This is a genomic window from Klebsiella sp. RCJ4 (genome assembly GCF_009025755.1).
Lineage (GTDB): Bacteria > Pseudomonadota > Gammaproteobacteria > Enterobacterales > Enterobacteriaceae > Klebsiella > Klebsiella michiganensis.
Window position 1 is genome coordinate 132,655 of sequence record NZ_WCIN01000046.1, and the last position, 56,648, is coordinate 189,302.

General features: G+C 58.9%; 50 protein-coding genes, 2 tRNA genes and 1 pseudogene (1 of these 53 running past the window's edge). 23 read left to right on the top strand and 30 right to left on the bottom strand.

The features are described from left to right. Positions 1 to 415: 415 nt before the first annotated feature. From F8562_RS26490 to F8562_RS26510, 5 genes are read right to left on the bottom strand one after another with little or no spacing between them, the layout of a single operon-like run. Complete coding sequence (locus tag F8562_RS26490; protein WP_004849743.1) at positions 416 to 757, bottom strand: PTS fructose-like transporter subunit IIB; 342 nt, start codon at positions 755 to 757, stop codon at positions 416 to 418. 15 nt (positions 758 to 772) lie between these two features. Then, a complete protein-coding gene (locus F8562_RS26495; protein WP_014838050.1) occupies positions 773 to 1,648 on the bottom strand; it encodes a [formate-C-acetyltransferase]-activating enzyme in 876 nt (291 codons plus the stop codon). Beyond that, entirely contained in the window at positions 1,614 to 3,911 is a 2,298-nt protein-coding gene (locus tag F8562_RS26500) for a formate C-acetyltransferase (RefSeq protein ID WP_094909513.1), read from the bottom strand. The genes F8562_RS26495 and F8562_RS26500 overlap by 35 nt, the downstream gene beginning before the upstream one ends. Positions 3,912 to 3,962: 51 nt before the next feature. Then, the gene (locus tag F8562_RS26505) at positions 3,963 to 4,283 is read right to left on the bottom strand and encodes a PTS fructose-like transporter subunit IIB (RefSeq protein WP_004100938.1); all 321 of its coding nucleotides are present in this window, start codon (positions 4,281 to 4,283) and stop codon (positions 3,963 to 3,965) included. Between the two features lie 20 nt (positions 4,284 to 4,303). Continuing rightward, a complete protein-coding gene (locus tag F8562_RS26510) occupies positions 4,304 to 5,380 on the bottom strand; it encodes a PTS fructose transporter subunit EIIC (protein WP_004131253.1) in 1,077 nt (358 codons plus the stop codon). Positions 5,381 to 5,689: 309 nt separating this feature from the next. Between F8562_RS26510 and ptsP the strand changes: the two genes are divergently transcribed. Further along, positions 5,690 to 8,191, top strand: coding sequence for a phosphoenolpyruvate--protein phosphotransferase (gene ptsP, locus F8562_RS26515; RefSeq protein WP_014838052.1), 2,502 nt, complete (start codon positions 5,690 to 5,692; stop codon positions 8,189 to 8,191). A gap of 536 nt (positions 8,192 to 8,727) precedes the next feature. Here ptsP and F8562_RS29625 read toward each other — a convergent pair. After that, positions 8,728 to 8,865 (bottom strand): annotated as a pseudogene (locus F8562_RS29625) (tartrate dehydrogenase); the annotation flags it as partial. 543 nt (positions 8,866 to 9,408) lie between these two features. After that, the gene (locus F8562_RS26520) at positions 9,409 to 10,500 is read right to left on the bottom strand and encodes a tartrate dehydrogenase (protein WP_014838053.1); all 1,092 of its coding nucleotides are present in this window, start codon (positions 10,498 to 10,500) and stop codon (positions 9,409 to 9,411) included. 82 nt (positions 10,501 to 10,582) lie between these two features. Between F8562_RS26520 and F8562_RS26525 the strand changes: the two genes are divergently transcribed. After that, a complete protein-coding gene (locus F8562_RS26525; RefSeq protein ID WP_162763174.1) occupies positions 10,583 to 11,530 on the top strand; it encodes a LysR substrate-binding domain-containing protein in 948 nt (315 codons plus the stop codon). Between the two features lie 29 nt (positions 11,531 to 11,559). On the opposite strand, the gene F8562_RS26530 is transcribed toward F8562_RS26525, so the two are convergent. From F8562_RS26530 to puuD, 4 genes are all read right to left on the bottom strand, one after another. After that, on the bottom strand, positions 11,560 to 12,840 hold the full coding sequence (locus tag F8562_RS26530) for an NAD(P)/FAD-dependent oxidoreductase (protein WP_014228788.1): 1,281 nt from the start codon (positions 12,838 to 12,840) through the stop codon (positions 11,560 to 11,562). A gap of 2 nt (positions 12,841 to 12,842) precedes the next feature. Continuing rightward, positions 12,843 to 14,330: an aldehyde dehydrogenase PuuC gene (gene puuC, locus F8562_RS26535; protein WP_014228789.1), complete on the bottom strand. Its 1,488-nt coding sequence runs from the start codon at positions 14,328 to 14,330 to the stop codon at positions 12,843 to 12,845. 243 nt (positions 14,331 to 14,573) lie between these two features. Further along, positions 14,574 to 15,131 (bottom strand): HTH-type transcriptional regulator PuuR, encoded by a 558-nt coding sequence (gene puuR / locus F8562_RS26540; protein WP_004849766.1) that lies wholly within the window; start codon positions 15,129 to 15,131, stop codon positions 14,574 to 14,576. Between the two features lie 25 nt (positions 15,132 to 15,156). Next, a complete protein-coding gene (gene puuD / locus F8562_RS26545; protein ID WP_014838055.1) occupies positions 15,157 to 15,909 on the bottom strand; it encodes a gamma-glutamyl-gamma-aminobutyrate hydrolase in 753 nt (250 codons plus the stop codon). A 224-nt stretch (positions 15,910 to 16,133) separates the two neighbouring features. On the opposite strand from puuD, the gene puuA reads away from it, so the two are divergent. Beyond that, positions 16,134 to 17,552 carry a glutamate-putrescine ligase gene (gene puuA, locus F8562_RS26550; RefSeq protein ID WP_004849770.1) on the top strand — a complete coding sequence of 473 codons (1,419 nt, stop codon included), beginning with the start codon at positions 16,134 to 16,136 and terminating at the stop codon, positions 17,550 to 17,552. A gap of 352 nt (positions 17,553 to 17,904) precedes the next feature. Further along, positions 17,905 to 19,296 (top strand): APC family permease, encoded by a 1,392-nt coding sequence (locus F8562_RS26560; protein WP_014838056.1) that lies wholly within the window; start codon positions 17,905 to 17,907, stop codon positions 19,294 to 19,296. 122 nt (positions 19,297 to 19,418) lie between these two features. Here the strand turns inward: F8562_RS26560 and F8562_RS26565 are convergent, their stop codons facing one another. Then, positions 19,419 to 19,541 carry a small membrane protein gene (locus F8562_RS26565; protein ID WP_004849777.1) on the bottom strand — a complete coding sequence of 41 codons (123 nt, stop codon included), beginning with the start codon at positions 19,539 to 19,541 and terminating at the stop codon, positions 19,419 to 19,421. A gap of 271 nt (positions 19,542 to 19,812) precedes the next feature. Here F8562_RS26565 and F8562_RS26570 point away from each other — a divergent pair, with 271 nt between their 5' ends. Together F8562_RS26570 and agp are read left to right on the top strand one after the other, a co-directional pair. Continuing rightward, positions 19,813 to 20,037 carry a hypothetical protein gene (locus F8562_RS26570; RefSeq protein ID WP_014838057.1) on the top strand — a complete coding sequence of 75 codons (225 nt, stop codon included), beginning with the start codon at positions 19,813 to 19,815 and terminating at the stop codon, positions 20,035 to 20,037. Between the two features lie 139 nt (positions 20,038 to 20,176). After that, positions 20,177 to 21,424 carry a bifunctional glucose-1-phosphatase/inositol phosphatase gene (gene agp / locus F8562_RS26575; RefSeq protein WP_014838058.1) on the top strand — a complete coding sequence of 416 codons (1,248 nt, stop codon included), beginning with the start codon at positions 20,177 to 20,179 and terminating at the stop codon, positions 21,422 to 21,424. Between the two features lie 139 nt (positions 21,425 to 21,563). Here agp and F8562_RS26580 read toward each other — a convergent pair whose 3' ends face one another. Both F8562_RS26580 and wrbA read right to left on the bottom strand, forming a co-directional pair. Beyond that, entirely contained in the window at positions 21,564 to 21,791 is a 228-nt protein-coding gene (locus F8562_RS26580) for a YccJ family protein (RefSeq protein WP_014228794.1), read from the bottom strand. Between the two features lie 20 nt (positions 21,792 to 21,811). After that, positions 21,812 to 22,408 (bottom strand): NAD(P)H:quinone oxidoreductase, encoded by a 597-nt coding sequence (wrbA, locus tag F8562_RS26585; protein WP_004100968.1) that lies wholly within the window; start codon positions 22,406 to 22,408, stop codon positions 21,812 to 21,814. A 374-nt stretch (positions 22,409 to 22,782) separates the two neighbouring features. Here wrbA and F8562_RS26590 point away from each other — a divergent pair, with 374 nt between their 5' ends. Beyond that, a complete protein-coding gene (locus F8562_RS26590; protein WP_004131287.1) occupies positions 22,783 to 22,956 on the top strand; it encodes a general stress protein in 174 nt (57 codons plus the stop codon). A gap of 235 nt (positions 22,957 to 23,191) precedes the next feature. Here F8562_RS26590 and rutG read toward each other — a convergent pair whose 3' ends face one another. Genes rutG through rutA form a run of 7 tightly spaced genes read right to left on the bottom strand, consistent with a single transcriptional unit; the run spans position 23,192 to position 28,613 of the window. After that, entirely contained in the window at positions 23,192 to 24,514 is a 1,323-nt protein-coding gene (gene rutG / locus F8562_RS26600; RefSeq protein ID WP_009653397.1) for a pyrimidine utilization transport protein G, read from the bottom strand. A gap of 21 nt (positions 24,515 to 24,535) precedes the next feature. Beyond that, on the bottom strand, positions 24,536 to 25,030 hold the full coding sequence (gene rutF / locus F8562_RS26605) for an NADH-dependent FMN reductase RutF (RefSeq protein WP_014838059.1): 495 nt from the start codon (positions 25,028 to 25,030) through the stop codon (positions 24,536 to 24,538). A 9-nt stretch (positions 25,031 to 25,039) separates the two neighbouring features. After that, a complete protein-coding gene (locus F8562_RS26610; protein ID WP_014838060.1) occupies positions 25,040 to 25,630 on the bottom strand; it encodes a malonic semialdehyde reductase in 591 nt (196 codons plus the stop codon). Further along, the gene (gene rutD / locus F8562_RS26615) at positions 25,627 to 26,430 is read right to left on the bottom strand and encodes a pyrimidine utilization protein D (RefSeq protein WP_014838061.1); all 804 of its coding nucleotides are present in this window, start codon (positions 26,428 to 26,430) and stop codon (positions 25,627 to 25,629) included. The genes F8562_RS26610 and rutD overlap by 4 nt, the downstream gene beginning before the upstream one ends. Further along, the gene (gene rutC / locus F8562_RS26620; RefSeq protein ID WP_004131297.1) at positions 26,427 to 26,819 is read right to left on the bottom strand and encodes a pyrimidine utilization protein C; all 393 of its coding nucleotides are present in this window, start codon (positions 26,817 to 26,819) and stop codon (positions 26,427 to 26,429) included. Before rutC ends, rutD begins: the two co-directional genes overlap by 4 nt. Beyond that, entirely contained in the window at positions 26,812 to 27,522 is a 711-nt protein-coding gene (gene rutB, locus F8562_RS26625) for a pyrimidine utilization protein B (RefSeq protein WP_004849808.1), read from the bottom strand. The genes rutC and rutB overlap by 8 nt, the downstream gene beginning before the upstream one ends. Continuing rightward, a complete protein-coding gene (rutA, locus tag F8562_RS26630) occupies positions 27,522 to 28,613 on the bottom strand; it encodes a pyrimidine utilization protein A (protein WP_014228799.1) in 1,092 nt (363 codons plus the stop codon). Before rutA ends, rutB begins: the two co-directional genes overlap by 1 nt. A 284-nt stretch (positions 28,614 to 28,897) precedes the next feature. On the opposite strand from rutA, the gene rutR reads away from it, so the two are divergent. Continuing rightward, the gene (rutR, locus tag F8562_RS26635; RefSeq protein WP_004849813.1) at positions 28,898 to 29,536 is read left to right on the top strand and encodes an HTH-type transcriptional regulator RutR; all 639 of its coding nucleotides are present in this window, start codon (positions 28,898 to 28,900) and stop codon (positions 29,534 to 29,536) included. Here the strand turns inward: rutR and F8562_RS26640 are convergent. After that, on the bottom strand, positions 29,533 to 29,928 hold the full coding sequence (locus tag F8562_RS26640) for a lysozyme inhibitor LprI family protein (protein WP_014228800.1): 396 nt from the start codon (positions 29,926 to 29,928) through the stop codon (positions 29,533 to 29,535). The genes rutR and F8562_RS26640 overlap by 4 nt on opposite strands. 192 nt (positions 29,929 to 30,120) lie before the next feature. Then, positions 30,121 to 34,083 carry a trifunctional transcriptional regulator/proline dehydrogenase/L-glutamate gamma-semialdehyde dehydrogenase gene (gene putA, locus F8562_RS26645; RefSeq protein ID WP_014838062.1) on the bottom strand — a complete coding sequence of 1,321 codons (3,963 nt, stop codon included), beginning with the start codon at positions 34,081 to 34,083 and terminating at the stop codon, positions 30,121 to 30,123. 427 nt (positions 34,084 to 34,510) lie between these two features. Between putA and putP the strand changes: the two genes are divergently transcribed. Both putP and F8562_RS26655 read left to right on the top strand, forming a co-directional pair. Next, a complete protein-coding gene (putP, locus tag F8562_RS26650) occupies positions 34,511 to 36,019 on the top strand; it encodes a sodium/proline symporter PutP (RefSeq protein WP_025106252.1) in 1,509 nt (502 codons plus the stop codon). A 112-nt stretch (positions 36,020 to 36,131) separates the two neighbouring features. Then, positions 36,132 to 36,566, top strand: coding sequence for a DUF3574 domain-containing protein (locus F8562_RS26655; RefSeq protein WP_014838064.1), 435 nt, complete (start codon positions 36,132 to 36,134; stop codon positions 36,564 to 36,566). Positions 36,567 to 36,667: 101 nt separating this feature from the next. Here F8562_RS26655 and F8562_RS26660 read toward each other — a convergent pair whose 3' ends face one another. Further along, entirely contained in the window at positions 36,668 to 37,852 is a 1,185-nt protein-coding gene (locus F8562_RS26660; RefSeq protein WP_014228804.1) for a NupC/NupG family nucleoside CNT transporter, read from the bottom strand. Between the two features lie 272 nt (positions 37,853 to 38,124). On the opposite strand from F8562_RS26660, the gene efeU reads away from it, so the two are divergent. The 4 genes from efeU to phoH all read left to right on the top strand — a co-directional run bounded on the left by efeU (position 38,125) and on the right by phoH (position 42,718). Beyond that, positions 38,125 to 38,955: an iron uptake transporter permease EfeU gene (gene efeU / locus F8562_RS26665; protein WP_014838065.1), complete on the top strand. Its 831-nt coding sequence runs from the start codon at positions 38,125 to 38,127 to the stop codon at positions 38,953 to 38,955. Between the two features lie 52 nt (positions 38,956 to 39,007). Next, positions 39,008 to 40,135, top strand: coding sequence for an iron uptake system protein EfeO (gene efeO, locus F8562_RS26670; protein WP_014838066.1), 1,128 nt, complete (start codon positions 39,008 to 39,010; stop codon positions 40,133 to 40,135). 4 nt (positions 40,136 to 40,139) lie between these two features. Beyond that, a complete protein-coding gene (gene efeB / locus F8562_RS26675) occupies positions 40,140 to 41,420 on the top strand; it encodes an iron uptake transporter deferrochelatase/peroxidase subunit (protein WP_014838067.1) in 1,281 nt (426 codons plus the stop codon). A 509-nt stretch (positions 41,421 to 41,929) separates the two neighbouring features. Continuing rightward, a complete protein-coding gene (gene phoH / locus F8562_RS26680) occupies positions 41,930 to 42,718 on the top strand; it encodes a phosphate starvation-inducible protein PhoH (protein WP_014228807.1) in 789 nt (262 codons plus the stop codon). Positions 42,719 to 42,768: 50 nt separating this feature from the next. Here the strand turns inward: phoH and F8562_RS26685 are convergent, their stop codons facing one another. Next, positions 42,769 to 43,062: a YciI family protein gene (locus F8562_RS26685; RefSeq protein WP_014838068.1), complete on the bottom strand. Its 294-nt coding sequence runs from the start codon at positions 43,060 to 43,062 to the stop codon at positions 42,769 to 42,771. Between the two features lie 115 nt (positions 43,063 to 43,177). Then, positions 43,178 to 43,966 (bottom strand): MipA/OmpV family protein, encoded by a 789-nt coding sequence (locus F8562_RS26690; RefSeq protein ID WP_014838069.1) that lies wholly within the window; start codon positions 43,964 to 43,966, stop codon positions 43,178 to 43,180. A gap of 122 nt (positions 43,967 to 44,088) precedes the next feature. Between F8562_RS26690 and F8562_RS26695 the strand changes: the two genes are divergently transcribed. From F8562_RS26695 to F8562_RS26710, 4 genes are all read left to right on the top strand, one after another. Further along, positions 44,089 to 44,784: a response regulator gene (locus tag F8562_RS26695; protein WP_014228810.1), complete on the top strand. Its 696-nt coding sequence runs from the start codon at positions 44,089 to 44,091 to the stop codon at positions 44,782 to 44,784. After that, positions 44,781 to 45,977 carry a sensor histidine kinase gene (locus tag F8562_RS26700; RefSeq protein WP_014838070.1) on the top strand — a complete coding sequence of 399 codons (1,197 nt, stop codon included), beginning with the start codon at positions 44,781 to 44,783 and terminating at the stop codon, positions 45,975 to 45,977. The genes F8562_RS26695 and F8562_RS26700 overlap by 4 nt, the downstream gene beginning before the upstream one ends. A 79-nt stretch (positions 45,978 to 46,056) precedes the next feature. Further along, positions 46,057 to 47,205 carry an efflux RND transporter periplasmic adaptor subunit gene (locus F8562_RS26705; protein WP_014228812.1) on the top strand — a complete coding sequence of 383 codons (1,149 nt, stop codon included), beginning with the start codon at positions 46,057 to 46,059 and terminating at the stop codon, positions 47,203 to 47,205. After that, a complete protein-coding gene (locus tag F8562_RS26710) occupies positions 47,202 to 50,276 on the top strand; it encodes an efflux RND transporter permease subunit (protein ID WP_014838071.1) in 3,075 nt (1,024 codons plus the stop codon). Before F8562_RS26705 ends, F8562_RS26710 begins: the two co-directional genes overlap by 4 nt. 88 nt (positions 50,277 to 50,364) lie before the next feature. Here the strand turns inward: F8562_RS26710 and F8562_RS26715 are convergent. The 3 genes from F8562_RS26715 to F8562_RS26725 form a co-directional block, all read right to left on the bottom strand. Next, a tRNA-Ser gene (locus F8562_RS26715) sits at positions 50,365 to 50,452 on the bottom strand. A 145-nt stretch (positions 50,453 to 50,597) separates the two neighbouring features. Next, the gene (locus F8562_RS26720; RefSeq protein WP_094909533.1) at positions 50,598 to 51,275 is read right to left on the bottom strand and encodes an isochorismatase family protein; all 678 of its coding nucleotides are present in this window, start codon (positions 51,273 to 51,275) and stop codon (positions 50,598 to 50,600) included. Between the two features lie 20 nt (positions 51,276 to 51,295). Continuing rightward, positions 51,296 to 52,156 carry a pirin family protein gene (locus tag F8562_RS26725; protein ID WP_014228815.1) on the bottom strand — a complete coding sequence of 287 codons (861 nt, stop codon included), beginning with the start codon at positions 52,154 to 52,156 and terminating at the stop codon, positions 51,296 to 51,298. A 114-nt stretch (positions 52,157 to 52,270) separates the two neighbouring features. Between F8562_RS26725 and F8562_RS26730 the strand changes: the two genes are divergently transcribed. Continuing rightward, positions 52,271 to 53,176, top strand: coding sequence for a LysR family transcriptional regulator (locus tag F8562_RS26730; RefSeq protein WP_014838072.1), 906 nt, complete (start codon positions 52,271 to 52,273; stop codon positions 53,174 to 53,176). Positions 53,177 to 53,782: 606 nt separating this feature from the next. Here the strand turns inward: F8562_RS26730 and F8562_RS26735 are convergent. Continuing rightward, positions 53,783 to 53,870, bottom strand: a tRNA-Ser gene (locus F8562_RS26735). Between the two features lie 268 nt (positions 53,871 to 54,138). Here F8562_RS26735 and ghrA point away from each other — a divergent pair. From ghrA to F8562_RS26755, 4 genes are all read left to right on the top strand, one after another. Next, a complete protein-coding gene (ghrA, locus tag F8562_RS26740; protein ID WP_014838073.1) occupies positions 54,139 to 55,077 on the top strand; it encodes a glyoxylate/hydroxypyruvate reductase GhrA in 939 nt (312 codons plus the stop codon). An 85-nt stretch (positions 55,078 to 55,162) separates the two neighbouring features. Then, positions 55,163 to 55,900 carry a phosphatase gene (locus tag F8562_RS26745; RefSeq protein WP_014838074.1) on the top strand — a complete coding sequence of 246 codons (738 nt, stop codon included), beginning with the start codon at positions 55,163 to 55,165 and terminating at the stop codon, positions 55,898 to 55,900. A 22-nt stretch (positions 55,901 to 55,922) separates the two neighbouring features. Beyond that, positions 55,923 to 56,477, top strand: a complete 555-nt coding sequence (locus tag F8562_RS26750; RefSeq protein WP_014228819.1) for a molecular chaperone — start codon at positions 55,923 to 55,925, stop codon at positions 56,475 to 56,477. 103 nt (positions 56,478 to 56,580) lie between these two features. Beyond that, on the top strand, positions 56,581 to 56,648 hold the 5' end (the start) of the coding sequence (locus F8562_RS26755; RefSeq protein ID WP_014228820.1) for a DUF1097 domain-containing protein. The gene runs 424 nt beyond the window's last position; the window shows 68 of its 492 coding nt (coding positions 1-68); it begins with the start codon at positions 56,581 to 56,583; the stop codon falls past the right edge of the window.

Sequence of the window (56,648 nt, forward strand, 5' to 3'; positions counted from 1 at the left end):
CGCGGTGCTATTTCCCCGGGCCGCGGCGCAAGCGCCTTGCCCGGGCTACAAAACGGCAAACGGCGGTGAACCTGTAGCCCCGGTAAGCGCAGCGCGACCGGGGGAAGTCTGAGCGGGCGCGGTGCTATTTCCCCGGGCCGCGGCGCAAGCGCCTTGCCCGGGCTACAAAACGGCATACGGCGGTGAACCTGTAGCCCCGGTAAGCGCAGCGCGACCGGGGGAAGTCTGAGCGGGCGCGGTGCTATTTCCCCGGGCCGCGGCGCAAGCGCCTTGCCCGGGCTACAAAACGGCAAACGGTGGTGAACCTGTAGCCCCGGTAAGCGCAGCGCGACCGGGGGAAGTCTGAGCAGGGGAAGTGTTATTTCCCCGGGCCGCGGGCAAGCGCCTTGCCCGGGCGGCAAAATCACCGGTGTACTCACGGGATCTCAAGATAAACCACCGGCTTTTTCATAATGCATTTCACCGCGTCGACAATCTGCTGCGGCTGCAGCAGAAAGGTTTTGATGCTGGTCTTAATGGTGCGGATGCCGCTAAAGCGTCCGGCATCGTCAATTTCAATATCCGTCACCAGCAGAACGACATCGGCATGGGCGATATCGTCGGCCATTATTTTGTTCTCCACCCCCAGCGCGCCCTGGGTTTCAATTTTGATATTCCATTTCTCCTGGTGGCCGACTTTTTCCAGCCGCTCGGCAGCCATATAGGTGTGAGCGACGCCGCTGACGCAGGCCGTGACGGCAACGATAGTGAAATCCATAGCATCCTCCTGGCGTTATCCGCCGACGGTCACGCTAAAACCGGCCCGTTCGGCCAGCGTCCTGAATGGTTGAATCTCAGATTCCTCGGGAGCTTTAATCATCGACATCGACCATGTTTTTCCCAGTAAGTGATATTTGGGTTCGCCGTACTGATGGAACGGCAGAAGATGAATTTCCGGCAGCTTAAAGGGGGCCAAAAATGCCAGAATCCGGCGGAAATTCGCTTCATCAAGCGTGAATCCCGGAATCAGCGGCACCCGGGGGATCACGTGAATATGCGCTTCCACCAGACGGGTAAAGTTATCCAGCACCCGCGGCATATTCATCCGCAGCTGCTCGCGGGCCAGCGTTTCATCCATGATTTTTAGATCGAATAGCACTTCATCGCAGGCCTGCGCCAGCGGAAAAAAGCGGCGGTAGGCGGTATCGCCCGCCGTTTCAATCGCCGTTCTGATCCCCCATTCGCGCAGGCGGCGCAGCAGGCGCGCGGCGAATTCGGCCTGCATCAGGACTTCGCCGCCCGACAGGGTCACGCCGCCGCCGGAGGCGCGGAAGAAGACCTCATCCTTCAGCACCTCTTTAAGCAGATTATCGAGGGTGACGTCGCGGCCAATCTGCTGCCACGCGCCGGAAGGGCACTCGACCACGTCCTGCTGGCAGCGGGAGCATCGCAGGCACTTGCTCTCGCGGCGTACGGTCTGAATTTGCGGCGAGATCGACTCCGGATTGGCGCACCAGGGACAGGTATGCGGGCAGCCTTTAAAAAACACGACGGTGCGGATCCCCTGACCATCATTCAAAGAGTAGCGCTGGATATTAAAAATGCGCGCCTTATCGGCGCGCGTTTCCAGGACCTCACAGCTGATGCGCGGTGCGGCGGATAATGTCATCCTGAATCTCCTGCGACAGCTCGACGAAAAAGGCGCTGTAGCCCGCAACGCGCACCACCAGGCCGGCAAAATCCTGCGGCCGCTGCTGGGCTTCGCGCAGCGTATCGGTGTTGACCACGTTGAACTGAATATGCTGCAGCTTCAGCCTGGTGAATGCCTGCAGGAAGTCGGCCAGCTTATTGAGGCCGCCGTCGCCGGCAAGGGTCGCCGGGGTGAATTTGACGTTCAGCAGCGTACCGTTGGAGAGCAGAAAGTTATCCAGCTTGCTGACCGACTTGAGCACCGCGGTCGGCCCCTGCACGTCCTGGCCGAGCATCGGCGAGAACCCGCCGTCCGCCAGCTGCTCTCCGGCCAGGCGTCCGTCCGGAGTGGCGCCGACGACCGAGCCGAGCGGCACGTGGGCAGAGACGGTATAGGAGCCCGGCGTAAAGCGACCGCCGCGCGGGTTGCGGTACTGCTCTACCTCTTTGCAGTAGAAGCGCAGCAGATCGGCGCTGATGTTGTCCACTTCGTCAATATCGTTGCCGTATTTCTCGAAGCGGTTGATCAGGCGCGCGCGGATTTTTTCCCCTTCCGGCGTCTGGAAGTTGGCTTTCAGCACCGCGATCAGTTCAGCGAAGCTGAGCCGTTTTTGCTCAAACACCATCCCTTTAAGCGCGTGCAGCGAGTCGCTGAGGTTAGCGATGCCGATGCCCTGGACCCCGGAGAAGTTATAGCGCGCGCCGCCTTCGGTGATATCCTGGCCGTGCTGCACGCAATCCTCAATAAAGGAAGAGAGCAGGGGAACCGGCGCCCAGTCGCGGTGGCCGATATCGCAAATATTGCTGCCTTCGACCATCAGCTTAATGTAATAGCGAATCTTGTCGCGGATCTGGTCGATCAGCCCATCCCAGGTGATGTCAGGGTTGCTTTCGTTTTCCAGCATCACGATTTCCATCACCTTCAGCAGATTGAACATGGCGATATCGTGCAGGCCGTAGGTGCGCCCCGGGATCGACAGCTCAACGCAGCCAACCACCGAGTAATCCCGCGCGTCATCCAGCGAGACGCCGCGGTTAAGAAACGCCGGGATCACCACTTCATCATTGAAGATTTGCGGAATGCCGGTGCCGAGGCGAATGGTCTCGGCGGTTTTGCGCAGAAAAGGGCGATCGACCAGCTCGTTGACCCGCACGCCGAGGTTCGGCTGCGGCAGGCGAACGTTCTGGTAGGCGTCGAGGGATAAAAACGACAGGATATTGACCGCGCTGCGTCCGGTCTCGGTCAGGCCGCCGAGCAGGGCGGTATAGCCGGTCGGGAAGCCCGCGAAGTAGCGCGCGCTGCTGGTGGATCGCAGCAGGACAATATCGTTGCACTTCACCCACAGCGACTCCAGCAGCTCCTGAAGAAACTGCGGATCCTGGCCGCGATTCAGCGAAGCCTGATAGTACGGCAGCATGTACTGGTCAAAGCGGCCCAGCGAAATGGAGCTGGCGTTGGATTCATACTGCAAAATGATGTTCATATACCAGAAGAGCTGGCAGGCCTGCCAGAAATCTTCCGGGCGGTGCACCGCGTTATGGCGGGAGATGTCCGCGATGGTCTCCAGCTCTTTGCGCCGCTGCCCGTCGCCGCAGCCGGCGGCCATGTCATCGGCAAGCGCCGCATAGCGCAGAATATGGCGCTGGGAGGCTTCCAGCAGGATCAGCACCGCCTGATAAAAATTGTTCTGCGGGTGCCGCTGACTCACCGCTTTCATCTCCGCCACCAGCGCGGCGAGGCCGTTTTCCAGCAGGCGAGGGTAGTCGATGATGATATGTCCCTGGCCTTTATCGGTCTGGTTGACGCTAAAAATCTGCGTGCTGACGGCGGCCTTCACTTCATCGGTCATCTGGGCGTTGATGAAGTCCTTCATCGAGCGATTTTCCCAGTAGGGGAACAGCACTTCGCGGTAGATGCGCTTATCTTCTTCGCTGATGTTGAAGCGGTCCTGCGGGCGGGTCGGGAACTGGTCCAGCTCCTTGAGCAGCCAGTAGGGATCCATCTCCGGCGACATGATCCCGGCGCGCGGCTTGATCGTACGGTTGCCGGCAATCAGTTCATCATCACGAATCGAAATCTGCACATGATCGAGGACCCATGCGGTCGCTTTCGCCCGGCGGATCATTACCGGCTCCCCCTCGGTCTGTTTATGGCTGGCGGTGTAGAGCAGCGCTCGCTCGAGGGAGATTTCGCGCGGGTTGGCGAACAGACGATCTTTTAAGCGTTGAGTGCGATTGGTCATGACAAACTCCATGTTATTTTGCGGGGCGCAGGCCGCGCCCCGTGCATTCAGTCAGGCATTCTGCGAAAGGTGGCTGTCGATTTTGTTCATAATGGCTTCGGCGCGCTTCACGGCGTCGCTGATGTTGACGCGCACGATGGTTTTACCGGCAAAACGCTCTTCAAACTTGATGCCGATATCTTTGGTCAGAATCACCATATCGGCGCTGGCGACGTCTTCTGCGGTCAGCTCGTTCTCAATGCCGATGGAGCCCTGGGTCTCGACTTTGACCTGCCAGCCTTTGGCCTTAGCGGCGCTCTCCAGCGATTCGGCGGCCATATAGGTGTGGGCGACGCCAGACGGGCAAGCGGTAACGGCGATAATTTTGGTCATACAATATTCCTTCCCGTGTCTCAGTTAATTTCGAAATCAAGATCCATCTCGTCATCGGCTTTGGCGTCAGACGTTTTCTTTTTCGCCAGGGCCTTAAGCAGGATGACGCAGGCGGCGCTGACGATGGCGCCAACCGCGAGGCCGGCAATAAATCCGCCTTTACCCTCAACGACCGGCAGAACGATAAGCCCGCCCCAGCCGGCATAGCACTGGGCGCCGAGCAGCGCGGCGGTAACGCAGCCGGCGGCGGCGCCGATCATATTGGCCGGGATAACGCGCAGCGGGTCGGCGGCGGCGAAGGGGATCGCGCCTTCGGTCACGCCAACGCAGCCCATCACCAGCGCGGCCTTACCGGTTTCGCGCTCTTCCGCGGAGAAGTATTTACGTCCAATCAGCGTTGCCAGGCCCATGCCCAGCGGCGGCACGGCGATGCCGACGGCGGCGATGGCCACCACGCTGTAAACGCCCTGGGAAACGCAAATCAGCATGAAGGCGTAGGCGACCTTATTCACCGGACCGCCCATGTCGAAGGCCAGCATCAGGCCCATGATGATGGCGAGAATCACGATGCTGCCTTCGCGCATGCCCTGCAGCCATCCGGTCAGGCTGGCGGTGAGCGCGCCAATCGGCTCGCCGAGGCCCCACATCATGATCCCGGCGGTAATAAAGGTGCCGATAATCGGGATAACGAAGATGGGCATCACCGAGCGCAGCACCTTATGCACCGGGATTTTCTTCAGGTAGTAGACCACCAGCCCGCCAATGATCCCGGCAATCAGCGCGCCGAAGAAACCGGCGCCGAAGCTGTTGCCGACCCAGGCGCCGATGGCGCAGGGAGCCAGCGCCGCGCGGTCGGAGATGGAGTAGCCGATATAGGCCGCCAGAAACGGCACCATTAGCGTCAGGCCGGCCACGCCGATATCAAACAGTTTTTTCAGGTTAGGGTCGGTGGCGGCATCGGGCACCGCGCCCTTGCCGTACAACATGACGGAGACTGCCAGCAAGATCCCTCCGGACACGACAAACGGGATCATATGTGAAACCCCGGTCATGAGGTGCTGGCGGGTATTTTTTAATATTTGCACCAGTTCATTCATTGTTATTCTCCTGAGCGCTGCGTGGCCCGTGACTGAGTTGATGCTTCAACCTTAGAAAAAGGGCGGCGCATAAAATAGTAGAGAAAAAGTGCATTTACTGGATATTTGTAAGGCCAGAGGAAAATTGCGATCCACCTCAAATCTTAGCGCTGGTGGGTTTTTGGCGCCGTTAGTCAGGCGATTTGTGACCGCGAGCATAAAAAAGAGTCGGGCATACAATTATCCAGTAATTGCCACTTTTATCGTGTAGTGGCGGGCCGGTTCTTTCTTTACCTTTTGGCTAAATACGCATTATTCAGGAGGAAGGCGATGGCTCTGGTAATTGAATTCATATGTGATTTGCCCAACGGCGTGCATGCGCGTCCGGCAAGCCTGGTAGAAACCCTGTGCAATACTTTTTCGTCTTCGGTCGAATGGTTAAATACCCGCACGGAAGGACGCGGAAACGCGAAAAGCGCGCTGGCGATTATCGGCACCAATACCTTGAAGGGGGACCGCTGCCAGCTGGTCGTCAGCGGTGAAGATGAACAGCAGGCGTTTGATGCGCTGTCGGCATTTATCAGCGAGGAGTTCCCGCACTGCGATGCGCCGCTGCCGACGGCGGAATCCATGGACGTTCAGCCGGTTCCTGAATCCCTCTCGCGCCTCAATCCCACGCTGTTTCACGCGCTGCCGGTCTGCGCCGGCAGCGCGGGCGGCAGGCTCACCCATCTTAAATCCCTCGACCTGCGCGATTCAGGCGCTTTGCCCGCAGCGGGCGCAATTGAACAGGAACAGGCGGCGCTGGACAGGGGGCTGACCCTGCTGGTGAAAAATATTGAGTTCCGCCTGCTGGATAACGACGGTACCGCCAGCGCGATCCTTGAGGCGCATCGCTCTCTGGCCACCGACGCCTCGCTGCGCCAGCATCTGCTGGGCGGGCTGCTGAGCGGCCTGAGCTGCGCTGAGGCGGTGGTCGCGACCGGCGAACACTTTTGCGCCCAGTTCAGCGCTTCCGGCAATAGTTATTTGCAGGAGCGGGTGCTGGACGTGCGCGATGTCTGCTTCCAGCTTCTGCAGCATATCTACGGTGAGGATCGTTTTCCGGCACCGGGTAAGCTGACGGAAGAGGCCATCTGCCTCGCCGATGAACTCACCCCCAGCCAGTTCCTTGAGCTGGATAAAACCCTGCTTAAAGGTTTGCTGCTGCGCAGCGGCGGCACCACGTCACATACGGTGATCCTCGCGCGTTCGTTCAATATTCCCACCCTGGTGGGCGTCGATATGGAGGCGCTGCTGCCGTGGGTCGATCGGCGAGTGCAGATTGACGGTAACGCCGGGCTGGTGGTGGTGAATCCCGATGAAGCGGTGGCGCGCTACTACCAGCAGGAGGCCTGGGTGCAGGCGCAGATCCGCCGCCAGCAGCAGGCCTGGCTGGATAAAGCGGGGCGTACGGAAGACGGTATTCGCCTGGAGGTGGCGGCCAACATCGCCCATTCGGTAGAGGCGACGGCGGCCTTCAACAACGGCGCGCAGTCGGTAGGCTTGTTCCGCACCGAAATGCTCTATATGGACAGGCCCAGCGCGCCGTCGGAAAACGAGCTGTATAACCTATTTTGCCAGGCGCTGGAGCCGGCCAACGGGCGCAGCATTATCATCCGCACCATGGATATCGGCGGCGACAAGCCGGTGGCCTACCTCAACATTCCGGCGGAGAACAACCCGTTCCTCGGCTACCGGGCGGTGCGTATTTATGAGGAGTATCAGGCGCTGTTCCGCACTCAGCTGCGGGCGATTCTGCGCGCTTCCGCGCACGGCGCGCTGAAAATCATGATCCCGATGATCTCCTCGATGGAGGAGATTCTGTGGGTGAAAGAGCAGCTGGCGGATGCCAAACAGTCGCTGCGCGGCGAACAGATTCCGTTTGATGAAAAGATCCCGCTGGGCATTATGCTCGAGGTGCCGTCGGTGATGTTTATCATCGACCAGTGCTGCGAAGAGATTGATTTCTTTAGTATCGGCAGCAACGACCTGACCCAGTATCTGCTGGCGGTGGATCGCGATAACGCCAGGGTGACGCGCCACTACAACAGCCTCAATCCGGCCTTTTTACGCGCGCTGGATTACGCGGTTCAGGCGGTGCATCGCCAGGGTAAATGGATCGGCCTGTGCGGCGAGCTGGGGGCCAAAGGTTCCGTGCTGCCGCTGCTGGTGGGGCTGGGGCTGGATGAGCTGAGCATGAGCGCGCCGTCGATCCCGGCGACCAAGGCGCGTCTGGCGCAGCTTGACAGCCGCGCCTGCCGTCAGCTGCTGAATCAGGCGATGCAGTGCCGTACTTCGCTGGAGGTCGAGCACCTGCTGGCCCAGTTCCGTATGACCCAGCAGGACGCGCCGCTGATTACCCCTCAGTGCATTACGCTGAACAGCGACTGGCGCAGTAAAGAGGAGGTGATTAAGGGCATGACCGACAATCTGCTGCTGGCCGGGCGCTGCCGCTATCCGCGTAAGCTGGAAGCGGATCTGTGGGCCCGCGAAGCGGTGTTCTCCACCGGGTTAGGGTTTAGCTTCGCCATTCCGCACAGTAAATCGGAGCATATTGAGCAGTCGACCATCAGCGTCGCCCGTCTGGCGCAGCCGGTGGCGTGGGGCGACGACGAGGCGCAGTTTGTGATTATGCTGACGCTCAATAAGCATTCGGCGGGGGATCAGCATATGCGTATTTTCTCGCGGCTGGCGCGGCGCATTATGCATGCGGAGTTCCGGCAATCGCTGGTGACGGCGCAGAGCAGCGAGGCGATTGCGGCGCTGCTGCAGCGCGAGCTGGAGCTGTAATTCGGTCCGGAGAATCTCCCCGGTGGCGCTGCGCTTACCGGGGCTACGGGTTTCCAGCCGTCTGCGGGGCAGTAGCCCGGATAAGGCGTTTACGCCGCGACCCGGGATTTCCGGGCCCGGAGCCTGAGGGAGGCAGATTGGGTAGCCCGGACAGGCGCGTAAGCGCCGCCTCCGGGAAAGCGTGCAGGGGTTCCGTTCACCGCTATCCCGCAGAAAATGTCTCACCGTGGTAGGTGAACGGGTAAAGGGGGAGAAAACCGTCTCCCCCTTTACAATCCCCGCGGTCCCGCAAAGAAATCGGTGCTGCGCACTGCGCTCACCTCCCGGTCCTCAGCCCGCGGTCGGCTCAACTCGACATCGCTGTCTCGATTCGCCTCTGGCCGCCATCCCTGGCGGCCAGCCCTTGTCTTCCGACCTCCGGTTCGCCGATTTCAGCGGGCACCAGGGCATAGCTGCATATCACGTTGTTTCAGAGGCATATCGTAGCTGCACGAACATCGTCCCGGAGGCGGCGCTGCCGCGCCCGTCTGGGCGATCTACTGCCCGGCAATCGCCCGACAAATCGCTTCGCCCACCTGCTGGGTGGAGGCGCTGCCTTGCATATCCGGCGTCTTCGGTCCGCTGGCGATGGTCTGCTCAATCGCCGCCAGAATGCCGTCGTGGGCGGCCTGGTAGGGGCAGTAGCCCGGGTAAGGCGTTTACGCCGCGACCCGGGATTTCCGGGCCCGGTGCCTGAGGGAGACAGATTGGGTAGCCCGGACAGGCGCGTAAGCGCCGCCTCCGGGAAAGCGTGCAGGGGTTTCGTTCACCGCTATCCCGCAGAAAATGTCTCACCGTGGTAGGTGAACGGGTAAAGGGGGAGAAAACCGTCTCCCCCTTTACAATCCCCGCGGTCCCGCAAAGAAATCGGTGCTGCGCACTGCGCTCACCTCCCGGACCTCAGCCTGCGGTCGGCTCAACTCGATATTACTCGTCCCATCCCTGGGACTCGCCCCTACGGGGCCAGCGCAAGCGCTGTTCTAAATTGCTCCAGGCAATTTTGTCGTGTCTCGATTCGCCTCTGTCCGCCATCCCTGGCGGCCAGCCCTTGTCTTCCGACCTCCGGTTCGCCGATTTCAGCGGGGGTCAGGGCATCGCTGCATCTCACTTTGTTTCAGAGATATCCCCGCTGCTGTATGAAACTCTCCCGGAGGCGGCGCTTGACGCGCCTGTCCGGGCTACTTTTGTTCAACAATCGCCCGACAAATCGCCTCGCCCACCTGCTGGGTGGAGGCGCTGCCTTGCATATCCGGCGTCTTCGGTCCGCTGGCGATGGTCTGCTCAATCGCCGCCAGAATACCGTCGTGGGCGGCCTGGTAGCGCGCGTCCCCGTTGCCGAGGAAGTCGAGCATCATCGCGCCGGCCCAGATGGTGGCAATCGGGTTGGCGATATTTTTGCCGTAAATATCCGGCGCCGAACCGTGTACCGCTTCAAACAGCGACGGAAAGGTGCGATCCGGATTGAGGTTTGCCGACGGGGCAATGCCGATGGTGCCGGTACAGGCCGGGCCGAGATCGGAGAGGATATCGCCGAACAAATTGGAGCCGACCACCACGTCAAAACGTTCCGGCTGCAGCACGAAGCGGGCGCACAGAATATCAATGTGCTGCTTATCCCATTTCACCTCCGGGTAGTGCTGCGCCATCGCTTCGACGCGCTGGTCCCAGAAAGGCATGCTGATGGCCAGACCGTTGGATTTGGTCGCCGAGGTCAGGGTTTTGCGCGGTCGGCTCTGCGCCAGCTCGAAGGCGTAGCGCAGGATCCGGTCAACGCCGCGACGGGTAAATACCGACTCCTGAATCACCACTTCATGTTCAGTCCCCGGATTCACATGGCCGCCGAGGGCGGAATATTCCCCTTCGGTGTTTTCACGCACCACGTAGAAATCGATATCGCCGGGCTGTTTACCCGCCAGCGGGCAGGGGACGCCGGGGAACAGGCGCACCGGACGCAGGTTGACGTACTGGTCGAACTCGCGGCGGAACTTCAGCAGCGAGCCCCACAGTGAAATGTGGTCCGGCACGATATCCGGCCAGCCGACCGCGCCGAAGTAGATCGCATCAAACGTTTGCAGCTGCGCGCGCCAGTCGTCGGGCATCATGGCGCCGTGCTGCGCGTAATAGTCGCAGCTGGCCCACTCAAAGTGCTCGAAGCTTAACGCCAGCCCCCAGCGTTCGGCGGCGGCCTGCAGCACGCGGACGCCTTCCGGCAGCACTTCTTTACCGATGCCATCGCCGGGGATGGCGGCAATACGTAAGGTTTTATTCATCGTTATTCTCAGTTTGAGGTAAGGAAAATTGACTTCACCGCTATCCTATAATTGACTGATTCATAATTAATCCCGTTAACTGGTGAAACATAAAACACGAATCATGAATAATTTGCCGCTGCTGAACGATTTACGCGTCTTTATGCTGGTTGCCCGCCGCGCCGGTTTTGCCGCCGCCGCGGAAGAGCTCGGCGTCTCGCCGGCTTTCGTCAGCAAGCGCGTGTCGCTGCTGGAGCAAACGCTCAACGTCCAGCTGCTGCACCGTACCACCCGGCGCGTGGCTATCACCGAAGAGGGCGAGCGCATCTACGAATGGGGACTACGCATTTTGCAGGATGTCGACCAGATGATGGATGAGCTCTCCGATGTGCGGCAGGTGCCGCAGGGGACGCTGCGGATTATCAGCAGCTTTGGCTTTGGCCGGCGGGTAGTCGCGCCGGCGCTCTCCGAGCTGGCCCGTCGCTACCCGCAGCTGGAGATCCGTTTTGACGTCGCCGACCGGCTGGTGGATTTGGCCAATGAAGGGGTCGATCTGGATATTCGCGTCGGCGACGATATCGCGCCCAATCTGATAGCCCGCCAGCTTGCCAGCAATCACCGCATCCTCTGCGCCTCGCCGGCGTTTGTCGCCCGCTATCCCCGGCCGAAACAGCTCAGCGATCTCGCCGCGCTGCCCTGTCTGGTGATCAAAGAGCGCGACCGGCCCTTTGGCGTCTGGCAGCTGCGCGATGATAAAGAGGGGGAGCACGCCATCAAGGTGACCGGACCGCTGTCGTCTAACCACGGTGAAATCGTCCATCAGTGGTGCCTGGAGGGGCAGGGGATTGCGCTGCGCTCGTGGTGGGACGTCAGGGAAAATATCGCCAGCGGCAATCTGGTGCAGCTGCTGCCGGAGTACTATCAGCCCGCCAATATCTGGGCGGTATACGTGTCGCGGCTGGCGACCTCGGCCAAAATTCGTACCACCGTGGAGTTTTTGCGCCACTACTTCCAGCAGCGATTTCCGCCGCGCAACGGCGAGGAAAAATAGCCGACGGCCGGCGCCGTCGGCCGAGGGGATTACACGCCGAGCCGATCGCGCAGGCTGTAGTAAGCCGCGCCCATGGCGGTAAACGGAATACGCAGGCTGCGCCCGCCGGGGAACGGATAGTGCGGCAGCCTGGCGAAGGCGTCGAAACGTTCGGCGTCCCCGCGCAGCAGCTCCGAAATCAGCCGTCCGGCGAGGTGGGTACAGGTGACCCCGTGGCCGCTGTAGCCCTGCATATAATAGATATTGTTATCGAGGCGGCCAAACTGCGGCATTCGCGAGAGGGTCAGCAGGAAGTTGCCGGTCCAGCGGTAGTCGATTTTCACCCCCTGCAGCTGCGGGAAGGTTTTCAGCAGCTTCGGCATAATCAGCCGCTCAACGTCGTCCGGATCCCGCGCGCCGTACACCACGCCGCCGCCGTACAGCAGACGGTTGTCGGCGGTCAGGCGGTAGTAATCCAGCAGATAGTTACAATCTTCTACGCAGTAGTTTTTCGGGATCAGCGAGCGCGCCAGATCCTCAGACAGCGGCGCGGTGGTGACCACCTGGGTGCCGCACGGCATGCTGCGTTTCGCCAGCTCCGGCTCGAGCTTATCGCCGAGATAGGCGTTACCGGCGACGATCACGTAGCGGGCGGTGACCTGTCCGCGTGCGGTGGTCACTACCGCCGGGCTGCTGTGCTGAATGCCGGTGACCGGTGATTGTTCGTAAACCCGGCCGCCGTTGAGCCGAATGGCGTCCGCTTCGCCAATCGCCAGATTGAGCGGATGGATATGACCGCCGCTGTGGTCCAGCAGCGCGCCGGCGTAGCGGTCGCTGTCCACTTCGCGACGAATGGCGCTGGCATCCAGCAGCTCCAGCTGGGTATTGCCGTAGCGCTCCCAGTTCGCTTTCTGCTCTTCCAGGGTCTCCAGCTGTTTATGATTCAGCGCGACAAACAGCCCGCCGGGGCGATAGTCGCAGGCAATCTGATAGCGCTGGATACGTTCGCGAATAATGTCGCCGCCTTCAAACATCATGCTGCCGAGCATTTTCGCGGCATCCGGGCCGTAGGTTTTTTCGATAACGTCGATATCGCGGCTATAGGAGTTGACTAGCTGGCCGCCGTTGCGTCCGCTGGCGCCGAAGCCGATGCGCGCGCCTTCCAGCAGCACCACATCGTAGCCCATTTCGGCCAGATGCAGCGCCGAAGAGAGGCCGGTATAGCCGCCGCCGACGACGCAGACGTCGCAGCCGATCGATTCGTCCAGCGTCGGGAACGGCTCATAGCGGTTGGCGCTGGCGGCGTAATAGCTGGTGGTATGTTCGCTCATGATTAAGACTCCAGGGCAATCCAGATAGTTTTCAGTTCAGTGAATTTTTCCAGCGCGTGCAGGGACTTATCGCGTCCGTTGCCGCTCTGCTTATAGCCGCCGAAGGGCACGGTCATATCGCCATCGTTGTAGTTGTTCACAAAGACGGAGCCGGCTTTCAGACGGCGGCTGACGCGGTGAGCGCGGGAGAGATCGCGGGTCCAGACCGCCGCGCCGAGGCCGTAGCGGCTGTCGTTGGCCAGCGCCAGCGCCTGCTCTTCGGTTTTAAAGCGGGTCACCACCAGCACCGGGCCGAAGATCTCCTCCTGGCTGAGGGCGGAGGCGGGGTCGACGTCGACGAAGATGGTCGGGCCGACCGCCGCGGGCCACGGATTTTTACGTCCATCCAGCAGCAGCGTGCTGTGCGCTTCGCCGGCGCGAATAAAGCTGTGGACGCTATCGGCGTGGCTGTTGTCGATCAGCATGCCCATGGTGGTATTCGGGTCGAGCGGATTGCCAGGCTGCCAGCCCTTTGCCTGCTCTTTTAGCAGGTCGAGAAAGCGGTCGGCGATGCTCTCCTCAAGCAGCAGACGGGTACCGGCGATACAGACCTGGCCCTGATTGTAGAAAATACCGCCGGCGGTGGCGTTAACCGCTTTTTGCAGGTCCGGGCAGTCGGCAAAGACGATATTGGCGCTTTTACCGCCCGCCTCCAGCCAGACGCGCTTCATATTGCTGTCGCCCGCGTCTTTCAGCAGCTGTTTACCGGTGCGGGTGGAGCCGGTAAAGGTGATGACTTCAACGTCATGATGCTGCGCCAGCGCCTGACCGGCCTCATGGCCGAAACCGCTCACCACGTTGAATACGCCGTCCGGCAGCCCGGCCTGTTTCGCCAGGCCCGCCAGGCGCAGAGCGGTAAGCGGGGATTTTTCCGACGGCTTAAGCACCACGCTGTTGCCGGACGCCAGCGCCGGGCCAAGCTTCCAGCAGGCCAGCAGCAGCGGAAAATTCCACGGCACAACCGCCGCAATCACGCCAATCGGTTCGCGGACGATCATGGCCAGCTCGTTGCCGCCGGTGGGGGCGACTTCGCCGTACACTTTATCGATGGCTTCGGCGTACCAGCGGATCGCGCGGGCGGCGCCGGGGACATCGTCGCGCAGGCTGTGGCGAATCGGTTTACCGGTGTCGAGGGTTTCCAGCAGCGCCAGCTCTTCGCGATGGGCTTCCATCAGGTCGGCGAATTTATGCAGCACCGCTTTGCGCTGGGCAGGGGAGGCCTGCGACCAGTCGCCGCGATCGAAGACGCCGCGGGCGGCCTGGACCGCGCGATCGACGTCGGCCTTTTTGCCGCGCGCGACCTCGGCGAGCGTCTGTTGGGCGGTAGGGTCGACGGTGGCGAACACGCTATTATCGGCGGCGGCGCTGTATTCGCCGTTAATAAATAGCCGCGTTTCAATCGCGATATTGTTTGCTTTTTCTTGCCAGTAAGCCAGGTTGTGAAAATCCATCATGACTCCTTAATGACATAATCGGAAAAATAAAAAAGTGGTGATTTCAGATCCTCAGGGCGCAGGGCGTCCCCGGGGTTGAGTACCGTTTAAATTGCCCATTAACAGGCGTGAATTATCCGGGGCCAGCGGAATAAGTCTTTCCGCATTGCGCAAGGTGAACTGCGTTATCTTCGCGCCGCCGGAGTTCGCCTCCGGCGGCGCAGGCCTGAAGAAAGCCTGAGAAAACCTCAGGCGAAAAAATCAGAATGTGGTGGGGGTATGGGCGCTGATAATTCGGCAGATACCCGCCGAGGTGTTGCTGAAGCTATGCGGTATGCCGGTGTTAATGGCATAGCTTTGCCCAGCCACCAGATGATACGCCTGACCGTTGATGGTCAGCACGACTTCACCTTCCAGTATGGTGCCTATCTCCTCACCCTGATGCTTGATCCTCTCCCCGGTTGTGGTTCCAGGCTGGTACGTTTCAAAAATCATCGCCAGCGTGCGGTTCGGATTGCCATTATGAACCAGCTTCATCGACACCCCCTGACTGCCGATTTCAATCAGATCGTCCTGATTGATAACCACCTGCGGTTCAGCCGGTTTTTCTGGTTCAGAAAAGAATTCCGAGAGCGACAGCCCGTAGACTTTCAGCAGCTTTTGCAGCGTACTGATCGCAGGACTGACTTTGTCCTGCTCTATGGTGCTGATGGCACTATGTGTTAACCCAGACAGTTCGGCGGCACGACGCTGTGAGAGACCCAGCTGTTGGCGGATCTCTGACAGACGTTTCCCTGGCGCCAGTCCGTCATCGCTCATATTTGCATTTCCTTAACGGTAGTGGTCAGAGTCGCTGTTTTTCAGCAATATAGCTCTGACAGGCGGTGATAAAACCTTCAAACAACATTCGCGACAGGGCGTATTCGCTACTGTTCCATTCAGGATGCCACTGCACGCCGAGGGCGAAAGGGTGGTCGTTAACGCTGACCGCTTCCACCAGCCCGTCCGGAGAACGCGCCTCCACGCGCAGCCGTGGACCCGTCGTTTTTGCTCCCTGCCCGTGTAACGAGTTTACCCAAAACGTGTTGCAGCCCGGTATTAACTGAGAAAGTAATCCTCCTTGCTGAACCTGAACTTCATGCGAGGGCGCGTATTGCTGCTCGACGGGAAGTTCGGGGTCTTCGCGGTGCTCAAGAAGCTCAGGCTGCTCGAACAGACGACGATACAGAGTCCCGCCGGTGGCGACAACCAGTTCCTGTAGTCCACGGCAGATGGCGAAAATGGGGATGCGCCTTTCGAGCGCGGCGTCGATCAGCGCCATGCTCAGAAGATCACGCCCGGGATCGGCGTCAGGCTCATCGCCGTTTTCACCATAAAGGTGCGGCTGTACGTTGCTCGGGCTGCCGGGCAGATAAATGCCGTCCAGTTTCGGCAGTAGCGCAGAAAGCAGTTCCGGCTCGGCCAGCGCGTGCGGCAGGGCAATCGGCACGCCGCCGGCGTTCACAATCGCGTTCAGGTACTTCTCTTGCAGAGTCTGGGTCTGGTGACCCTTAAGCCTGTTTCGACACATCACTACGCCAATAACTGGCTTGTACATTATATTTTCCATGATCGCCCTCACAAAGTGGACTAAATTATGACCGGATTAGCGGGTAAAACGGCCATTTCGTTCAATATTTTCTCAATCTAGCAGCGGATATAGCCCTTTGCAAACTTAATTTAACATTTGACAAACAATTTGTTTGCATACACATTCGAAGGGTGGACATTATATTTAACAGTGCCATTCAGGGTCCGAAACTAAAACAACGGCGGTGAATCATGGAAACCAATATCGTAGAAGTTGAGAATTTTGTTCAGCAGTCGGAAGAGAGACGGGTCAGCGCATTCACCTGGGAAGTGAAGCGCTACCTCGAGCGTTACCCCAATACGCAATACGTTGATGTGCTGCTAACCGACCTGAACGGCTGCTTCCGCGGTAAGCGGATCCCGGTGTCCAGCCTGAGCAAGCTGGAGAAGGGGTGCTATTTCCCGGCTTCGGTGTTTGCGATGGATATTCTCGGCAACGTGGTGGAAGAGGCGGGGCTCGGCCAGGAGATGGGCGAACCGGACCGCACCTGCGTGCCGGTGCTGGGAACTTTAACCCCGTCGGCGGCGGACCCGGAATACATTGGTCAGGTTCTGCTGACCATGGTTGATGAAGATGGCGCTCCCTTTGACGTTGAGCCGCGGAACGTGCTGAACCGGCTCTGGCAGCAGCTGCGCCAGCGCGGGCTGTTCCCCGTGGTAGCGGTAGAGCTGGAGTTCTATTTACTTGACCGCAAGCGCGACGCGGAAGGTTACCTGCAGCCGCCGTGCGCGCCGGGAACCGGCGATCGCAATACCCAAAGCCAGGTTTACTCCGTCGACAACCTCAACCACTTTGCCGACGTGCTTAACGAAATCGATGAGATCGCCCAGCTCCAGCTGATCCCCGCCGACGGCGCGGTGGCGGAAGCCTCTCCCGGCCAGTTTGAAATCAACCTCCACCATACCGATAACGTGCTCGACGCCTGCGATGATGCGCTGGCGTTAAAACGTCTCGTGCGTTTGATGGCGGAGAAGCATAAGATGCACGCCACTTTTATGGCGAAACCCTATGAAGAGCACGCCGGTAGCGGGATGCATATCCATATCAGCATGCAGAACAACAAAGGCGAGAACGTGCTGGCGGACGCGGACGGCGAAGATTCCGCGATGTTAAAACGCGCGCTCGCCGGGATGATTGACCTGATGCCGGCGTCGATGGCGCTGCTGGCGCCGAACGTGAACTCGTATCGTCGTTTCCAGCCGGGAATGTACGTGCCGACTCAGGCGTCGTGGGGGCACAACAACCGGACGGTGGCGCTGCGCATTCCGTGCGGCGATCGGCACAATCACCGCGTCGAGTATCGCGTGGCCGGGGCGGACGCCAACCCGTATCTGGTGATGGCGGCGATTTTTGCCGGCATCCTCCACGGTCTGGATAATCCGCTGCCGTTACAGGAAGAGGTGGAGGGCAACGGCCTCGAGCAGGAGGGGCTGCCGTTCCCGATTCGCCAGAGCGATGCGCTGTGGGAGTTTATGCAAAACGATCATCTGCGCGAGCGGCTTGGCGAACGCTTCTGCCACGTTTATCACGCCTGTAAAAATGACGAATTACTGCAGTTTGAGCGTCTGATCACAGAAACTGAAATCGAGTGGATGTTGAAAAACGCCTGATTTTCGCCCCGCGAGGGGCGCTTTAGCATTATCACGAGTAGCATCATGCGGCCTGAGCGGAGCCTGGTCGGACGTTTTTGCTGGGAGCCCAGCCATTCCCGGATGTCGCGTTAAGGAGCGCAGGCGGCAACGGGGCTTCAGTTAACGACACAGTGTGTAACGAGGTAGGAAATGATGCAGATGTTTAAATATCCGCAGGGAGAAGGGGGCCGTCATGGCCGCATGGAATGCGTCGCCACCGCCGCTCGTCGGTTCTTTTTACCTTTTGATTTGCCATTAACCCCGTTGCGAAGCAGGTTGGTTTCCCGGTCTCTACGACCGCAAACCCAGGTGTGCAGCGGGGGAAATGGCTATGGCTATTAATCCCTCTCTCGATAACGCCTCCGGGGCGGAAAAACCGCGCCTGCGCAAGTCTCTCAAGCTGTGGCAGGTGGTGATGATGGGCCTCGCCTATCTGACGCCGATGACGGTTTTCGATACTTTCGGCATCGTCTCCGGCATCAGCAACGGCCACGTCCCGGCGTCCTATCTGCTGGCGCTGGCCGGGGTGCTGTTTACCGCCATCAGCTACGGCAAGCTGGTGCGCCAGTTTCCGCAGGCGGGCTCGGCCTATACCTATGCGCAGAAGTCGATCAGCCCGCACGTCGGTTTTATGGTGGGCTGGTCATCGCTGCTGGATTATCTATTCCTGCCGATGATCAACGTGCTGCTGGCGAAGATTTATCTTTCCGCGCTGTTTCCGGACGTGCCGCCCTGGGTGTGGGTGGTGACGTTTGTGGCTATTCTCACCGCGGCGAACCTGAAAAGCGTCAACCTGGTGGCGAACTTCAACACCCTGTTCGTGCTGGTGCAGATCTCGATTATGGTGGTCTTTATCGTGCTGGTGGTGCAGGGGTTGCATAAAGGGGAAGGGGTGGGCACCGTCTGGTCGCTCCAGCCGTTTATTAGCCAGAATGCGCACCTGATTCCGATCATTACCGGGGCGACGATAGTCTGCTTTTCGTTCCTCGGTTTCGATGCGGTGACCACGCTTTCCGAAGAGACGCCGGACGCCGCGCGGGTGATCCCGAAGGCCATTTTCCTTACTGCGGTCTACGGTGGGGTGATTTTTATCGCCGCCTCGTTCTTTATGCAGCTCTTTTTCCCCGATATTAGCCGTTTTAAAGACCCGGACGCGGCGCTGCCGGAGATCGCCCTCTACGTTGGCGGCAAGCTGTTCCAGTCGATTTTCCTGTGCACGACGTTTGTGAATACCCTGGCCTCAGGCCTGGCTTCGCACGCCAGCGTGTCACGGCTGCTGTACGTCATGGGCCGCGATAACGTTTTCCCGGAGCGCATTTTCGGCTACGTCCATCCGAAATGGCGTACCCCGGCGCTGAATGTGATCATGGTGGGGATTGTCGCGCTGTCGGCGCTGTTCTTTGACCTGGTCACCGCCACGGCGCTGATTAACTTTGGCGCGCTGGTGGCGTTTACCTTCGTTAACCTGTCGGTATTTAACCACTTCTGGCGGCGTAAAGGTTTTAACAAAACCTGGAAAGATCGCTTTCACTATCTGCTTTTGCCGATGGTGGGCGCGCTAACGGTGGGCGTACTGTGGATTAACCTGGAGGCGACCTCGCTGACGCTGGGTCTGATATGGGCGGGCCTCGGGCTGCTGTATCTGACGTATCTGACCCGCCGCTTCCGCAAGCCGCCGCCGCAGTTTGACGGCGCCAAGGCGGAACAGGCCTGGGAATCGTAACGATTTTTTACGCCGATACAAAGGCAGGCGATTGAGCCTGCCTTCTTTTTTGTCATTCTCGTTTGAAATCAGGCGCTCGGGAGGAGATAGCAGGGGCAGAAGGTAAGAATAGTGAGGACGTATTATTTCTTTTTCTTATGAGTTGGCAGCTGTGCAGAGCGCCGATCCTTCACATAGGAGACCAGGCTGAAGATGGCTACTCCCAGCAAAACCACCGCGACGATAAAGAGCAGGATACCTGACATAGATTAACCTAATGTTATGTTTAACATGAAGAAAAAATACCGTGATATCGAGATAATAGCATCGGGATATTTCTTAAAGATGACCCGATGAATCAGACGAGAATAGACTGCCAGCAATACACTGAAATTATTATTTACATGAATAAATGTGAAGAGTAAAGCAAAGGCGTGGTGAAAAAATGAACGGGTTACACTCGTTTAAGCGAATTTACAGACGAGAGTCCCACAGGCTGCTACCCTTGGCCCGCTTAAATAGGGTTGAGAGTAATAAATGTTTAACAAGCATATCATCGGTCTTATTGGGCCGTTGTTGATTCTGACTTCATTCCATAGCCTGGCTGACGCCGGGCATCCGTCAATTCGTGAACGTATTGTCGAGCAGGTGTTAAAACCCTGCGAAGGAAAAAAAGCCGGCGATAAAGTGCAGATCGTCGACCATCGCGGCGGCAAGCATGCGGCTATCTGCACGCTGGCGGCGGTACCGCTACCGGAGTAACGCCCTCCCTCTGATTTCAGCCTCCTTTCGTTCTGGCGGAAAGCGTATTTCTTTCCGCACTTTGCGAGCCATTGCCCGGAAAAATGTCATAAATTTGTCACAATTAAGGCGATGATAATCACTGACTGAGGATTAAGGGATGAGAAAAAGTCTACTCGCTGCCGCCGTCACCGGCGTTATTTTACTCTCCGCCGGCGTCCAGGCGCAGGAACAGGCGGCACCGGAGGGGTACCAGCTTCAGCAGGTGCTGATCATGAGCCGCCATAACCTGCGCGCGCCGCTGGCGAACAACGGCAGCGTGCTGGAGCAATCAACGCCGAAGTCCTGGCCTGAGTGGGATGTCCCCGGCGGCCAGCTGACCACCAAGGGCGGGGTGCTGGAAGTGTATATGGGGCACTATATGCGCGAATGGCTGGCGCAGCAGGGGCTGGTGACCAGCGGCGAATGCCCGCCGGAGAACGCGGTCTACGCCTATGCCAATAGCCTGCAGCGCACCGTCGCCACCGCGCAGTTCTTTATCACCGGCGCGTTTCCCGGCTGCGGCGTGACCGTGCACCATCAGGAAAAAATGGGCACCATGGACCCGACGTTTAATCCGGTGATCGTCGACGATTCCGCCGCGTTTAGCGAAAAGGCGGTGCAGGCGATGGAGAAAGAGCGGCAGGGGATGCAGCTGAGCGAAAGCTATAAGCTGCTGGAGGAGATGACCGACTACCGTAACTCCCCGTCCTGCAAAGAGAAGCAGCAGTGCTCGCTGAGCGATGCGAAAGATACCTTTAGCGCCAAATATCAGCAGGAGCCGGGCGTTTCCGGGCCGCTTAAAGTCGGCAACTCGCTGGTTGACGCCTTTACGCTGCAATATTACGAAGGTTTCCCGAAAGACCAGGTGGCGTGGGGCGAAATCGCCAGCGATAAGCAGTGGCAGGTGCTGTCGAAGCTGAAAAACGGCTATCAGGACAGTCTCTTCACCTCGCCGGAAGTGGCGCGCAACGTGGCTAAACCGCTGGTGAAATATATCGATAACGCGCTGGTGGGCGACGCGGCGAAAGCGGCGAAAGTCACGCTGCTGGTGGGGCACGATTCCAATATCGCCTCGCTGCTGACGGCGCTGGATTTTAAACCTTATCAGCTGCACAACCAGTACGAACGTACGCCCATCGGCGGCAAGCTGGTGTTCCAGCGCTGGCATGATAAGAGCGGCAATCGCGACTTGATGAAGATTGAGTACGTGTATCAAAGTACCGAACAGCTGCGCAATGCCGATGCGCTGACCCTGCAATCGCCGCCGCAGCGGGTGACGCTGGCGCTAAACGGTTGTCCGGTCGATGACAACGGCTTCTGTCCGATGGACACCTTTAAAAAAGCGATGGCCGAGGCCACGAAGTAGCAGAGTATAAAAAACCCGGAGCAATCCGGGTCTTGCTGCCGATGTTTAGCCTTGTCTTGTAGCCCGAACAGGCGCAACGCCCCGCCTCCGGGAAGCTCATGCAAGAACTCCCGGAGGCGGTACTGCGTACCTGTCCCGGCTACACGTTCTTGCGTTCGATAGTTTGTTCGCCCCAGAACAGGGAGTCTTTGTCGGTTTTGGCGAAGGCGAGGGGCAGGACTTCATCGCTGCCTTCTTCCCAGATTTTCTCCGCCAGCTTTTCATCGTAATTGGCTAATTCAAAAATCGCCTCGGCAATTTCGGGAGACGTATTGCGCAGACTGGCCCATTCACCCACGCGGTGGGCCTTTGTTTCTTGATTCGGCATGCTTGTCCTCCTGCTGAAGATTAACCGTGTAATTTCACTGCCAGACCCGCAACGTGTTGCCCCTGATAGCGGGCAATGGCTAATTCTTCTTCACTTGGCTGGCGTGAGCCGTCGCCGCCGGCAATGGTGGTGGCGCCGTAAGGCGTGCCGCCGCGAACCTGCGAGACATCAAACAGCTCCTGGGCGCCGTAGCCAATCGGTACAATAATCATCCCGTGGTGGGCAAGCGTGGTCCAGGTTGAGGTGATGGTTTGCTCCTGACCGCCGCCGGTACCGGTTGAGCTGAATACGCTGGCCAGTTTGCCGTACAGCGCTCCGGACGCCCACAGGCCGCCGGTCTGATCGAGAAAGGTGCGCATCTGTCCGGACATATTGCCGAAACGGGTTGGGGTACCAAAGATGATGGCGTCGTACTCAGCCAGCTCCTGCGGCGTGGCGACGGGCGCGTTTTGCGTTTTCCCGCCTGCTTTGGCAAAAACCTCTGCCTGCATGGTTTCCGGCACGCGCTTCACGACCACTTCAACGCCATCTACCTTATTTGCTCCTTCGGCGACGGCATGCGCCATGGTCTCAATGTGTCCGTACATGGAATAATAAAGCACCAGAATCTTAGCCATTTGCATCACTCCTCGGTTGCGTTATGAGCCAGCCAGTCGACTGGCTACCTTTAAAGATAAGACCTCTGGCGAAGAGTGCAAATGCAACAATCATTTATTTGATTTATAACAACATTGCTAACATTCAGGGCTGTTGCAAAAAGATACATCTTCAGCGGCGCTATTTTAGGCTGTCATAAGAGTCGCTTAGCGCGCGTCCGGCGCAATAGCGGCAGTTCTTATACAAAATCTATTTCAGAATGTGACGATATCCACCCGGCACGGCTTTCCTTCGCTAACCTTAAAAGCACGTGATACGCAACCCGTATCGCGGAGGCCAGAGCCTCGTGTTTCACCTAATGCAGCATGATGTCTAACCTAAATGGAGGTCAGTAATGGCAAACCATCGTGGCGGTGCCGGCAACTTTGCCGAAGACCGTGAAAGAGCATCAGAAGCAGGTCGTAAAGGTGGCCAGCATAGCGGGGGGAACTTTAAAAACGATCCTCAACGCGCTTCCGAAGCGGGCAAGAAAGGGGGCAAAAACAGTCATGGTAGCCGCGAAAGCTAGCGCGCCGGATTGTTGCTGATGGGGGTTAATCTCCCGGGCCCGACCCCATCACCCTCGCCGCCGACGTCACGTCGGCGGTTTTTTTTCCGCTTTGCAGGTTCCGCTAAGCGGGAGGAACGCCCGGCTCGCGGCGTAAACGCCTTAGCCGGGCTACGGGGTGACGCTGTTTTGTAGCCCCGGTAAGCGCAGCGCGACCGGGGATTTCCCGGTACGGGTCTGCTGGCGTTGCACGCTTTCATACCGGGGTGACGTTGGTTTGCCCGGCCTCACGCGGACGGCGGTTAAGCAGAGCGTGGAGCAGGATCGCGCCGAAGGTGGCCGTCCCGATGCCGCCGAGGGTAAAGCCGCCGAGCGAAAGCGCGAAGTCGCCCGCCCCCAGCACCAGCGTCACCGCCACCATAATCAGATTTGCGTTCTGGCTCAAATCCACGCGGTTCTGCACCCAAATTCGCGCGCCCGCGACGGCAATCAGGCCGAACACCACAATTGATGCGCCGCCGATCACCGGTCCCGGAATGGTATGGATCAGCGCGCCGAATTTCGGTGAAAACCCAAGCAGCATCGCAATCAGCGCCGCCGCGACGAACACCAGCGTCGAGTACACTTTGGTGACCGCCATCACGCCGATATTCTCCGCGTAGGTGGTCACGCCGCTGCCGCCAACCGAGCCGGAGAGCATTGTTGCCAGTCCGTCGCCGACGAACGCGCGGCCCATATACGGGTCCATATTGCGCCCGGTCATCCCGGCAACCGCCTTCAGGTGGCCGAGGTTTTCCGCCACCAGAATCACCGCCACGGGAGCGATCAGCATCATTGCCTGGCCGTTAAAGGTCGGGGCGGTCATCTGCGGCAAACCGAACCACGCCGCCTGCTCAAGCAGGCTAAAATCCAGCGGCTTGCCCAGCCCGAGGCCGTTGGCCAGCAAGGCGTACAGCGCGCAGGCGATAATCAGCCCGACGAGGATCAGCAGCCGCTGCAGCATCCCGCGGGTAAACACCGCGACCAGGCCGATGCACAGCACCGTCAGCACCGCCATCCAACCGTCGAACGGCGTTGCTGATACGCTGCGTACCGCGATTGGCGCGAGGTTAAGGCCTATCGCCATGACCACCGCGCCGGTGACTACCGGCGGCATCAGCCGCTCAATCCAGCGGGTGCCGATTTTCATCACCACAAGGCCAATCAGGGTATAAACCAGCCCGCAGAGGATAATGCCGCCCAGCGCGACGCTAAGGTGCGGGTTAAGCCCCTGGCCGTTGAAGCCGGTAACGGCGATGACCACGCCGACAAAGGCGGCGCTGGAGCCAAGGTAGCTCGGCACGCGCCCGCCGGTAACCAAAAAGAACAGCAGGGTGCCGATGCCGGACATCAGGATCGACAGATTGGGATCCAGCCCCATCAGGATTGGCATCAGGACGGTCGCGCCAAACATCGCCACCGCGTGCTGAACGCCCATCACCACGGTTTGCCCGACCGACAGCCGTTCATCGGGGGCCACGACGCCGGACGCGGCGGAGGGGGAGGTTAACTGCCAGCGAGGAAAATCGAAGAGAGCCATGATGAGATCCTGGGTTTAGGGTTAACAGGCTGGACGCATCAGCGTGTGGTAGCCGCGGTCGAACCACATCAGTCCGCGCGGTTCCGGATGGCGTACAATCGCCGCCACTTCGCAAAACAGGATGTCGTGAGTTCCGACGCTGACGATCTGGCTGATACGGCAGTCGAAGCTGACCAGCGCCGCTTCCAGACGCGGACAGCCGGTCGCGCCGGTTTGCCAGTCGGCGGCGGCGAAGCGCTCCGCCATCGGCGTTTTACCGCCGAAAAGGTTCGAGAGTCCTTCCTGACCGGCCGCCAGGGTATTAACGCACAGGGCCTGGTGCTGGCTGAAGATCGGCCATACCGAGGCGGAACGATTCAGGCACACCAGCAGCGTGGGCGGCGCGTCGGTAACGCTGCAGACGGCGCTGGCGGTAAAGCCGGCGCGGCCTGCGGGACCATCGGTGGTGATGATGTTGACCGCCGCCCCGACTTGGGCCATGGCGTCGCGAAAGCTTTGTTTATCGGCAGTAGACATGCGGGCTCCTTATGCCAGCTGGCAGGCATCATCAAAAGGCAGACGCGGCAGGCGAGCGTACAGCTTGCCGGGATCGCCGTAGCCGATATTAACCAGCAGGTTGCTTTTCCAGGCGCCGTCGGCAAAAAACGCCGCATCGACTTTTTCGCGGTCAAAGCCCGACATGGGGCCGGTGTCCAGACCCAGCGCGCGGCAGGCGAAAATCAGGTACGCCGCCTGCAATGAACCGTTGCGAAAGGCGGTCTCTTCCACCATCTGCGGGCTGGAGGTAAACCAGCTGCGGGCGTCGCCGTGAGGGAACAGCTCCGGCAGCCGGTCATAGAACGCGCTGTCCCAGGCGACGATAGCGGTGACCGGCGCCTGCAGGGTCTTCGCAACGTTGCCGCTCGACAGAGCCGGGCGCAGCTTCTCTTTGCCTTCCGGCGTGCGGATGAAAACGAAGCGCGCCGGGGAGCAGTTAGCGGAGGTCGGTCCCATTTTCAGCAAGGCGTAGATTTCACGCAGCTGCTCGTCGCTGACCGGCCTGTCCAGCCAGCCGTTGTGGGTTCGGGCCTCGGTAAACAGCGCGGCGCAGGCGGCCGGGCTAATGGCTTCGCTCATAGGTTCTCCTGGGGGACGGGCAGCATCGCGGCCAGCCCGTCGCATAAAATAGGGTTAAAGGTGGCGGTATCGGTAACGTTGCAGGCGTGGCCGCCCCAGGCCATTTCCGCCAGCTGGCTGCCGGGGATTGCCGCCTGCAGCACGCGGGAGCAGGAGGCCGGGACCAGCAGATCGTCAGCGGCGCTGATAATCAGCGTCGGGCAGGTTATCGCTGCCGCCCGCCGCGAAAAGTCGGCCTGCTTGAGGGCGTTCAGCCTTTTCAGTAAATTCTCTTTGCCCTGGAAATGGCTGATGGCGAGCGCGTCTTCGGCCTCCAGCCGCGGCAGGCGAGAAGCCATCCACTCCGCCGGATAGAGGAACAGCGGCTGCGCTTCTACCCACGCCTGCGCGCCGCCCGCGTGCAGCAGGCGTTCGCGCACCAGAAAGCAGCGGCGGGTATGCGGGGAGAGCGTCAGCCAGCCGTTCACCAGCACCAGGGCGCTTATCGCTTCGGGATGGTCCAGCGCCAGCTGCAGACCGATCAGCGCGCCCAGGGCGTGGCCGACCAGCGCAAAACGCACAATCCCCGCCGCCTGCAGCGCCGCGTTAAGCTCCTGCGCCATGGCCGCCATGCTGTAGCCGACGGGCAGGGGGCCGCCGTTTTCACCGGTGCCGTTATGGTCATAGCTCACCAGCTGATAGTACGGTTCGAGCGCCGCCCGCTGCGGTAGCCAGTAGCCGCCCGCGCCGCCGAGCCCGGCGCTCAGAACCACCACCGGCGCGCCCGGATAAGGCGCCGGGGAGACATTTAGCTTCATCATGCCGGCTTCCCGATATGCGCGACGGTGGCTATTTCCACCAGCGCATCGGGCTTCACCAGCCCGCACTGAATACAGAAACGCGCCGGTTTGTCGCCGGGGAAGAACTCCGCGTAGACCTCATTAATCGCGGCGTAGTTTTTCCAGTCGGTGATAAAGATGCTGTTGAAGGTCACATCCGCCATACTGCCCCCCGCCGTCTCGATAACGCTCTTGATGGTTTCCAGCACGTGGCGGGTTTGCGCCTTTGGGTCGCCGATATAAACCACGTTGTTTTGCTTATCAAACGGCAGGGTGCCGGAGACGTAAACCACGCCGTCGGCCAGCGTGCCCGGGACAAACGGGGCGATAGGCGTGGTGGTGCCTGGCGGAATAATCACCTGTTTAGGCATAACGTTTCTCCTCGGAAAAGGCGCGCGGCGCGGCGGGCTCAAGGGCGGTACAGAAGCTGGCGACATCGCTGACCCAGCCAAAGAAGGTTTCGATATTGAACAGCGCCGCCTGCTGGGCGAACGCCGGACCGGCCTGATGGGTGGCGTCTTCCAGCACGATACCGAAATACTCGAGGAAGAAGCCGTCGCGCAGGGTCGATTCCACGCAGACGTTGGTGGCAATACCGGTAAAGATCAGATGGCGGATGCCGCGGCTGCGCAGAATGCTGTCGAGCGCGGTGTTAAAGAAGCCGCTGTAGCGCGGTTTCGGTAGCACGATATCGCCGGGCTGCGGCTTAAGCTGATCGACCAGCTGATAGTCCCAGCCGCCTTTCGCCAGCAGCTTGCCCTGCAGCTCCGGGTTCTTTCGCATGGTTTTCAGCGCGTTGGATTTATGAAAATTCGGCGAACCGGGGCCGCCGGCCTCCACGTACTGGTCGTCCCAGCCGTTCTGGAACCAGATAATCAGCATCCCGGCGGCGCGCGCGGCGGCCACGGCGACGTTGATATTGTCGATAACCGGGCGGGTGGCGGAAACGTCAAATCCGGCGAGGTCGAGATAGCCGCCCTGGCTGGCGTAGGCGTTCTGCATATCGACAACGATCAGCGCGCTCTGCTGCGGCGCAAAGGTCAGGGATTCCGGGCGAGCGGGCAGGGTAATCATCAGGCAACCTCTTGAGTCATGGTGGCGATATGGTCGCGGCAGCGCATCAGCGGCTGAATGCGCTGACCAAAGGCTTCGATACCGATAAGGAAATCATCAAACGTCAGCAGCACGCCGTCGGTGCCGGGGACCGCCGCCACTTCGTCGAGCATGCGGGCGACGCTGGCGTAAGAGCCGACAAGGGTGCCCATATTGATGTTGACCGCCGAGGTGGGATCGGCCATCTGGCGCACGTTGGTGTCGCTGCCGGAGCGGGTGTCTTTCTGGCTCTGTTCGGTAAGCCACGCCAGCGCTTCGTCATCGGCGCCGGCTTTGTAATGCTCCCATTTGGCGCGGGCCGCCTCGTCGGTTTCGTCGGCAATCACCATGAACAGGACGTAGGAACCGACGTCGCGGCCGGTTTTTTCCGCCGCCTCCATCATCCGCGCGGCGGTGGGGGCGAAGGCGGCAGGGGTGTTGACCCCTTTGCCGAAGCAGAAGTTGTAGTCAGCGTGCCGGGCGGAGAACGCCATACCGGCGTCGCTTTGCCCGGCGCAGATCACTTTCATCGGCTGCGACGGCTGTGGGCTGACGCGGCAGTCGTTCATGGTGAAGTAGTCGCCTTTAAAGTCGCTGCGCCCGGTTCCCCACAGGTCGCGCAGCACCTGGACATATTCGGTGAGATAGTCGTAGCGGCTGGCGAAGTAGTCGTCGCCCGGCCAGATGCCCATCTGCTCGTATTCAGGCTTTTGCCAGCCGGTGACCAGATTGACGCCAAAGCGGCCGCCGGAGATAGAGTCGATAGTCGAGGCCATGCGCGCGACGATCGCCGGGGGCAGCGTCAGCGTGGCGGCGGTGGCGTAGATCTGAATGCGCGAAGTGACGGCCGCCAGTCCGGCCATCAGGGTGAAGGACTCCAGATTATGATCCCAGAATTCGGTCTTGCCGCCGAAGCCGCGCAGTTTAATCATCGACAGCGCGAAATCGAAGCCGTAGTGTTCGGCTTTTTGCACGATGGCCTTATTGAGCTCAAACGTCGGCATGTACTGGGGAGCATGGGTGGAAATCAGCCAGCCGTTATTACCAATCGGAACGAAGACACCAATTTTCATACCTACCTCTCTGCATGTCGTTGAACAAGAAGGCGCGGCGCTGCATCCTGCATCTCCCTCAATCACCTCGCCTGAAAGATAAAGCAAAGGCGATGCCAGTTTTGCAAAGGCTAATGTTATTAAGGTGTTGCTGGATGGTTGCCGAAAATAGCAGCAATAAAAGTGGACTGAATGGTCAAAATCGGTGCACGAAAAAACCGCAGTCGTGCGCAATCAGGGTGCAGAGAGTCGTGTCGGCGCTGGGCTTTTGCTATGCTGATGGCGTGAAAAGAAGGAGATAACGAATGGCACAGGGCGGCGTGAAAAAGATCGGCAAACGCTCACAGGCGGTGAGCGCGAAAAAAGAGGCTATCCTGGCCGCCGCGCTGGACGCGTTCTCGCAGTTTGGTATCCACGGTACCCGGCTTGAGCAGGTCGCCGAACTGGCCGGGGTATCGAAAACGAACCTGCTCTACTACTACCCGTCGAAAGAGGCGCTGTATATTGCCGTGCTGCAGCAGATTCTGGCTATCTGGCTGGCGCCGCTAAAGGCCTTTCGCGAAGATATCAGCCCGCTGGTGGCCATCGGCGAATATATCCGCCTTAAGCTGGAGGTTTCCCGCGATCACCCGCAGGCGTCAAGGCTGTTCTGCCTGGAGATGCTGCAGGGCGCGCCGCTGCTGATGGGCGAGCTGACCGGCGATCTGAAAGCGCTGGTGGATGAAAAGTCGGCGATTATTTCCGGCTGGGTCGAGAGCGGCAGGCTGGCGCCGGTTGACCCGCAGCATCTGATCTTTATGATCTGGGCGACCACACAGCACTACGCCGATTTCGCCACTCAGGTTGAGGCGGTAACCGGCGCGACGCTGCGCGATGAGGCGTTTTTTCAGCAAACCGTCGATAACGTCCAGCGGATGATTATCGAAGGGATTCGCGTACGTTAATTGGCGGGCGGCAGCGGGCAGCTCTGATCGCCATCCTCGCACTGCAGCAGCGAGGCGAGGAACGATTCGCGCTCGACGGTTTTATCGGACATGCACTGGTTGATCAGCATCGGCTGTACGCTGCCGCCTTCAGCGCCGGAGGCGAGGAATTGACAGTCGGCGTCGCGCAGGGCAATCCACGACAGCTGCGCTTTTTTCAGCAACTCCTGCTGCTTGCCGGAGGCGCGCTTCAGCGCTTCCTGGTACGTTTCATTTAGTTTTTTGTCGTCAGCCTGGTACCGCTCGGCGGTGCACTGGTTCATTTCCGTTTGATTGCTGGCGTTGCTGCATTCGTCCGCCAGCGCATGGGTGCTTGCCAGCAGCGCGGCAAAAGCGAGTAAAGTGCGTTTCATTGGTCAACTCCCATAAAAAAAGCTCCCGTCCGGGAGCCTTAATTAACCACAGCCTGCGTCTGGTGTCATTAGCTGACGTTGTGCCGTCTGCTTTCCCGGGGGCGGCGCAAAGCGCCTTGCCCGGGCTACTGATAGTGCGGGCTGTGGTTGGGTAGCCCGGGTAAGGCATCAGCCGCAACCCGGAAAGCAGGCTTAGCCAATCGTCATCAGGCTGGCGTTGCCGCCGGCCGCGGCGGTATTGACGCTGAGCGAACGTTCAATATAGAGGCGCTCCAGCAGCAGATTGCTCTCGCCGCGGGCGAAGCCCTGCACCGACACGATAGCGCCATCGCGCGCCGCCACCTGTTCGCACAGTTCCCGCAGTTGATCGGAATCGCCGTGGTAGATAACCGCATCGAAAGGCTCGGTCGTCAGGGTTTCCGCTTTGGCGAAGTGGATCCGCGCGCTGACCTCACGCGGCAGCTTTTTCGCCAGCTCGCGCTGCAGAGGGGCGTCCGGCCACAGCACTTCGCAGCCAACGGCGGTCACGCCCGCCAGCTGGGTGAGCGCATCCTGCTCATTATCGGCCACGCACAGCACGCGGTCGCGCGGCATAAAGGTCAGGGTGTTGCGCTCGCCGGTTGGCCCCGGCAGCAGACGCTGGGTTCCGGCCTGCGCCTGCTCGCTGAACTGCTGGCACAGAGCATGCAGTTCCGGGCGATCCGCCGCCCACTGCTGTAAAGCGACCAGCGGTTTTTCCAGCAGCGTCTTCAGCTGCGCGTCCAGCGGATACTCCGCGTCCTGGCGGGCGAGGGTAATCCCGACGGCGTTCTGCGGGCGGCTGGAGAGCAGCCGATACAGATACAGCGGGCCGCCGGCTTTTGGACCCGTACCCGACAGGCCCTCGCCGCCGAACGGCTGCACGCCGACCACGGCGCCGACCATATTACGGTTGACGTACAGGTTACCGACGTTGGCGCTGCCGGTGACCTGAGCGATGGTTTCGTCAATACGGGTATGCACGCCGAGGGTCAGACCGTAGCCGGAGGCGTTAATCTGTTTGACCAGCCCGTCCAGCTCGTTGCGGTTATAGCGCACTACGTGCAGCACCGGGCCGAAGACCTCTTTTTTCAGCTCATCGAAGCTGTCGAGCTCAATCAGCGTCGGCGGAACGAAAGTACCGCTGGTCCACTCGCGGGAATCTTCGCCGGTTTCGCGCACCGCCTGGAAGACTTTGCGCCCTTTGGCGCGCAGCGTCTGGATGTGGCGCTCAATATTCTCTTTGGCTTCGGCGTCAATCACCGGCCCGATATCGGTGGTCAGACGGCCCGGATTGCCCATCCGGCACTCGGCCATCGCGCCGCGCAGCATGGTCAGCGTATGATCGGCGATATCATCCTGCAGGCAGAGTACGCGCAGGGCGGAGCAGCGCTGCCCCGCGCTGTCGAACGCCGAGGCGAGCACGTCGATCACCACCTGCTCGGTTAATGCTGAAGAGTCGACGATCATCGCGTTCATGCCGCCGGTTTCGGCGATCAGCGGCGTCGGACGACCCTGAGCATCCAGCCGGCTGGCGATATTGCGCTGCAGCAGGGTGGCGACTTCGGTTGAGCCGGTAAACATCACGCCGCGTACGCGCTCGTCGGAAGTCAGCGCGGCGCCGACGGTTTCTCCGCGGCCCGGCAGCAGCTGAATAACGCCCGGCGGTACGCCCGCTTCCAGCAGGATCGCCACGCCCTGAGCGGCGATGAGCGGCGTCTGCTCGGCTGGTTTTGCCAGCACGGTATTGCCTGCCGCCAGCGCGGCGGCAATTTGTCCGCTAAAGATCGCCAGCGGGAAGTTCCACGGGCTGATACAGACGACCGGGCCCAGCGGGCGATGGGTTTCGTTGTCAAAATCGTTGCGCACCTGACCGGCGTAGTAGTGGAGGAAGTCCACCGCTTCGCGCACTTCGGCAATCGCGTTGCTGAAGGTTTTCCCCGCTTCGCGCACCAGGATGCCCATCAGGGTCGGCATCTGGCCTTCCATCAGCACCGCGGCGCGTTCGAGGATCGCCGCGCGCTCCTGCGGCGGGGTGGCGAACCAGATTGGCGCGTTGTTAACCGCGCTGGTCAGCGCCTGCTGAACTTCGTCCTCGCTGGCTTCGCGCACGTAGCCGACGATATCTTTTGGCTCAGCCGGGTTCACGACCGGCTGCATTTCGCCTTCGGCCACCGGGTGCTCCAGCATCGGCAGCGCCTGCCATTTATGCAGCGCGCTGTTTAATAACGAGGAGGAGAGGGAGGCCAGACGATGCTCGTTGGCGAGATCCAGACCGGCTGAATTGCTGCGGTCTTTGCCGTAAAGGTCGCGCGGCAGCGGGATTTTCGGGTGCGGAAGACCCACCTGGCCCTCCTGCTGGGCCAGTTTTTCCACCGCGGCGACCGGGTCGGCAACCAGCTCATCCAGCGGCAGGGTGCTGTCGGCGATCCGGTTAACAAACGAGGTGTTGGCGCCGTTTTCCAGCAGACGACGCACAAGGTAGGCCAGCAGCGTTTCGTGGGTGCCGACCGGCGCGTAGATACGGCACGGGCGGTTGAGTTTGCCATCGGCGACTTTACCGGTCACCTGCTCGTACAGCGGCTCGCCCATGCCGTGCAGGCACTGGAATTCGTACTGTCCCGGGTAGTAGTTCTGTCCGGCCAGCTGATAAATTGCCGCCAGGGTGTGGGCGTTATGGGTCGCGAACTGCGGATAGATCAGGCTCGGCACCGCCAGCAGCTTTTTCGCACAGGCCAGATAGGAGACGTCGGTGTAGACCTTGCGGGTATAGACCGGATAGCCTTCGAGACCGTCCATCTGCGCGCGTTTGATTTCGCTGTCCCAGTAGGCGCCTTTGACCAGACGAATCATCAGGCGGCGACGGCTGCGGGTCGCGAGGTCGATTAGGTAGTCAATCACGAACGGGCAGCGTTTCTGATAGGCCTGGATCACAAAGCCAATCCCGTTCCAGCCCGCCAGCTCCGGTTCAAAGCAGAGTTTTTCCAGCAGATCGAGAGAGATCTCCAGGCGATCGGCCTCTTCGGCGTCAATGTTGATACCAATATCGTACTGGCGCGCCAGCAGGGTCAGCGATTTCAGACGCGGGTAAAGCTCTTCCATCGCGCGGTCGTACTGGGCGCGGCTGTAGCGCGGGTGCAGCGCGGAGAGCTTAATCGAAATGCCCGGTCCTTCATAAATGCCCCGTCCGTTGGAGGCTTTGCCGATGGCGTGGATCGCCTGCTGGTAGGAGACCATATAGGCCTGAGCATCGTCGGCGGTCAGCGCCGCTTCGCCCAGCATATCGTAGGAGTAGCGGAAGCCTTTGTCTTCCAGCTTGCGGGCGTTGGCCAGCGCTTCGGCGATGGTTTCGCCGGTGACGAACTGCTCGCCCATCAGGCGCATCGCCATATCGACGCCTTTACGAATCAGCGGTTCGCCGCTTTTGCCGATAATACGGTTCAGCGAGCGCGACAGGCTGGTTTCGTTGTGGGTCGAGACCAGCTTGCCGGTAAACAGCAGCCCCCAGGTGGCGGCGTTGACGAACAGCGACGGGCTGCGGCCGATATGCGACTGCCAGTTGCCGTTGCTGATTTTGTCGCGGATCAGGGCATCGCGGGTGGCTTTGTCGGGAATGCGCAGCAGCGCTTCCGCCAGGCACATCAGGGCCACGCCTTCCTGCGAGGAGAGCGAGAACTCCTGCAGCAGGCTCTGCACCATTCCGGCGCGGCCGCTGGCGGTTTTCTGATTGCGCAGCTTCTCCGCCAGCTGATAGGCGAGCTTGCGCGCCTGTTCGCCGAGAGTCTGCGGCAGGCGAGCCTGCTCCAGCAGCATCGGCACGGCGTCGGTTTCGGCCCAGCGCCAGGCGGCGGTGATCGACGCGCGGGAAACGGACTGCGGCAGGATCTGCTCGGCGAAATCGAGGAAGGGCTGATAAGGTTCGTCAGCCGGATGACCGGCCTCATCGCTTTCGTTCGCCGCGCCGGACAGCAGCGCCGGCAGCTCCGGCAGCGTCTCGTCGTTTTCCAGCTTTTCCAGATAGTTGAAAATGGCCTGTTTAATCAGCCAGTGCGGCGTGCGGTCAATACGGCTCGCCGCGGATTTAATGCGTTCACGCGTCGCGTCGTCAAGTTTTACACCCATGGTGGTGGTGCCCATGTCAGGAACTCCTGTAATAGAACGTCTTCGTGCCAAGATGAGGTTGCGTAGAAATATCTACCATGTTGCAACTTTGTGCAACCTTGTTAATTGAGAATTGTGTGGCAGGTAGAAAAACGCCGTGAATGTTAAAAATGATGATGAAAATAGCAGGTATTTATCCCCTGTCTAATAAGGTATTTCTATGCGTCACTTAACACTTTTGCGTGGTGCAACCGCTAAAAACGTGAGAGAGTGCAACCTATAACAAAATGAAGTTTGGTCCCGGAAGCATTTCGTGTAAATGCTGTGTTAAATCGTTTGTGAAAAAACAAAGCTTCCGTCAGGATACGGTCGCCCAATACAACCAATAGGCCATTGCCCCGTTCCGGTAGTGGATAAAACGACAAATTTGGATGCTGTCGACAAAAATTCTGGAGATTTTTACATGGCTATTAGCACACCCATGTTGGTGACTTTTATTGTTTATATTTTTGGCATGGTACTCATCGGCTTTATTGCCTGGCGCTCGACAAAGAACTTTGATGATTATATTCTCGGCGGCCGCAGCCTTGGCCCATTTGTCACCGCGCTCTCCGCCGGAGCCTCCGATATGAGCGGCTGGCTGCTGATGGGGCTACCGGGGGCGATATTTATTTCCGGTATTTCCGAAAGCTGGATTGCCATTGGCCTGACGTTAGGCGCATGGATTAACTGGAAGCTGGTGGCGGGGCGTTTGCGGGTCCATACCGAGGCGAATAATAACGCCCTGACGCTGCCGGATTATTTCACCGGCCGTTTTGAAGATAAAAGCCGCGTGCTGCGAATTATCTCGGCGCTGGTCATTTTGTTATTTTTCACCATCTATTGCGCTTCCGGTATTGTGGCCGGCGCGCGTCTGTTTGAAAGCACCTTTGGCATGAGCTACGAAACCGCGCTGTGGGCCGGGGCGGCGGCAACCATTATTTATACCTTTGTCGGCGGCTTCCTCGCGGTAAGCTGGACCGATACCGTTCAGGCCAGCCTGATGATATTCGCCCTGATCCTGACGCCGGTGATGGTGGTGATTTCCGTCGGCGGGTTTGGCGATTCCCTGGAAGTGATTAAGCAAAAGAGCATTGAGAACGTTGATATGCTCAAGGGCCTGAACTTCGTGGCGATTATTTCGCTGATGGGCTGGGGCCTGGGCTATTTTGGTCAGCCGCATATTCTGGCGCGCTTTATGGCGGCGGATTCGCATCACAGCATCGTTCACGCCCGTCGCATCAGCATGACCTGGATGATCCTCTGCCTGGCGGGTGCCTGTTCCGTCGGCTTCTTCGGTATTGCCTACTTCAATAACAACCCGGCCGTTGCCGGTGCGGTTAATCAGAACGCCGAACGCGTCTTTATCGAACTGGCGCAGATTCTGTTCAACCCGTGGATTGCCGGGATCCTGCTGTCGGCGATTCTGGCGGCGGTGATGTCCACCCTGAGCTGCCAGCTGCTGGTGTGCTCAAGCGCGATTACTGAAGATCTGTATAAAGCGTTTTTGCGTAAAAATGCCGGACAGAAAGAGCTGGTATGGATAGGACGCTTTATGGTGCTGCTCGTCGCGTTAATTGCGATCGCCCTGGCGGCCAACCCGGAAAACCGCGTGCTGGGTCTGGTGAGCTACGCATGGGCTGGCTTTGGCGCGGCGTTTGGCCCGGTGGTGCTGTTCTCGGTGATGTGGTCACGAATGACCCGTAACGGAGCGCTGGCCGGGATGATCATCGGCGCCTTAACGGTCATTATCTGGAAGCAGTTCGGCTGGCTGGGCCTGTATGAAATCATCCCAGGCTTTATCTTTGGTAGCCTGGGGATTGTGGTCTTCAGCCTGCTGGGTAAAGCGCCCTCCGCCGAGATGCAGCGACGCTTCGCCGAAGCGGACGCCCATTATCACTCCGCGCCGCCGGTGCGCGCGACCGCCGAGTAATCCTCTGCAACCCCATCAAGCCCGCGTAATGCGGGCTTTGTTATTTATGCCTCTTGCTAATGGCTTGAAAATACGCTGATATCTCAGCACAAATAACAATGAGGGTAGCAAAATGAGTTTCAAACAGGGTGCAGTTGCGCTGGTACTGGCAGGGATATTAAGCGGCTGCGTAGCGCCCGCCGCGAAGACGGCTCCGGCGGCGGACGCTAACGCCTGCCCGGCGGATAACGCCATGGTGCAAACCACGCTTTATTTCGGCTTAAGCCGTCCGGCCGGGAAGGATATTACCGCGCAGGAGTGGCAGCAGTTCGTTGATCGCGACGTGACGCCGCGCTTTCGCGATGGCCTGACGGTCTTTGACGCGCGCGGGCAGTGGCTGGGCAATGACGGTACCGTGGCGCGCGAGCAGAGCAAAGCGCTGATGCTGATTCACGGCAAAGATGTGAAGAGCGAAGAGGGGATTGAGGCGCTGCGCACGACCTATAAATCACGCTTTGCTCAGGAGTCGGTGATGCGCGTTGACCAGCCGGTCTGCGTACATTTTTAATTTGAATCAGGTGATATTCCCGGGTTGCGGCTAACGCCTTACCCGGGCTACATAGCTACGCGGGCCTGTTACCCCGGGGTAACAGGCCAAACGCGCTTCGGTTACAGTACCAGCCCCGCAAAGCTGGCGGAGAGCAGGCTGACCAGCGTTGCGCCATACACCAGGCGCAGGCCGAAGCGGGAAACGATATTCCCCTGCTGCTCGTTCAGGCCTTTAATCGCCCCGGCGATAATGCCGATAGAGGCAAAGTTGGCGAAGGAAACCAGGAACACGGATAAAATTCCCAGCCCGCGCGGCGTCATGCTGGCGGCTATTTTTTGCAGCTCAATCATAGCGACAAATTCATTGGCCACCAGTTTCGTCGCCATAATACTCCCGGCGTTCAGCGCATCGCTAAGCGGAATGCCAATCAGCCACGCCAGGGGATAAAAGACGTAGCCGAGGATCTGCTGGAAGCTCAGGCCAAATATCGTGGCGAACAGGGCATTTATGGCGCTAATTAAGGCGATAAAACCAATCAGCATCGCCAGAATAATCATCGCGACTTTAAAACCGGCCAGAATATATTCACCGAGCATTTCAAAGAAGCTCTGGGATTCATGCAGTTTTTCAAGCTTGATCTCCTCCTCGCTGCCCGGACGCGTCGGGTTAATGATCGACAGCACAATAAAGGTGCTGAACATATTCAGGATCAGCGCGGCGACGACGTATTTCGCGTCGAGCATACTCATATAAGCGCCGACGATGGAGAGCGACACCGTCGACATCGCGGTGGCCGACATGGTGAACAGGCGGCGGGAAGAGAGATCGCCGAGCACGCCTTTATAGGCAATAAAGTTCTCTGATTGACCGAGAATCAGCGAACTGACCGCGTTGAAGGACTCCAGCTTACCCATACCGTTAACCTTTGACAGCAGGGTGCCAATCAGGCGAATAAAAATTGGCAGAATACGCCAGTGCTGAAGAATACCGATGAGCGCGGAGATAAAGACAATGGGGCACAGCACGCCAAGGAAAATAAACGCCAGCCCTTTTTCACTCATGCCGCCAAATACAAAGTTGGTGCCTTCGGCGGCAAAGCCGAGCAGTGATTCAAAAAAGGATGCGATATTTTTCACTAGCCACAGGCCGCTTTCGGCGTGGAGAAAAAAGAAAGCCAGGGCAACTTCAATAATAATTAACTGGATAATATAGCGAATGCGGATTTTTTTACGGTCGTAGCTGGCAAGCCAGGCAAGGGCGAGGATAACCACCAGCGCCAGCAGGAAGTGCAAGAATTGAGTCATGTCGTTTATTTCGCAGGTCAATAAGGCCGCCATTTAGCCACAGCTGGGCAGCCGGGTAAATATCTGGCGCAAAAAATCCCGTCCTCCTGCCCGAGGGGCCTGGGCTGCGGGATAATCGCGCAAGTCATTATTTGTTCGCGACTGATTTACAAATCGTCATCATTCACTCCACATTTCACTTGTGTTTCTGATTATTGTAATGATAATCACTATCATAAATATTTACCTATCTTTGCATCAGTTGACTGCGGTTCACATTTAAGGGTGTTGGCATGTTTGTCCCATTTCTCATCATGTTACGTGAAGGCCTGGAAGCTGCGCTGATTGTCAGCCTGATTGCCAGCTATCTGAAACGCACCCAGCGCGGTAGCTGGATTGGCGTCATGTGGATTGGGGTGCTGCTTGCGGCGGCGCTGTGCCTGGGCCTCGGAATTTTTATCAACGAAACCACCGGCGAGTTTCCGCAGCGCGAGCAGGAGCTGTTCGAAGGCATCGTGGCGGTGGTGGCGGTGTGCATTCTGACCTGGATGGTGTTCTGGATGCGTAAAGTGTCGCGCAACGTCAAACAGCAGCTTGAGCAGGCGGTTGATAATGCCCTCCAGCGCGGAAATAACCACGGCTGGGCGCTGGTGATGATGGTTTTTTTCGCTGTCGCGCGTGAAGGCCTGGAATCGGTCTTTTTCCTGCTCGCCGCTTTCCAGCAGGATGTCGGAATCTGGCCGCCCATCGGCGCGATGCTCGGCCTGGCGTCGGCCATCGTTTTAGGGTTCCTGATCTACTGGGGCGGCATCCGCATGAATCTCGCCGTCTTTTTCAAATGGACCAGCCTGTTTATTTTACTGGTGGCCGCAGGCCTCGCCGCGGGGGCTATCCGCGCCTTCCATGAGGCCGGACTGTGGAACCATTTCCAGGCGGTCGCCTTTGACCTGAGCAACGTCATTTCGACGCACACCCTATTCGGCACGCTGCTGGAAGGGATCTTCGGCTATCAGGAAACGCCGACCGTCAGCGAAGTGGCGGTCTACTTTATCTATTTGATCCCGGCGCTGGTGCTGTACGTCTCGCCGCCGGGTAAAAAAACCACCGCATCCCGGGCAGCGTAGTCGGGCATCGCGGATTGCAATAGTGACAACATACTTATCGAAAGGGATGGTCATGATGAATCATTTTCGTCGTAATGCGCTGCAGCTTACGCTTGCTGCGCTGTTCAGCTCGGCTTTTTACGCCCAGGCGGCCGATATTCCGCAGGTCAAAGTGACCGTCACCGACAAACAGTGCGAGCCGATGAACGTCACCGTGAAGGCGGGTAAAACCCAGTTCATCATTCAGAACCACAGCCAGAAAGCGCTGGAGTGGGAGATTCTGAAAGGGGTGATGGTGGTGGAAGAGCGGGAGAATATCGCCCCCGGCTTTACGCAAAAGCTGACGGCCAACCTGCAGCCGGGTGAATATGATATGACCTGCGGCCTGCTGACTAACCCGAAAGGCAAACTGACGGTGACCGGCGAGGCGACCAAAGATGCCGCCAAAGCCGATGCGCTGCTCAGCCTGGGTGAAGCTATTACCGCCTATAAAGCCTGGGTCACCGCCGAGACCGCGGAGCTGGTTAGCGGCACGAAAGCCTTTACCGATGCGGTGAAAGCGGGCGATATCGAGAAGGCGAAAGCGCTGTACGCGCCGACGCGCCAGCACTATGAACGTATTGAACCGATCGCCGAACTGTTCTCCGATCTCGATGGCAGCATTGACGCCCGCGAGGATGACTACGAGAAAAAAGCCGAAGATCCGAAATTCACCGGCTTCCACCGGCTGGAAAAAGCGCTGTTTGGCGATAACAGCGTCAAGGGAATGGATAACTATGCCGATCAATTGAACGCTGACGTTCTCGAGCTGCAAAAACGCATTAGCGAACTGGCGTTCCCGCCGTCAAAAGTGGTCGGCGGCGCGGCCGGTCTGATTGAAGAAGTGGCCGCCAGCAAAATCAGCGGCGAAGAAGATCGCTACAGCCATACCGATCTGTGGGATTTCCAGGCCAACATTGACGGCGCGCAGAAAATCGTCGACCTGCTGCGTCCGCAGCTGCAAAAAGAGAACAGCGCGCTGCTGGCGAAGGTGGATGCCAACTTCAAAAAGGTGGACGCCATTCTCAGCAAATACCGCACCAAAGATGGCTTTGAGACCTATGACAAGCTGACGGATGCCGATCGTAACGCGCTGAAAGGCCCGATCACCACGCTGGCGGAAGATTTGGCCCAGCTGCGCGGGATCCTGGGTCTGGACTAAGGCGATGGCTGAGCAAAAATATGATGTTAATCAACCGTCCCGGCGGCGGTTGTTAAAAGGGATCGGCGCGCTTGGCGGCGCGCTGGCGATATCCGGCGGCTGTCCGGTGGCGCACGCGGCAAAAGACAATAGCTCTCCGGGCACGGTGTCGCCGGATGCGCGTCAGGAAGCGCAGCCGTTTTATGGTCCACATCAGGCAGGAGTGCTGACTCCGCAGCAGGCGTCGATGATGATTGTCGCCTTTGATGTGCTGGCCAGCGATAAAGCGGACCTTGAGCGGCTGTTTCGCCTGCTGACCCGGCGTATCGCCTTTCTGACCAAAGGCGGTCCCGCGCCGGAGACGCCGAACCCGCGGCTGCCGCCGATGGACTCAGGCATTCTCGGGCCGTGGATCGCCCCGGATAATTTGACGATCACCGTCTCGGTGGGGCATTCGCTGTTTGACGAGCGTTTCGGCCTGGCTCATCAGGCGCCGAAGAGGCTGCAAAAGATGACGCGTTTTCCGAACGATTCGCTGGATGCGGCGCTGTGCCACGGCGATCTGCTGCTGCAAATTTGCGCCAACACCCAGGATACGGTAATTCACGCCCTGCGGGATGTGATTAAGCACACCCCGGATTTGCTCAGCGTGCGCTGGAAGCGGGAAGGGTTTATCTCCGACAGCGCCGCGCGCAGCAAGGGTAAAGAGACGCCGGTGAATCTGCTGGGCTTCAAAGACGGCACCGCGAATCCGGTGAGCACCGATAAGGCGCTAATGGATAAAGTGGTGTGGGTCACCGCCGACCAGGGAGAGCCTGCGTGGGCTACGGGCGGCAGCTATCAGGCGGCGAGGATTATTCAGTTCCACGTTGAGTTCTGGGATCGCACGCCGCTGAAAGAGCAGCAGACCATTTTTGGCCGCGATAAACTGAGCGGCGCGCCGCTTGGGATGCAGCACGAGCACGATGTCCCGGATTACAGCAAAGACCCTGACGGCGATACCATTGCGCTTGATAGCCATATTCGTCTGGCGAACCCGCGTACCCCGGAAACCGAATCCAGCCTGATGATGCGCCGGGGCTATAGCTATTCGCTGGGGGTGACCAATTCCGGTCAGCTGGACATGGGGCTGCTGTTTGTTTGCTACCAGCACGATCTGGAAAAAGGCTTCCTGACGGTGCAAAAGCGCCTGAATGGAGAAGCGCTGGAGGAGTACGTGAAGCCCATTGGCGGCGGCTATTTCTTTGTTCTGCCAGGGGTTATCGACGATCGGCATTATCTCGGGCAATCGCTGCTCGAAGCCTGACGTACCTGCCCGCAAGGGCAGGGCGTTTTCTGCTGTTTTTCCATTCATTTTTTGTATTTCCTGCCTTGTTTCATTTTTCTGTAATCTTATAGTCGGAAACTCTCCTCGGCTGCGATGAGAATTATTTGTTGTCCGTGTGTGAAAAATAAGTTGCACTTAGAATTATTTCTGATGTACTTATTACAGGCGCGGTAGTTCTCGGCAGTAGTCTCGTTTCATTATGGAGATCGCGAATGCCCGATTGCTGTAACGGAAAACGTCAAACCCCAGACCGTACTTATCAGCACGGGAGCCCAACTTCCGGCCGCGATTTTCACACCGCAAAATCCTTCTCCTCTATCAAAGAAAACCAGAACCCAGGCAAGGTTACCGGTGCGCGTAGCCGTGACCCTCTGCCAATTCGTCAGGCAAGCAATGGCTTACAAGGAAGCCAAACCTCAATCGTTAGTGCGCATAATCGCGTCGATCGTGGCGCGTGTGATGTAAACCAACAACGCAAGGTGCTATCCATGGGAAGACAAAAAGCAGTGACCAGAGCTCGTCGTGAGGCCAAACGTGTGCTGAGACAGGATTCGCGAAGCCATAAGCAGCGCGAAGAAGAATCGGTCACATCGCTTGTGCAAATGAGTGGCGTAGAAGCCATTGGCATGGCGCGGGATAGCCGCGACGCATCGCCAATCGAAGCGCGCAATGACGCTCAGGCGCATTATTTGAATGCCATCGACAATAAACAGCTGATCTTCGCCACGGGCGAGGCCGGGTGCGGTAAGACCTGGATTAGCGCGGCAAAAGCAGCTGAAGCCCTGATCCATAAGGATGTGGACAGAATTATTGTTACCCGTCCCGTTCTGCAGGCCGACGAAGATCTCGGCTTCTTACCGGGAGATATCGCCGAGAAGTTTGCTCCCTATTTCCGACCGGTCTATGACGTGCTGGTGAGAAGGCTAGGGGCTTCCTTTATGCAGTACTGCCTGCGTCCGGAAATCGGCAAGGTGGAAATCGCGCCGTTCGCCTATATGCGCGGACGTACATTTGAAAATGCGGTGGTGATTCTGGACGAGGCCCAGAACGTGACCGCTGCGCAAATGAAGATGTTTTTGACCCGCCTCGGGGAGAACGTGACGGTTATCGTCAACGGCGACATTACCCAGTGCGATTTACCTTCAGGCGTACGGTCGGGTCTGACCGATGCGCTGGCGCGTTTTGAAGAGGATGAGATGGTGGGTATTGTGCGCTTTACAACCGATGATTGCGTGCGCTCAACGCTTTGCCAGCGTGCGCTGAAAGCCTACTACTGAGTTCTTCTGCGTCTGCAAAGCCCGGGTGACCGGGCTTTGTTTTTGCTGCACTACAGAAGAGCCTGCAGTGAAGGAGCGGCCATCGTGGCTTCAAAAGGAACGATCTCGACTTTCGCTACGCCCGATTGCTGAAATGGATCCTGGCTCAGCCAGTTTTGCAGCCCATCCATATCATCGCCTTTAGCCAGAATCACGCCGCCGGACCTGGGGATTTTACGCCCCGAAGCGAGAAATATTCCGTCAGCATAGCCTTGCTTAAGCCATTCCACGTGCGCAGCAAGCTGGGCGTCTACCTGATCAAGCGGTTTAACGTAAGTCAGAACAACAACGGCAATGGTGCTCATTTTCCTTCCTTAACATTTAAATGTAACGCTGCAGAAGCTTATCATTCACGTGAACAGGGCTTCAGGTTTTTTTAATCAACTGACGCGGTGGGTGTCTGGACGAGCGCAGAATCGATTAAAATGTCCAGGTGATTGCCGCGGTCACGGAACCTTCATTGCGCCGTGAGACTATCGGGCTGTCAGAGGCATGTTCTCCGAGCCAGGTATAGCCGGCGCTGAGCGTGGATCCCCAATGCTCGTCATATTGATGGCTCCAGGTCAGCGCGTTGTCGATGCCGTAAAATCCGCCGGGTGCGCGATAGGGGCGATAGCCGGAACGGGCGCTCTGCCGTTGATCGACTCCGTAAAACGTATTGGCGTACCGGCCGTCGCCAAACAGCGCGGCGGACTGTAGGGCAACGATATCCTGCGAGTTCTGGAGCAGCAGGAGGGTTGCGGAGGTCTGATAATGCACGCCCTGGGCGTCGGTAAGCGGAAGCGTAGCCTTACCTTCAACGGTGAGCCACGGCGTGACCGACCAGCCGACGGCGAAGGCGGTATTCATGGTGGCTTTAATATTACCCATCCCCTTCAGCGTATTCGCCCCATCGCGCCAGCCTGAGTTTTTTTCCGCTCGCCCGAGGTCATAACCGAGCGTGTGCTCGAAGTAGAGACCGCTGTCGCCAGCCAGGTCATAGCCTATGCCTTTTTGACTATCAATAAAGAAAGCGCCTTTCCGCCCCTGTAGTACGGGAACCACCTGCCAACTCTGCTTGTCAGAGCCGCTGTAACGAGGCGCGTATTTTCCGCCCACCCCGATAGTCAGCCCATCGGAAGGCGCGGCGGCTTCATCGGCACGCGCGCCGGGTGTTATCGCCATTAAAAACGGCACGACCATATACGGCGAAATTTTTCTGGCTATCATACTGTTCTCCACGTGGACGCGGGCGCCGTCGATAAGGACGCGCCGCAGAATGCCGGTGCAGTATGGTTTTGCTAAATCAATGAACGGTCGGGATAGTGTTAAGAAACGGTCAAGGTGAACAGATGTTGTCCAGAAGAGTGTTGATAATTGAAGATGACGCCGATGCGGCCGGGGTGCTTGAGGCCTATTTACGCCGGGAAAACTATGATGTGGCGGTCACCGTGGATGGCCTCGCTGGGCTGGATATGGCGCAGCGCTGGAAACCCGATCTGATTCTGCTGGACGTGATGCTGCCCGGGCTGAACGGCACCGAGGTGCTGGCCAGCCTGCGGCGGAAAAGCGATGTGCCGGTGATTATGGTTACCGCGATGGGGGATATGCCCGATCGTATTGGCGCGCTGCGCTATGGCGCCGACGATTATGTGGTGAAACCCTATCATCCTGGCGAGGTGGTGGCGCGAGTTCAGGCCGTGCTCCGGCGGAGCCGCAAAGCGGAGACGCAGGAAGACATTCTGCGCTGGCAGGGGCTGGAGGTGGACGTCGCTGCCATCGTCGCGGCCGTCAGCAATCCGGGGGAATCTGTCCATGTTCTCGATCTTACCCCGACCGAGTTTTCGCTTCTGGCTACGCTGATGCGCGCCCCCGTCCGTCCCTTTTCGCGACAGTATCTGCTGGAGCGCTGCCTTCCTGAGAGCGAAGCGCTTGAGCGCGTGGTGGATACGCATATTTATAACCTGCGTAAAAAACTGGAGGGGGCGGGGGTATCCGGGGTGCTAGTCAACGTTCGCGGCGTGGGCTACAGGTTCAGACAGCCATGATGAAGACCCGTCACTCCTCTCTCTGGCGCTGGATTTGCGGGCGCATTCTGGCGCTGGCCATCGGCAGCGTGATGGTTATCGCCACCTGTATGTGGCTGCGTTTCGCCGTGCAGAACTATTGGATCATGCACAAAATGCCGCCCGCTTTGCGGGAGGAATTCATTGCGCTCAGCCGCAATCCGGAGGCCAACCCGGCGCGTTTTCATCAGATTGTCGATACCTGGTGGGGATTGAGCTATTCCACGCCCTCTATCGCCTCGGCGGACTGGGTGACCGTGGCGGTGCTGGTGCTGGTCATGATCCCCTTCATTGTCGTTATGGGGCTCCGCTACGCCCGTCCGCTCTCGCTGCAGTTCAGCCGTCTTCGTGATGCGGCGAAGGACGTCACCGGGGGGCAATTTGGCCGCCAGGCGGAGCTGATTGAGGACGCGCCAGCGGAAATGATCCGCTTTGCTGCCGACTTTAACAAAATGACCGGCCAGCTGGCCCGCTATGATAAAGAACTCCGCGCCTCGCATGTTGCGATGGCGCATGAGCTTCGCTCCCCGCTGACGGCGGCGATTGGCCGTCTGCAGGGCATGCTGGATGGCGTTTTTGATACCCAGCCGCAGCAGCTGGAGATGGTGATGAAACAACTCCAGCATCTGAATCGATTAACCGATGAGCTGCATCTGCTTTCCCTGGCGGATGCCGGCAATCTGGTGCTCGATGAGCGGCTATTTTGTCTGGATGAGCTCCTTCAGGAGCGAGCCGCATGGTTAACGCCACAGGCGGACGCGCAGAGCGTGACGATCGCCATTCAGCCATCGCCGTCCTGTCCCTTCCGCGGCGATGCTTTTCGCATGGGCCAGGTATTTAGCGTACTGATGGAAAATGCCGTACGCTACGGGCGCAGGGGGGGACATCTGGCAATTACGCTGCGCCGCGGCGAGGGCGCTTACACCATTGATTTTGTCGATGATGGGCCCGGCGTGGCGAGGCATTTTTTACCGGAAATGTTTGAACGTTTTACCCGCGAGGAGGCGTCCCGCGCCAGACACTCCGGCGGCAGCGGCCTCGGATTATCCATTGCGCGCGCTATCTGCGTGGCGCACGGGGGGCGCATCAGCGCGTCGCTACCGGCGAGCGGCGGTCTGCAGATTCGCGTTGTTCTGCCGTACGCTTCCGCCACAGAAGAAAACAGCCTGCCTTGATAATCCCTTGACACAACATCGAGCCATTCTCGATGAATGTGTCATGTAATGGCGCCATTTCCCGAACGGAGTGGCGTTTATGTTATATGAGTTAGTTCTTTCCCTTCGTCAGTGCGTGTCCGCTTTGCTCGGCGCAGAACGGACGCTATCCTGGTTTGCGCTGTTGCCGCCGATCGTACTGGTCCTGATGATCGTACCGCTTGTGGGCTGCGGCGATAAAAGCGCCGAAAAGCCCGCGCCGGCCCGCCCGGTGCGCTACGTGGTGGTGGGTTCCCCGGCGACGCTTCCCGCTCTGGAAAGAACGGGCGAAATCCACGCGCATGATGAGACGGCCCTGAGCTTTCGTACGGCGGGCAGGATGCTGACGCGCGCGGTGGATGTCGGCGATCGGGTCAACTACGGGCAGCTGCTGGCGACGCTTGAAGAGACCAGCGCGCGAAATCAGCTGGACAGCGCGACGGCTGACGATGAGAGCGCCCGAGCGACCGCCCGGGTCGCCGCGCTGAACGTTAACCGCATGCAGAAGCTCATCGCCACGGGCGCAATCGCCCGCTCTCAGCTGGACAGCGCGCAGGCGGACTGGCTGGTCGCCAGCGCCCGGGTGAAGAGCAGCGAGGCCGCCTTGCGCAACGCCAGGGAAAGCCTGGGCTGGACGCGTCTTACTTCGCCGGGTGAGGGGGTTATCACGGCGGTCAGCGCCTCTCCCGGTCAGGTGGTCAGCGCCGGAGAGACGGTGGTGACGCTGGCGGCGGGTCAGGCGCGCGATGTGGTGTTTGATATCCCGGATCCCGCTAAGGTTGAAGCGCAAAGGGCGGAAGAATTTCAGGTTGCTTTGCTCAGCGATGCCGGGGTGAAGGCCTATGCTGTTTTGCGTGATATTAGCCCACAGGCCGATCCCCAGACCCGGACATGGCGCGTCAGGGCAACGCTCAAGAAACCGCCCGCCGCGATGGCGCTGGGCGCCAGCGTCACGGTAAGGCTGCCGTCATCAGGCTCGACGGGATACGCCATACCGGCTTCTGCGCTGAGCCGCTGCGGAGATAAACCGGCCGTCTTTGTCATCACCCCGCAGATGCAGGCGCAGCTGCGCGTTGTCGTTCCCGCCAGCTACACGGCTTCTTCCGCGATCATCGCCTCCGGCCTTGTGCCCGGCGACCGGGTTATTACCGCCGGCGTTAGCAAACTGCGCCCGGGCGAAAAAGTCGTCGCCGGAGAGAGGCTGCCGTGAAAATAGCGCCGTCAAAAAATCGCTTTAACCTTTCTGCATGGGCGCTGGAAAACCCGCAAATGGTCAGTTTCTTTATGCTGCTGATTATGGTTATCGGTTCGCTCAGCTATACGCTGCTGCCGCGAAATGAAGATCCGGCTTTCACTATCAAAACGGCGGTAGTCTCGGCGCAGTGGCCGGGCGCGTCGGTAACGGATACCACGCATCTGGTAACGGATGTCCTGGAGAAAAAATTACAGGAAACGCCCTGGCTCGATTATATCGAAAGTGAAACCCGAGCCGGGCAAACGGTTATCTATATTAATCTCCGCGATGACACCCCGGCGCACAACGTCCCGGCGATCTGGTACCAGATCCGCAAAAAAATGCAGGATATTGCGCCATCGCTGCCGGAAGGCGCGCAGGGACCGAGCGTGAACGATGAGTTTGACGACACGTACGGCACCATTTACGGATTTATCCCTGACGGATATAGCCTTGAAGAGGTGCGACAGCGGGTGGAGACGATCCGCCGTGAACTGATGTCCGTGCCGGATATCGGCAAAACGGTCCTCCTTGGCGAGCCGCAGGAGCAGGTAGTTATCGCTTTTTCACCCGCCCGGCTGGCCGGTATGGGGCTTACCATTCAGCAGGTTGCGGACGCTCTGAAGGCCCAGAATGCCGTGGTGCCGGCAGGAACCCTGCGCACCGGGCAGGAGAATATCACGCTAAACGTCAGCGGGGCCCTCAGGACCGAAGCGAGCCTGCGCGCCGTCATCCTGCACATCAACGATCGCTATCTTCCCCTGACCGATATTGCCACGATTGAAAGAAGCGCGGCCGAACCGCCTTCAGCGGAGTTTCGCGTCAACGGACGTCCTGCCGTTGGGCTGGCGATTTCCATGGCGCCGACGGGCAATATGCTGCGCTTTGGCGAGACGCTGAATAACAGAATGCGCGCCATCGGCGTCGGGCTACCGCACGGCATCGAGATAGTTAAAGTGGCTGACCAGTCGGCGGTGGTCAGCGGCGCCGTAAGCGGATTTGTCCGGGTACTGGTGGAAGCCGTGCTGATTGTGCTGGCGGTTTCTTTTGTCTCGCTGGGATTAAGGGCCGGGCTGGTGGTGGCCGCGGCGATCCCGCTGGTGCTGGCGATGACCTTTACCGGGATGATGCTGGCAGGCATTGGTCTACAGCGCATCTCTCTCGGGGCCCTGATCGTTGCGCTAGGGCTGCTGGTGGATGATGCCATGATCGCCGTGGAAACCATGGTATCCCGGCTTGAGGCCGGCGATACGCGACGGCAGGCGGCGACGTACGCTTTCCAAACCACGGCATTTCCGATGTTGACCGGTACGCTGGTCATGATTGCAGGGTTTATTCCCGTCGGTTTTGCCTCATCCAGCGCGGGCGAATACTGCTTTTCGCTGTTTGCCGTGGTGCTGATGGCGCTTCTGAATTCATGGGTCGTGGCGATTCTGTTCTCCCCTTTGACCGGAACGTGGCTGCTGCCGGAAAAGCTGAAACATCGTGCCGCAGGCCCGGGCCGCATGGCGCGGGGATATGGACGACTTCTGCGTACGGTGCTGCGCCACCGGCTTGCCACCCTGGGGATTGCGCTGGCCGCGCTGGGGCTGTCGGTGTACGGGACCACGTTTATGCAGGGGGAGTTTTTCCCTTCATCTGATCGCCCGGAGCTGCTGGTCAGCCTGACGCTTCCGGCCAATGCTTCGCAGACGGAAACGGAGAAACAAACGGAGAGGCTGGAAAGGGCGCTCGCCGGGAATCGCAACATTGACCATTATTCGACCTATATTGGGGCGGGCGCCATCCGCTTTTATCTGCCGATGGATGTTCTGCTGGATAATGAAAATACGGCGCAGCTGGTGGTGGTGGCGAAAGACCTGGCCGCCCGCGACCGCCTGCGGGAACAGTTAAACACGCTGCTGACCACGCAATTCAGCGATCTGACTTCGCGCGTTTCTCCTCTGGAGCTAGGGCCTCCGGTGGGCTGGCCGATCAAATACCGGGTCAGCGGGCCGGATTATCTCAAGGTCAGAGAGTATGCCGGGCGTCTGGCCGAGGCGATAGGGCGCTCGCCGTTAACCCGGGAGGTAAACCAGACCGCCGGCGAGCCGGAGAGAACCATCGTCCTGCAGGTGAACCAGACTGCCGCGCGGGCGGCGGGCGTGTCATCGCAGAGCCTGGCGCAGACGCTTAATACCGTCTGGTCAGGCACGACGGTCACATCGCTGAGAGACAATGACCGGCTGGTTGATGTGGTGCTGCGGGCGAACGACAGCGAGCGATTGAATCTTGCCACCCTGTCATCGCTGATGGTTGAGGGGCGCGGTGGAGAAAAAGTTCCCCTCAGCGCGGTGGCCACGCCGACCTGGGGAGTGGACGATCCGGTGCTCTGGCGTCGGCAAAGATTGCCGTTTATCACCGTACAAACCGACCTCGCGCCGGGGATGCGGGCAGAAGGCGTATCGAACGGTCTGCGCCCGACGGTGGATCAACTGCGCGCGGGTTTACCCACCGGTTACAGCATTGTCGAAGGCGGGGTGGTTGCGGAGTCCGAAAAAGGCAACAGCTCGGTATTGAATATTTTACCCGTCACCCTCGGCATTATGCTGTTATTGCTGATGCTTCAGCTGCGGCGCTATTCTCGTATGCTGCTGGCTCTGTTCATGGCCCCGTTCGGCTTGCCGGGGATTGTTATGGCCATGCTGCCGGGCGACACGCCAATGGGATTTGTGGCTCTGCTCGGCGTCATCGCGCTGGCGGGGATGATTATCCGCAATGCCGTGATACTTATCACTGAAGTTGACGGCAATCTGGCTCAGGGCATGGAAAGCGATGCCGCTATTATTGCCGCCGCAGAGCACCGGGCCAGGCCGATATTTCTGACCGCCTGCGCCGCGATACTGGGTATGGTCCCCATCTCTCACCAGGTATTCTGGGGACCGATGGCGTATGCCATCATTGGCGGGCTGATTGTCGCGACGCTCGTCACGTTAACCGTGCTGCCGGCGTCCTTTAGCCTGCTGCTGGAGAGGGGGAGATACCGGGAAAAACGTCCCGCCGCTTAATAACACAGGATGGCCGGGGGCGACCCCGGTCGGGGTGCAACAGGCGAAAAAAAAAGCCCGTACTTGCGTACGAGCTCTTCTTAAAATATGGCGGTGAGGGGGGGATTCGAACCCCCGATACGTTGCCGTATACACACTTTCCAGGCGTGCTCCTTCAGCCACTCGGACACCTCACCATATTGTTTTGTCGCTCACCTTGGGTGGGCAACGGGGCGCTACTATAGGGAGTTGCGCTAAAACGGTCAAGCAGTATTTATGCTTTCGCTATCGTTCGGTTAAGCAATGAACACTGCCCCGCCGTAGCACGGCGGGGCAGTCATTTTAACGCTGTGAATCAAGCTGTTCGTTATTCTTCACCACGTCCTGAGCTTTGGCGTAGCTCTCGATCAGCAGCTGGTATGCCGGGAAGACCTTGGTATACACCTCGGCCCACTCAGCGGCATCCGGGCGGTTCCAGGTGTGCTGCAGTTCAGAAGCAACCGCTGCGGTATCCATCGGCACGACGCCAGCCTGGACGACGCGGGCGAGGGTGATTTCCTGCGCCATCTTGCTATAGGTACCGGAAGCATCAATGACGGCAAAAACCTTATAGCCATCGGCGACGGCGGCAATGGACGGGAACGCCATGCAGACGCTGGTAATGGTACCGGCGATAATCAGCGTTTTACGCCCGGTCGCTTTTACCGCGGCAACAAATTCCGGGTTATCCCACGCGTTAATCTCTCCTTTACGCGCAATATATTGCGCATGGGGCGCGTTCGCATGAATCTCAGGGATCAGCGGACCGTTTGGTCCCTGCGGCACTGACGCCGTGGTGATCACCGGGATCCCGGCTAATGAAGCCATCTTCGCCAGCGCGGCGGCGCGCGCCCGCAGCTCCGGCATCGGCATATCACCCACGGTCTGGAACAGACCGCTCTGGTGGTCAATCAGCAGCATGGCGGTATCATTGACATCAATAACCGGACGAGAACCATTAAAGTTAGCTGGGGTAGACATATTATTCACCTCATTCAATATCAGATTTGGCCGAAGCGGCCGCTATTAAAATCACGAACCGCTTCCGCGATTTGTGCTTTGGTATTCATCACAAAGGGGCCGTAGCCCACAATCGGCTCCTGCAGCGGTTCACCGGCCATCAGCAGTACTTTTGCGTTGCTACTGGCCGAGAGGTGGAGCGCTTCTCCTTTCTGGCTGAGCACCACCAGCTGACCCTCGCGGGCGCTACCCTCGCCGTTCACCACCACTTCACCTTCCAGAACGACCAGCGCCGTACTCCAGCCGGCAGGCTGATGCAGCGTGATTTCCTGGCTCTGGTTAAGCTGCAGGTCCCAGACGTTAAGCGGAGAAAACGTGTGCGCAGGGCCGACAATATCTTCGTAGCGCCCGGCAATAACCCGCATATGGCCCGCATTATTCGGCAGCTCAACGTCAGGAATCACATCAGCAGTGATGCTCTGGTATCCCGGCTGCGTCATTTTGTCTTTCGCCGGGAGGTTGACCCAGAGCTGAATCATCTTCAGCTCGCCGCCGGTACGGGTAAATTCCGCCGAGTGGAACTCTTCATGCAGGATCCCGGCGCCCGCGGTCATCCACTGCACATCGCCCGGCCCAATGACGCCGCCTCTGCCGGTAGAGTCACGATGTTCAACTTCGCCGGAATAGACCACGGTGACGGTTTCAAATCCGCGATGCGGATGTTCGCCGACGCCGCGTTTGCCTGTCCCCGCCGGGAAGTGATGGGGGCCTGCGTAGTCGAGCAGCAGGAAGGGGCTTAGCTGTTCGCCGTGAGTCTGGTAAGAGAACATTGAGCGAACCGGGAAACCATCGCCTACCCAGTGCTGTGAAGGCGCGGTGTAGATACCTGTAATTTGTTTCATGGCAGTCTCCTGAATAGCTGTTTCTGATGTGAATAAGCATAGATTCGCCACTAATAGTCCGCTAGATAGCAAAAATGACCTATACTGTTCTAAAAATGGAACGATGGGGGAAGGATGCAGGATCTCAATGACTTAGCCTGGTTCGTACAGGTGATCGATCACGGTGGTTTTGCCGCGGCGGGCAGGGCGCTCGATCAACCCAAATCCAAGTTGAGCCGTCGTATCGCCCAGCTAGAAGAACGCCTCGGCGTCCGTTTAATTCAACGTACAACCCGGCAGTTTGCGGTAACGGAAGTTGGCCTGACCTTTTATCAGCACTGCAAAGCGATGCTGATCGAGGCGGAAGCGGCAGAACAGGCGGTGGAAACCCTGCGTTCCGAGCCGCGCGGGAGCGTAAAGCTGACCTGCCCGGTAACGCTATTGCATGCGCATATCGGGCCGATGCTGGCACGGTTTATGGTGCGCTATCCGGGCGTGAATCTGCAGCTGGAAGCGACTAACCGACGCGTTGATGTTGTTGGAGAAGGCGTCGACGTCGCGGTTCGCGTACGTCCAAGGCCGATAGAAGATAGCGATCTGGTGATGCGTGTTCTGGCCGATCGCGGGCACCGTCTGGTCGCCAGCCCACGGTTGGTGGAGCGGCAGGGGCAGCCTCAGGTTCCTTCAGCGCTAAGCGATTGGCCGGGGTTAAGCCTGGGGGCGGGCAAACATCAGCATAAGTGGCAGTTGACCGGCCCGGAGGGGGCAAGGGCGGAAATCTACTTTACTCCCCGGCTGGTCACCACGGATATGCTGGCGCTCCGTGAAGCGGCCATTGCCGGCGTTGGGGTGGTACAGCTTCCTTTATTAATGGTGCGCGATCAGTTGGCCGCCGGAGAGCTGGTGGTTGTCCTCGATGAGTGGCAACCGCGCAGGGAGGTGATCCATGCGGTGTTTGCCTCTCGTCGCGGATTACTCCCCTCGGTCAGGGCGCTGGTGGATTTTCTCAGCGAAGAGTATCAGCGGATGGAAGAGGATTAGCATTTGCCACAATCCCGGCGGCGGCGCGATGCGCCTGTCCGGGCTCGGATTACCGGCGATCTGCGGCCCGGTAGCCCGGCTAAGCGCAGCGCAAGCCGGGAAGAAGCCACTGCAATACCACGTCACGGCATATTCCCCGGGTTGCGGCGTAAACGCCTTACCCGGGCTACGGGCTATCGGCAATCTGCGGTACTGTAGCCCGGGCACGCGCTGTGCGCCGCCCCCGTGAGAAGAGCATGGAGTAGCAGAATTTCCCGGAGGCGATGCTGCGCATCTGTCCGGGCTACCGGACGGAGCGCAGCAGGCGAAAAAAAAGCCCGTACTTGCGTACGAGCCCTTCTTAAAACATGGCGGTGAGGGGGGGATTGACTCGCTGCGCTCGCCGTTACTCGGCCCGTCCCTGGGCCTCGCCCCTGCGGGGCCAGCGCAGGCTCTGTGCAAAATTGCTCCCGGCAATTTTGTCGGGGCAGATTCCTCGCAGGCTCGTCATCTGTCCAACTGGCTGTCGCCAGTTGTCGAACCCCGGTCGGGGCTTCTCATCCCCCCGGCGGGGTGCTATATGCGAAAAAAAAAGCCCGTACTTGCGTACGAGCTCTTCTTAAAATATGGCGGTGAGGGGGGGATTCGAACCCCCGATACGTTGCCGTATACACACTTTCCAGGCGTGCTCCTTCAGCCACTCGGACACCTCACCATATTGTCTTTCCCGTTGTTGCCGGGAACGGGCGCTAATTTAGGGAAATACGTATCTCCCGTCAATCAACTTTTTTAAAAAATCGCGCGTTTAGCCAAACTTCAAGCAACTTGCTCCCTAAATGGGCGAAAATCGATTTTTTTATCGCCATTCCCTTTTTCGCACGCTCGGCGAATGAAATTTGCTATGCTGGCAATCCAATAGAAAACAACGAGTAAAACGCGACGCTAACCTAACCTGCCAGCAGCGTCGGCTATCAGGAGCCTTTATGGATATCATCTTTTACCACCCCACGTTCGACACCCCTTTCTGGATTACGGAACTGGAAAAACAGCTGCCCGGCTCGCGCGTCCGCGAGTGGAAACCCGGAGATAATCAACCCGCTGACTATGCGCTGGTCTGGCATCCGCCGGTAGAAATGCTCCAGGGCCGCCAGCTTAAAGCCGTCTTTGCCCTTGGCGCCGGCGTCGATTCAATCCTCAGCAAACTGCGGGAACACCCGGAAATGCTGCCGCTGTCAACTCCGCTGTTCCGTCTGGAAGACACCGGCATGGGGCTGCAGATGCAAGAATACGCGGTGAGCCAGGTGTTGCACTGGTTCCGTCGTTTTGATGACTATCAGGCATTAAAACAAGAGGCGCGGTGGCAGCCGCTGGAGGAGTATCAGCGTGAAGATTTCACCATCGGCATCATGGGCGCGGGCGTGCTTGGCGCGAAAGTGGCCGAAGCCCTGCAAAGCTGGGGCTTTCCGTTACGCATCTGGAGCCGCAGCCGCAAATCCTGGCCGCAGGTCACCAGCTTTGCCGGAGAAGAGGAGCTGAATGCCTTCCTCAACGGAACACGAGTGCTGATAAACCTGCTGCCCAACACGGCGGAAACCGTTGGAATTATTAATAGCGCGCGCCTGGCGCAGCTGCCGGATAACAGCTACGTGCTGAATCTGGCTCGAGGTGTTCATGTGGTGGAAGACGATCTTCTGGACGCGCTGAATAGCGGCAAGTTGAAAGGCGCGATGCTGGATGTGTACAGCCGCGAACCGCTGCCTGAAGCGAGCCCGCTTTGGCGGCATCCGCGAGTGGCGATGACGCCGCATGTTGCCGCCGTCACCCGGCCTCTGGAAGCCATGGCTTATATCGCCAAAACCATCGGTCAGTTAGAACGAGGTGAAACGGTCAGCGGGCAGGTCGATCGCCAGCTGGGATACTAAGCGACAGCCCCGCATGAGCGGGGTTTTTGCTGATCACAGGCGCAGATTCCTGCTATTCTTGCCACAAACAGAGAAGGAGATTGTGATGTATCCTGTTGACCTGCACATGCATACCGTCGCCAGCACCCACGCCTACAGTACCCTGCACGATTATATTGCAGAAGCAAAGCGCAAGGGGATCAAACTTTTTGCCATTACCGACCACGGGCCCGATATGGCCGATGCGCCTCACTACTGGCATTTTATTAATATGCGTATCTGGCCGCGGCTGGTGGAGGGCGTTGGTATCCTGCGCGGTATCGAAGCCAATATCAAAAATACCCAGGGCGAAATTGACTGTACCGGCCCGATGCTCAACTCGCTGGACCTGATCATTGCCGGTTTTCACGAGCCGGTGTTCCCTCCAAAGGATAAAGCAACGCATACCGAAGCGATGATCGCCACGATAGCGAGCGGCGCGGTGCATATCATTAGCCATCCGGGTAATCCTAAGTTTCCCGTTGATATCCCGGCCATTGCCGCGGCAGCGGCGAAGCACCACGTGGCGCTGGAAATCAATAACTCATCCTTTGTTTCGTCGCGCATTGGCAGCGCAGATAACTGCCGTGCCGTTGCCGCGGCCGTACGCGATGCCGGCGGCTGGGTTGCGCTGGGCTCGGATTCCCATACGGCATTCACGCTTGGTGAATTTAGCGAATGTCGCAAAATCCTCGATGCTGTTGATTTTCCGGAAGAGCGAATTCTTAACGTGACGCCGCGGCGTCTGCTTAATTTTCTTGAATCGCGTGGGATGCCTGCGATTCCTGAGTTTGCTGAACTTTAATTTGAATAACTGGAATAAATGAATGAACGAGTTTTCAATCCTCTGCCGCGTGCTGGGCTCTCTCTATTATCGTCAGCCGCAGGACCCGCTGCTGGTGCCGCTGTTTACCCTTATTCGCGAAGGGAAGCTGGCAGCAAGCTGGCCGCTGGAGCAGGATGAACTGCTGGAGCGTCTGCAAAAAAGCTGCGATATGCCGTCTCTGTCCGCCGAATACAACGCGCTGTTTGTCGGTGAAGAGTGCCGCGTGGCGCCATACCGCAGCGCATGGGTAGAAGGCGCTACGGAAGCTGACGTTCGCGCTTTCCTCAGCGCGCATGGTGTCCCCACGGGGGAGGGCGCGGCGGATCATTTAGGCTCCTTGCTGCTGGCCGCTTCGTGGCTGGAAGATCACGCGCCGGAAGATGAAAGCGACGTTCTGGAAACCCTGTTCGCTGAGTATATTCTGCCGTGGTGCGGCGAGTTCCTGGGCAAAGTTGAAGCCCATGCAACCACGCCGTTCTGGCGCGCCATGGCCCCGCTGACTCGTGAAGCCCTCTCCGCCATGTGGGATGAGCTGCAGGAAGAAAATGAGCAATAAATTGCGATTAAAGTCACAATTTAATTGCAACAAAGCATTCTTAATTTCATTTAGTGTGTTCCGTGTCGCATTTGACGGGCGCGTTTCTGCTATGATACGCGCCATGAACATACTCTTCGCAATCGCATTAACGACGGGCATTCTCTCCGGTATCTGGGGATGGGTGGCCGT

What these genes read in the sequence shown, in the direction of transcription:
- F8562_RS26685 (WP_014838068.1), bottom strand. Translation starts at nt 43,062, where the DNA reads ATGAGCACCATTGCCGTTGTTGTTCTGACTTACGTTAAACCGCTTGAT.
- F8562_RS26590 (WP_004131287.1), top strand. Translation starts at nt 22,783, where the DNA reads ATGGCAAACCATCGTGGCGGTGCCGGCAACTTTGCCGAAGACCGTGAA.
- F8562_RS26690 (WP_014838069.1), bottom strand. Translation starts at nt 43,966, where the DNA reads ATGATAGCCAGAAAAATTTCGCCGTATATGGTCGTGCCGTTTTTAATG.
- rutG (WP_009653397.1), bottom strand. Translation starts at nt 24,514, where the DNA reads ATGGCTCTCTTCGATTTTCCTCGCTGGCAGTTAACCTCCCCCTCCGCC.
- putA (WP_014838062.1), bottom strand. Translation starts at nt 34,083, where the DNA reads ATGGGCACCACCACCATGGGTGTAAAACTTGACGACGCGACGCGTGAA.
- puuA (WP_004849770.1), top strand. Translation starts at nt 16,134, where the DNA reads ATGGAAACCAATATCGTAGAAGTTGAGAATTTTGTTCAGCAGTCGGAA.
- F8562_RS26505 (WP_004100938.1), bottom strand. Translation starts at nt 4,283, where the DNA reads ATGACCAAAATTATCGCCGTTACCGCTTGCCCGTCTGGCGTCGCCCAC.
- rutC (WP_004131297.1), bottom strand. Translation starts at nt 26,819, where the DNA reads ATGCCTAAACAGGTGATTATTCCGCCAGGCACCACCACGCCTATCGCC.
- F8562_RS26500 (WP_094909513.1), bottom strand. Translation starts at nt 3,911, where the DNA reads ATGACCAATCGCACTCAACGCTTAAAAGATCGTCTGTTCGCCAACCCG.
- F8562_RS26655 (WP_014838064.1), top strand. Translation starts at nt 36,132, where the DNA reads ATGAGTTTCAAACAGGGTGCAGTTGCGCTGGTACTGGCAGGGATATTA.
- ptsP (WP_014838052.1), top strand. Translation starts at nt 5,690, where the DNA reads ATGGCTCTGGTAATTGAATTCATATGTGATTTGCCCAACGGCGTGCAT.
- F8562_RS26750 (WP_014228819.1), top strand. Translation starts at nt 55,923, where the DNA reads ATGAACGAGTTTTCAATCCTCTGCCGCGTGCTGGGCTCTCTCTATTAT.
- F8562_RS26640 (WP_014228800.1), bottom strand. Translation starts at nt 29,928, where the DNA reads ATGAAACGCACTTTACTCGCTTTTGCCGCGCTGCTGGCAAGCACCCAT.
- efeU (WP_014838065.1), top strand. Translation starts at nt 38,125, where the DNA reads ATGTTTGTCCCATTTCTCATCATGTTACGTGAAGGCCTGGAAGCTGCG.
- F8562_RS26565 (WP_004849777.1), bottom strand. Translation starts at nt 19,541, where the DNA reads ATGTCAGGTATCCTGCTCTTTATCGTCGCGGTGGTTTTGCTGGGAGTA.
- rutR (WP_004849813.1), top strand. Translation starts at nt 28,898, where the DNA reads ATGGCACAGGGCGGCGTGAAAAAGATCGGCAAACGCTCACAGGCGGTG.
- F8562_RS26510 (WP_004131253.1), bottom strand. Translation starts at nt 5,380, where the DNA reads ATGAATGAACTGGTGCAAATATTAAAAAATACCCGCCAGCACCTCATG.
- efeO (WP_014838066.1), top strand. Translation starts at nt 39,008, where the DNA reads ATGATGAATCATTTTCGTCGTAATGCGCTGCAGCTTACGCTTGCTGCG.
- phoH (WP_014228807.1), top strand. Translation starts at nt 41,930, where the DNA reads ATGGGAAGACAAAAAGCAGTGACCAGAGCTCGTCGTGAGGCCAAACGT.
- wrbA (WP_004100968.1), bottom strand. Translation starts at nt 22,408, where the DNA reads ATGGCTAAGATTCTGGTGCTTTATTATTCCATGTACGGACACATTGAG.
- F8562_RS26705 (WP_014228812.1), top strand. Translation starts at nt 46,057, where the DNA reads ATGTTATATGAGTTAGTTCTTTCCCTTCGTCAGTGCGTGTCCGCTTTG.
- F8562_RS26700 (WP_014838070.1), top strand. Translation starts at nt 44,781, where the DNA reads ATGATGAAGACCCGTCACTCCTCTCTCTGGCGCTGGATTTGCGGGCGC.
- F8562_RS26490 (WP_004849743.1), bottom strand. Translation starts at nt 757, where the DNA reads ATGGATTTCACTATCGTTGCCGTCACGGCCTGCGTCAGCGGCGTCGCT.
- puuC (WP_014228789.1), bottom strand. Translation starts at nt 14,330, where the DNA reads ATGGATTTTCACAACCTGGCTTACTGGCAAGAAAAAGCAAACAATATC.
- agp (WP_014838058.1), top strand. Translation starts at nt 20,177, where the DNA reads ATGAGAAAAAGTCTACTCGCTGCCGCCGTCACCGGCGTTATTTTACTC.
- efeB (WP_014838067.1), top strand. Translation starts at nt 40,140, where the DNA reads ATGGCTGAGCAAAAATATGATGTTAATCAACCGTCCCGGCGGCGGTTG.
- F8562_RS26730 (WP_014838072.1), top strand. Translation starts at nt 52,271, where the DNA reads ATGCAGGATCTCAATGACTTAGCCTGGTTCGTACAGGTGATCGATCAC.
- F8562_RS26530 (WP_014228788.1), bottom strand. Translation starts at nt 12,840, where the DNA reads ATGAGCGAACATACCACCAGCTATTACGCCGCCAGCGCCAACCGCTAT.
- F8562_RS26725 (WP_014228815.1), bottom strand. Translation starts at nt 52,156, where the DNA reads ATGAAACAAATTACAGGTATCTACACCGCGCCTTCACAGCACTGGGTA.
- F8562_RS26570 (WP_014838057.1), top strand. Translation starts at nt 19,813, where the DNA reads ATGTTTAACAAGCATATCATCGGTCTTATTGGGCCGTTGTTGATTCTG.
- rutF (WP_014838059.1), bottom strand. Translation starts at nt 25,030, where the DNA reads ATGTCTACTGCCGATAAACAAAGCTTTCGCGACGCCATGGCCCAAGTC.
- rutD (WP_014838061.1), bottom strand. Translation starts at nt 26,430, where the DNA reads ATGATGAAGCTAAATGTCTCCCCGGCGCCTTATCCGGGCGCGCCGGTG.
- F8562_RS26610 (WP_014838060.1), bottom strand. Translation starts at nt 25,630, where the DNA reads ATGAGCGAAGCCATTAGCCCGGCCGCCTGCGCCGCGCTGTTTACCGAG.
- F8562_RS26560 (WP_014838056.1), top strand. Translation starts at nt 17,905, where the DNA reads ATGGCTATTAATCCCTCTCTCGATAACGCCTCCGGGGCGGAAAAACCG.
- F8562_RS26720 (WP_094909533.1), bottom strand. Translation starts at nt 51,275, where the DNA reads ATGTCTACCCCAGCTAACTTTAATGGTTCTCGTCCGGTTATTGATGTC.
- F8562_RS26580 (WP_014228794.1), bottom strand. Translation starts at nt 21,791, where the DNA reads ATGCCGAATCAAGAAACAAAGGCCCACCGCGTGGGTGAATGGGCCAGT.
- rutA (WP_014228799.1), bottom strand. Translation starts at nt 28,613, where the DNA reads ATGAAAATTGGTGTCTTCGTTCCGATTGGTAATAACGGCTGGCTGATT.
- F8562_RS26745 (WP_014838074.1), top strand. Translation starts at nt 55,163, where the DNA reads ATGTATCCTGTTGACCTGCACATGCATACCGTCGCCAGCACCCACGCC.
- F8562_RS26660 (WP_014228804.1), bottom strand. Translation starts at nt 37,852, where the DNA reads ATGACTCAATTCTTGCACTTCCTGCTGGCGCTGGTGGTTATCCTCGCC.
- F8562_RS26520 (WP_014838053.1), bottom strand. Translation starts at nt 10,500, where the DNA reads ATGAATAAAACCTTACGTATTGCCGCCATCCCCGGCGATGGCATCGGT.
- rutB (WP_004849808.1), bottom strand. Translation starts at nt 27,522, where the DNA reads ATGATTACCCTGCCCGCTCGCCCGGAATCCCTGACCTTTGCGCCGCAG.
- F8562_RS26495 (WP_014838050.1), bottom strand. Translation starts at nt 1,648, where the DNA reads ATGACATTATCCGCCGCACCGCGCATCAGCTGTGAGGTCCTGGAAACG.
- puuR (WP_004849766.1), bottom strand. Translation starts at nt 15,131, where the DNA reads ATGAGCGATGACGGACTGGCGCCAGGGAAACGTCTGTCAGAGATCCGC.
- puuD (WP_014838055.1), bottom strand. Translation starts at nt 15,909, where the DNA reads ATGTACAAGCCAGTTATTGGCGTAGTGATGTGTCGAAACAGGCTTAAG.
- ghrA (WP_014838073.1), top strand. Translation starts at nt 54,139, where the DNA reads ATGGATATCATCTTTTACCACCCCACGTTCGACACCCCTTTCTGGATT.
- F8562_RS26695 (WP_014228810.1), top strand. Translation starts at nt 44,089, where the DNA reads ATGTTGTCCAGAAGAGTGTTGATAATTGAAGATGACGCCGATGCGGCC.
- putP (WP_025106252.1), top strand. Translation starts at nt 34,511, where the DNA reads ATGGCTATTAGCACACCCATGTTGGTGACTTTTATTGTTTATATTTTT.